This is a genomic window from Christiangramia gaetbulicola (assembly GCF_003054225.1).
GTDB classification, from domain to species: domain Bacteria; phylum Bacteroidota; class Bacteroidia; order Flavobacteriales; family Flavobacteriaceae; genus Christiangramia; species Christiangramia gaetbulicola.
Map to the genome: position 1 here is coordinate 807,402 of NZ_QBKQ01000002.1, position 57,671 is coordinate 865,072.

At 38.8% G+C, this 57,671-nt stretch carries 54 protein-coding genes and 2 tRNA genes (2 of these 56 cut by a window edge); 33 read left to right on the plus strand and 23 right to left on the minus strand.

Going from position 1 to position 57,671, the window contains the following annotated elements; translation table 11 throughout:
* A protein-coding gene (locus C8P64_RS10380; protein ID WP_108171991.1) for an HlyD family secretion protein crosses the window boundary here: on the minus strand, nucleotides 1-281 show its beginning. It extends 1,018 nt beyond the left edge of the window; the window shows 281 of its 1,299 coding nt (coding positions 1-281); the start codon lies at nucleotides 279-281; its stop codon lies beyond the left edge, outside the window.
* Between the two features lie 4 nt (nucleotides 282-285).
* Entirely contained in the window at nucleotides 286-2,463 is a 2,178-nt protein-coding gene (locus tag C8P64_RS10385) for a peptidase domain-containing ABC transporter (RefSeq protein ID WP_108171992.1), read from the minus strand.
* 535 nt (nucleotides 2,464-2,998) lie between these two features.
* Between C8P64_RS10385 and C8P64_RS10390 the strand changes: the two genes are divergently transcribed.
* Nucleotides 2,999-3,286 (plus strand): hypothetical protein, encoded by a 288-nt coding sequence (locus tag C8P64_RS10390; protein WP_108171993.1) that lies wholly within the window; start codon nucleotides 2,999-3,001, stop codon nucleotides 3,284-3,286.
* A gap of 10 nt (nucleotides 3,287-3,296) precedes the next feature.
* On the opposite strand, the gene C8P64_RS16490 is transcribed toward C8P64_RS10390, so the two are convergent.
* On the minus strand, nucleotides 3,297-3,485 hold the full coding sequence (locus C8P64_RS16490) for a hypothetical protein (protein ID WP_156067625.1): 189 nt from the start codon (nucleotides 3,483-3,485) through the stop codon (nucleotides 3,297-3,299).
* Nucleotides 3,486-3,556: 71 nt separating this feature from the next.
* Between C8P64_RS16490 and C8P64_RS10400 the strand changes: the two genes are divergently transcribed.
* The 7 genes from C8P64_RS10400 to C8P64_RS10430 are packed head-to-tail and all read left to right on the plus strand — an operon-like array spanning nucleotide 3,557 to nucleotide 10,189.
* A complete protein-coding gene (locus C8P64_RS10400; protein WP_108171995.1) occupies nucleotides 3,557-5,962 on the plus strand; it encodes a TraG family conjugative transposon ATPase in 2,406 nt (801 codons plus the stop codon).
* Between the two features lie 2 nt (nucleotides 5,963-5,964).
* Entirely contained in the window at nucleotides 5,965-6,546 is a 582-nt protein-coding gene (locus C8P64_RS10405) for a conjugal transfer protein (RefSeq protein ID WP_108171996.1), read from the plus strand.
* Between the two features lie 8 nt (nucleotides 6,547-6,554).
* Complete coding sequence (locus C8P64_RS10410; protein ID WP_108171997.1) at nucleotides 6,555-7,391, plus strand: hypothetical protein; 837 nt, start codon at nucleotides 6,555-6,557, stop codon at nucleotides 7,389-7,391.
* A 12-nt stretch (nucleotides 7,392-7,403) separates the two neighbouring features.
* Nucleotides 7,404-8,018: a conjugal transfer protein TraK gene (locus C8P64_RS10415; protein ID WP_108171998.1), complete on the plus strand. Its 615-nt coding sequence runs from the start codon at nucleotides 7,404-7,406 to the stop codon at nucleotides 8,016-8,018.
* Nucleotides 8,008-8,949 (plus strand): conjugative transposon protein TraM, encoded by a 942-nt coding sequence (gene traM, locus C8P64_RS10420; RefSeq protein WP_108171999.1) that lies wholly within the window; start codon nucleotides 8,008-8,010, stop codon nucleotides 8,947-8,949. The genes C8P64_RS10415 and traM overlap by 11 nt, the downstream gene beginning before the upstream one ends.
* A 10-nt stretch (nucleotides 8,950-8,959) precedes the next feature.
* Nucleotides 8,960-9,820, plus strand: coding sequence for a DUF4138 domain-containing protein (locus C8P64_RS10425; RefSeq protein WP_108172000.1), 861 nt, complete (start codon nucleotides 8,960-8,962; stop codon nucleotides 9,818-9,820).
* 6 nt (nucleotides 9,821-9,826) lie between these two features.
* A complete protein-coding gene (locus tag C8P64_RS10430) occupies nucleotides 9,827-10,189 on the plus strand; it encodes a hypothetical protein (RefSeq protein ID WP_108172001.1) in 363 nt (120 codons plus the stop codon).
* A gap of 258 nt (nucleotides 10,190-10,447) precedes the next feature.
* Here the strand turns inward: C8P64_RS10430 and C8P64_RS10435 are convergent, their stop codons facing one another.
* The 10 genes from C8P64_RS10435 to C8P64_RS10480 form a co-directional block, all read right to left on the minus strand.
* Nucleotides 10,448-11,626 carry an N-6 DNA methylase gene (locus C8P64_RS10435; protein ID WP_108172002.1) on the minus strand — a complete coding sequence of 393 codons (1,179 nt, stop codon included), beginning with the start codon at nucleotides 11,624-11,626 and terminating at the stop codon, nucleotides 10,448-10,450.
* Nucleotides 11,619-12,590 (minus strand): hypothetical protein, encoded by a 972-nt coding sequence (locus tag C8P64_RS10440; protein WP_108172003.1) that lies wholly within the window; start codon nucleotides 12,588-12,590, stop codon nucleotides 11,619-11,621. Before C8P64_RS10440 ends, C8P64_RS10435 begins: the two co-directional genes overlap by 8 nt.
* A complete protein-coding gene (locus tag C8P64_RS10445; RefSeq protein ID WP_108172004.1) occupies nucleotides 12,587-14,455 on the minus strand; it encodes an ORC-CDC6 family AAA ATPase in 1,869 nt (622 codons plus the stop codon). Before C8P64_RS10445 ends, C8P64_RS10440 begins: the two co-directional genes overlap by 4 nt.
* Nucleotides 14,442-15,401, minus strand: a complete 960-nt coding sequence (locus C8P64_RS10450; protein WP_108172005.1) for a phosphoribosyltransferase-like protein — start codon at nucleotides 15,399-15,401, stop codon at nucleotides 14,442-14,444. The genes C8P64_RS10445 and C8P64_RS10450 overlap by 14 nt, the downstream gene beginning before the upstream one ends.
* A gap of 9 nt (nucleotides 15,402-15,410) precedes the next feature.
* Nucleotides 15,411-15,791, minus strand: coding sequence for a DUF7149 domain-containing protein (locus C8P64_RS10455; protein ID WP_211307615.1), 381 nt, complete (start codon nucleotides 15,789-15,791; stop codon nucleotides 15,411-15,413).
* A gap of 175 nt (nucleotides 15,792-15,966) precedes the next feature.
* Nucleotides 15,967-17,550 carry a type IV secretory system conjugative DNA transfer family protein gene (locus tag C8P64_RS10460; RefSeq protein ID WP_108172006.1) on the minus strand — a complete coding sequence of 528 codons (1,584 nt, stop codon included), beginning with the start codon at nucleotides 17,548-17,550 and terminating at the stop codon, nucleotides 15,967-15,969.
* 11 nt (nucleotides 17,551-17,561) lie between these two features.
* Nucleotides 17,562-18,593 (minus strand): MobB family relaxase, encoded by a 1,032-nt coding sequence (mobB, locus tag C8P64_RS10465; RefSeq protein WP_108172007.1) that lies wholly within the window; start codon nucleotides 18,591-18,593, stop codon nucleotides 17,562-17,564.
* A 16-nt stretch (nucleotides 18,594-18,609) separates the two neighbouring features.
* A complete protein-coding gene (locus C8P64_RS10470) occupies nucleotides 18,610-18,957 on the minus strand; it encodes a BfmA/BtgA family mobilization protein (protein WP_108172237.1) in 348 nt (115 codons plus the stop codon).
* Between the two features lie 415 nt (nucleotides 18,958-19,372).
* Nucleotides 19,373-19,822: a JAB domain-containing protein gene (locus tag C8P64_RS10475; RefSeq protein WP_108172008.1), complete on the minus strand. Its 450-nt coding sequence runs from the start codon at nucleotides 19,820-19,822 to the stop codon at nucleotides 19,373-19,375.
* A gap of 71 nt (nucleotides 19,823-19,893) precedes the next feature.
* Nucleotides 19,894-20,247 (minus strand): single-stranded DNA-binding protein, encoded by a 354-nt coding sequence (locus C8P64_RS10480; RefSeq protein WP_108172238.1) that lies wholly within the window; start codon nucleotides 20,245-20,247, stop codon nucleotides 19,894-19,896.
* Between the two features lie 765 nt (nucleotides 20,248-21,012).
* On the opposite strand from C8P64_RS10480, the gene C8P64_RS10485 reads away from it, so the two are divergent.
* The 9 genes from C8P64_RS10485 (at nucleotide 21,013) to C8P64_RS10525 (ending at nucleotide 28,677) form a co-directional block, all read left to right on the plus strand.
* On the plus strand, nucleotides 21,013-21,516 hold the full coding sequence (locus tag C8P64_RS10485) for a c-type cytochrome (protein ID WP_108172009.1): 504 nt from the start codon (nucleotides 21,013-21,015) through the stop codon (nucleotides 21,514-21,516).
* A 32-nt stretch (nucleotides 21,517-21,548) separates the two neighbouring features.
* Nucleotides 21,549-22,118, plus strand: coding sequence for a fasciclin domain-containing protein (locus C8P64_RS10490; protein WP_108172010.1), 570 nt, complete (start codon nucleotides 21,549-21,551; stop codon nucleotides 22,116-22,118).
* A 26-nt stretch (nucleotides 22,119-22,144) separates the two neighbouring features.
* Nucleotides 22,145-24,109 (plus strand): Sec-dependent nitrous-oxide reductase, encoded by a 1,965-nt coding sequence (gene nosZ / locus C8P64_RS10495; RefSeq protein ID WP_108172011.1) that lies wholly within the window; start codon nucleotides 22,145-22,147, stop codon nucleotides 24,107-24,109.
* A gap of 96 nt (nucleotides 24,110-24,205) precedes the next feature.
* Nucleotides 24,206-24,823, plus strand: a complete 618-nt coding sequence (locus C8P64_RS10500; RefSeq protein WP_108172012.1) for a hypothetical protein — start codon at nucleotides 24,206-24,208, stop codon at nucleotides 24,821-24,823.
* Nucleotides 24,824-24,826: 3 nt separating this feature from the next.
* A complete protein-coding gene (locus tag C8P64_RS10505; protein ID WP_108172013.1) occupies nucleotides 24,827-25,261 on the plus strand; it encodes a nitrous oxide reductase accessory protein NosL in 435 nt (144 codons plus the stop codon).
* A 3-nt stretch (nucleotides 25,262-25,264) separates the two neighbouring features.
* Nucleotides 25,265-26,512 (plus strand): nitrous oxide reductase family maturation protein NosD, encoded by a 1,248-nt coding sequence (locus C8P64_RS10510; RefSeq protein ID WP_108172014.1) that lies wholly within the window; start codon nucleotides 25,265-25,267, stop codon nucleotides 26,510-26,512.
* Entirely contained in the window at nucleotides 26,499-27,209 is a 711-nt protein-coding gene (locus C8P64_RS10515) for an ABC transporter ATP-binding protein (protein WP_108172015.1), read from the plus strand. Before C8P64_RS10510 ends, C8P64_RS10515 begins: the two co-directional genes overlap by 14 nt.
* Entirely contained in the window at nucleotides 27,202-27,984 is a 783-nt protein-coding gene (locus tag C8P64_RS10520; RefSeq protein ID WP_108172016.1) for an ABC transporter permease, read from the plus strand. Before C8P64_RS10515 ends, C8P64_RS10520 begins: the two co-directional genes overlap by 8 nt.
* Before the next feature lie 81 nt (nucleotides 27,985-28,065).
* Nucleotides 28,066-28,677: a thioredoxin family protein gene (locus tag C8P64_RS10525; protein WP_108172017.1), complete on the plus strand. Its 612-nt coding sequence runs from the start codon at nucleotides 28,066-28,068 to the stop codon at nucleotides 28,675-28,677.
* Here C8P64_RS10525 and C8P64_RS10530 read toward each other — a convergent pair.
* On the minus strand, nucleotides 28,674-29,882 hold the full coding sequence (locus C8P64_RS10530; RefSeq protein WP_108172018.1) for a hypothetical protein: 1,209 nt from the start codon (nucleotides 29,880-29,882) through the stop codon (nucleotides 28,674-28,676). The genes C8P64_RS10525 and C8P64_RS10530 overlap by 4 nt on opposite strands.
* Nucleotides 29,883-30,000: 118 nt before the next feature.
* Here C8P64_RS10530 and C8P64_RS10535 point away from each other — a divergent pair, with 118 nt between their 5' ends.
* A complete protein-coding gene (locus tag C8P64_RS10535; RefSeq protein ID WP_108172019.1) occupies nucleotides 30,001-30,432 on the plus strand; it encodes an RrF2 family transcriptional regulator in 432 nt (143 codons plus the stop codon).
* Nucleotides 30,433-30,499: 67 nt separating this feature from the next.
* Here C8P64_RS10535 and ric read toward each other — a convergent pair whose 3' ends face one another.
* Nucleotides 30,500-31,222 carry an iron-sulfur cluster repair di-iron protein gene (ric, locus tag C8P64_RS10540; RefSeq protein WP_108172020.1) on the minus strand — a complete coding sequence of 241 codons (723 nt, stop codon included), beginning with the start codon at nucleotides 31,220-31,222 and terminating at the stop codon, nucleotides 30,500-30,502.
* A 1,384-nt stretch (nucleotides 31,223-32,606) separates the two neighbouring features.
* On the opposite strand from ric, the gene C8P64_RS10550 reads away from it, so the two are divergent.
* Both C8P64_RS10550 and C8P64_RS10555 read left to right on the plus strand, forming a co-directional pair.
* Complete coding sequence (locus tag C8P64_RS10550) at nucleotides 32,607-33,023, plus strand: LexA family protein (protein WP_108172022.1); 417 nt, start codon at nucleotides 32,607-32,609, stop codon at nucleotides 33,021-33,023.
* A complete protein-coding gene (locus C8P64_RS10555; RefSeq protein ID WP_108172023.1) occupies nucleotides 33,023-34,282 on the plus strand; it encodes a Y-family DNA polymerase in 1,260 nt (419 codons plus the stop codon). Before C8P64_RS10550 ends, C8P64_RS10555 begins: the two co-directional genes overlap by 1 nt.
* Nucleotides 34,283-34,316: 34 nt before the next feature.
* On the opposite strand, the gene C8P64_RS10560 is transcribed toward C8P64_RS10555, so the two are convergent.
* The 3 genes from C8P64_RS10560 to C8P64_RS10570 all read right to left on the minus strand — a co-directional run bounded on the left by C8P64_RS10560 (nucleotide 34,317) and on the right by C8P64_RS10570 (nucleotide 36,851).
* Complete coding sequence (locus C8P64_RS10560; RefSeq protein WP_108172024.1) at nucleotides 34,317-35,573, minus strand: site-specific integrase; 1,257 nt, start codon at nucleotides 35,571-35,573, stop codon at nucleotides 34,317-34,319.
* A gap of 228 nt (nucleotides 35,574-35,801) precedes the next feature.
* Nucleotides 35,802-35,875: transfer RNA gene (locus C8P64_RS10565), tRNA-Pro, on the minus strand.
* An 82-nt stretch (nucleotides 35,876-35,957) separates the two neighbouring features.
* The gene (locus C8P64_RS10570) at nucleotides 35,958-36,851 is read right to left on the minus strand and encodes an alpha/beta fold hydrolase (protein ID WP_108172025.1); all 894 of its coding nucleotides are present in this window, start codon (nucleotides 36,849-36,851) and stop codon (nucleotides 35,958-35,960) included.
* A 154-nt stretch (nucleotides 36,852-37,005) separates the two neighbouring features.
* Between C8P64_RS10570 and C8P64_RS10575 the strand changes: the two genes are divergently transcribed.
* Nucleotides 37,006-38,250, plus strand: coding sequence for a YaiO family outer membrane beta-barrel protein (locus tag C8P64_RS10575; RefSeq protein ID WP_108172026.1), 1,245 nt, complete (start codon nucleotides 37,006-37,008; stop codon nucleotides 38,248-38,250).
* On the opposite strand, the gene C8P64_RS10580 is transcribed toward C8P64_RS10575, so the two are convergent.
* From C8P64_RS10580 to C8P64_RS10590, 3 genes are read right to left on the minus strand one after another with little or no spacing between them, the layout of a single operon-like run.
* Nucleotides 38,247-39,698 carry a glycosyltransferase family 2 protein gene (locus C8P64_RS10580; RefSeq protein ID WP_108172027.1) on the minus strand — a complete coding sequence of 484 codons (1,452 nt, stop codon included), beginning with the start codon at nucleotides 39,696-39,698 and terminating at the stop codon, nucleotides 38,247-38,249. The two genes, C8P64_RS10575 and C8P64_RS10580, sit on opposite strands and share 4 nt — an antisense overlap.
* Complete coding sequence (locus tag C8P64_RS10585; RefSeq protein ID WP_108172028.1) at nucleotides 39,688-40,740, minus strand: hypothetical protein; 1,053 nt, start codon at nucleotides 40,738-40,740, stop codon at nucleotides 39,688-39,690. Before C8P64_RS10585 ends, C8P64_RS10580 begins: the two co-directional genes overlap by 11 nt.
* Nucleotides 40,740-41,093, minus strand: coding sequence for a DNA-binding transcriptional response regulator (locus C8P64_RS10590; RefSeq protein ID WP_108172029.1), 354 nt, complete (start codon nucleotides 41,091-41,093; stop codon nucleotides 40,740-40,742). Before C8P64_RS10590 ends, C8P64_RS10585 begins: the two co-directional genes overlap by 1 nt.
* A 371-nt stretch (nucleotides 41,094-41,464) precedes the next feature.
* On the opposite strand from C8P64_RS10590, the gene C8P64_RS10595 reads away from it, so the two are divergent.
* From C8P64_RS10595 to C8P64_RS10640, 10 genes are all read left to right on the plus strand, one after another.
* Nucleotides 41,465-42,127, plus strand: a complete 663-nt coding sequence (locus C8P64_RS10595; protein ID WP_108172030.1) for a head GIN domain-containing protein — start codon at nucleotides 41,465-41,467, stop codon at nucleotides 42,125-42,127.
* Between the two features lie 181 nt (nucleotides 42,128-42,308).
* Nucleotides 42,309-42,722, plus strand: a complete 414-nt coding sequence (locus tag C8P64_RS10600; RefSeq protein WP_108172031.1) for a hypothetical protein — start codon at nucleotides 42,309-42,311, stop codon at nucleotides 42,720-42,722.
* Between the two features lie 134 nt (nucleotides 42,723-42,856).
* A complete protein-coding gene (locus C8P64_RS10605) occupies nucleotides 42,857-43,939 on the plus strand; it encodes an efflux RND transporter periplasmic adaptor subunit (protein WP_108172032.1) in 1,083 nt (360 codons plus the stop codon).
* Between the two features lie 19 nt (nucleotides 43,940-43,958).
* The gene (locus C8P64_RS10610) at nucleotides 43,959-47,204 is read left to right on the plus strand and encodes an efflux RND transporter permease subunit (RefSeq protein WP_108172033.1); all 3,246 of its coding nucleotides are present in this window, start codon (nucleotides 43,959-43,961) and stop codon (nucleotides 47,202-47,204) included.
* Nucleotides 47,197-48,645: a TolC family protein gene (locus C8P64_RS10615; protein ID WP_108172034.1), complete on the plus strand. Its 1,449-nt coding sequence runs from the start codon at nucleotides 47,197-47,199 to the stop codon at nucleotides 48,643-48,645. The genes C8P64_RS10610 and C8P64_RS10615 overlap by 8 nt, the downstream gene beginning before the upstream one ends.
* A 357-nt stretch (nucleotides 48,646-49,002) precedes the next feature.
* Entirely contained in the window at nucleotides 49,003-52,125 is a 3,123-nt protein-coding gene (locus C8P64_RS10620) for a SusC/RagA family TonB-linked outer membrane protein (protein ID WP_108172239.1), read from the plus strand.
* 19 nt (nucleotides 52,126-52,144) lie between these two features.
* Nucleotides 52,145-53,791 (plus strand): RagB/SusD family nutrient uptake outer membrane protein, encoded by a 1,647-nt coding sequence (locus tag C8P64_RS10625; RefSeq protein WP_108172035.1) that lies wholly within the window; start codon nucleotides 52,145-52,147, stop codon nucleotides 53,789-53,791.
* A 260-nt stretch (nucleotides 53,792-54,051) separates the two neighbouring features.
* Nucleotides 54,052-54,408 (plus strand): hypothetical protein, encoded by a 357-nt coding sequence (locus C8P64_RS10630; protein ID WP_108172036.1) that lies wholly within the window; start codon nucleotides 54,052-54,054, stop codon nucleotides 54,406-54,408.
* Nucleotides 54,409-54,477: 69 nt separating this feature from the next.
* Nucleotides 54,478-54,882 carry a DoxX family protein gene (locus tag C8P64_RS10635; RefSeq protein ID WP_108172037.1) on the plus strand — a complete coding sequence of 135 codons (405 nt, stop codon included), beginning with the start codon at nucleotides 54,478-54,480 and terminating at the stop codon, nucleotides 54,880-54,882.
* 1 nt (nucleotide 54,883) lies between these two features.
* Entirely contained in the window at nucleotides 54,884-55,300 is a 417-nt protein-coding gene (locus C8P64_RS10640; RefSeq protein ID WP_108172038.1) for a sulfur reduction protein DsrE, read from the plus strand.
* Between the two features lie 233 nt (nucleotides 55,301-55,533).
* On the opposite strand, the gene C8P64_RS10645 is transcribed toward C8P64_RS10640, so the two are convergent.
* Nucleotides 55,534-55,608, minus strand: a tRNA-Pro gene (locus C8P64_RS10645).
* Nucleotides 55,594-55,836 (minus strand): GIY-YIG nuclease family protein, encoded by a 243-nt coding sequence (locus tag C8P64_RS10650; RefSeq protein WP_108172039.1) that lies wholly within the window; start codon nucleotides 55,834-55,836, stop codon nucleotides 55,594-55,596. Before C8P64_RS10650 ends, C8P64_RS10645 begins: the two co-directional genes overlap by 15 nt.
* 310 nt (nucleotides 55,837-56,146) lie before the next feature.
* Here C8P64_RS10650 and C8P64_RS10655 point away from each other — a divergent pair, with 310 nt between their 5' ends.
* On the plus strand, nucleotides 56,147-57,337 hold the full coding sequence (locus C8P64_RS10655) for a PQQ-dependent sugar dehydrogenase (protein ID WP_108172040.1): 1,191 nt from the start codon (nucleotides 56,147-56,149) through the stop codon (nucleotides 57,335-57,337).
* A 1-nt stretch (nucleotide 57,338) separates the two neighbouring features.
* Nucleotides 57,339-57,671, plus strand: the 5' portion of a protein-coding gene (locus C8P64_RS10660; RefSeq protein ID WP_108172041.1) for a c-type cytochrome. The gene runs 135 nt beyond the window's last position; the window shows 333 of its 468 coding nt (coding positions 1-333); it begins with the start codon at nucleotides 57,339-57,341; its stop codon lies beyond the right edge, outside the window.

Consider the following 57,671-nt stretch of genomic DNA (forward strand, 5'->3'; position numbering starts at 1 on the left):
TTTTCCAGTTCTCCCAATATATCTCCTTCTGAAACTAAATCACCAGGTTGAAAATTTAAGGCAAGGATCTTCCCTTCAGATTTTGCTCTAATTTGAACCGGTGGATTCTGGGAGGTGACAATTACCTCTCCTTCGATAACTTCATTAAATGGAAAATTTAAAGACAAAAGAATTAATAGCACAAAAAAGACAAAAGTTGCTATTGTACCATTGCGTAATATCCAACCAGGTTCCCGTTGAATACTATTTTCCTCCCTGTATTTTTTGATGTTGTTAGCCACAGATTCAAAGTTGATTTCTAATTAATTTGTGGTATACACCTTTTTGAGAAATCAATTCTTCATGATTTCCCCGCTCAACGACATTCCCATTCTCCATTACCAGGATTTGATCAGCATTTTTGACAGTAGACAACCTATGAGCCACTATAATCACCGTCTTGTTTCTATAAAAAGATTTTAGATTCTCTGTAATTACTTTTTCGTTTGCAGCATCTAAAGAGCTCGTAGCTTCATCGAAGAATAAGTATTTCGGATTTTTATATATAGCCCTGGCAATAAGCAGTCTTTGTTTCTCTCCTCCACTTAAAAGCTGTCCCTGTTCACCAATTCTGGTTTGATATCCAAGAGGAAGTGAATTAATCAAATGGGTTAAATTGGACATTTCAACAGCTTCTTTTAATCGCTTTTCGTTTACTGGTTCATCAGATTTTGATTCTGTTATATTTCGTTCTATAGTATCATTAAACAATTTTCCTTCTTGTAAAACCACTCCACACAACTTTCGCCAATAGTCAGCTTTGAGGTGTTCAAAATTTTGGTTGCCTATTTTTATACTGCCAGAATTTGGGTGGTATAGTTTCAATAATAATTTCAAAAGGCTTGTTTTACCAGATCCACTGGCACCCACAATCGCAGTAATCTTTCCATGTGGTAAAGTTGCCGAGACACTCTTGAGTACCGAATTTGATCCTGGTTCTCCGTAATTAAAGACAATATTATCAAGTATGATATCGCCTAATAATCCCGCACGAATGTTTTTATCCGGATACACTTCAGATTTTTGATCGTGAATTTCGGCCAGTCTTTGTAATGAAAGTTTTGCTTTCTGATATCCCACTATAAAATTCATCGTATTGGATATGGGTATGTAAAGACTACCTACTATAAACTGGGTTGCTAACATACCTCCTAATGTAATTTCACCTGATATGACTGCCTTTGCAGACCAGAAAATAATTAGGATTGCTGTAACTTCATTAATAAACTTACCGCCCTTAATTTGGATATGATCCACCTTCAGAATAGTAGACTGCAAGTCAAAAAGCCTTGCCCTATTCTTTCTCCACTCAGCTTTCCTTCTTTCTTCTGAATTGTTAAGTTTGATTTCCAACACCGCCAAAAGCATTTGTAGAAAATAGGATTGCTCCCTTCTATTTAAATCAAATTGCTGATGATCCAGAACTTCCTTTTTTTGCATAAATAAAAGAGACCAACCTAAAAACAAAATAGTTCCAATCAGAAAAATCAGGAAAATCGTCCTATCATAAATACCTAGAACGAAAGCAAAAACTATCATAGTAAGGAGGTCAAAAAATATACTCAGAGATTGTTCGCTTAAAAATTCTTCTACCCTCTGGTGGTCATAGATCCTTTGCATAAAATCACCCGTAGTTTTTGAATCAAAAAAGGAAATTGGAAGCTTAAGAATTTTATCCAGGAAATCGGAAACCATGGCAATGGTTACGTTTTCGCTGATGTGCAATAAAAGCCAATCTCGAATTACTTCTGTAATGGAACGAGTTAAAAATAAAAACAGCTGGGCTATAACGATAAGGTATATAAAATCGAGATTTTCATAATTGATTCCGTAGTCTACAATACTTTGGGTTAAGAATGGAAGGCTTAATTGGATCAACATTGCAGTGAATAATCCCAGCGCGATTTGGCTCAGGTATTTTTTATAAGGACTAAGGTAATCGAGTAAAAATCCCATCCCTTCACGGGGAACTTCTTCATTCTGTGTATTTATAAAACTTTCTCCTGGTTCGACAAGGAGCAAAAATCCTTCATCTTCATTAGCACCAGACCATCGATTCAGAAATTCGTTATGAGTATATTTTATTTTTCCAATTGCTGGATCTGAAACAAAAACATTTCTTTTATCTGTCTTATAGACTACCAGAAAATGATTATGCTCCCAATGGGCAATGACAGGAAGTGGTATATCTTCGATCAACTCTTTTAAACTGGCTTTGATGCCAACTGAATCTAATCCAATTCTTTCGAAGGCCTGGGAAAGTCCATGAAAAGACACACCTCCCTTTTGTTGGGAAGAAATTTCGCGTAAGAAATCTAAATTGAAATGTCTGCCGTAATATTCAGTAATAATTTTCAGGCAGGTAGGCCCACAATCCATCTGATCAAGCTGACGGTAAGCAGGAAAATTAACCGTTCCAAACATTGCACCCAATTGAAAATCATATCTCTAAATTAATCTATACTAAAAATGAATGAATACGAATTAGCAGGCTATTTATAAATAACGACCTATTCGTCAAAACATAATAAATCTACCCTTCGGGCTAAAATAGATTTAATCAGGATCTCAAAATTCCCCAAGCAATAATTATGAGCTTCGTAAGTTTCTGGAAGTCATAAAAGTATATAAAAATTTCTTATCCTTATTTTTTTTAATTAACTCAAAAGCAAAAATTTATAATGTATTAACTCAAATTTTTTCAAGGGTCTTAGAATCAATTTTTAATATGGAAAATGACTAAACTGACGTTTTGAGGAACAGTTTTCCATATGAACTTTTGAGTTATCAACAAGTTCACCTAAAAACTCCATAGAATTTATTGCTAAATAAGATTAAAAAAACACAGACGAGTTCAATCCATATTTTATTCACAAAATACTGATTTACAAATTTTTAAACTCTCCTATTTGTAATTTCCTCATAGCGATATTGCCACCCAAACTAAAACCGAATCGTTATGAAAAAAACTCTTCTTTTAGCTACGTTTATCTTCCTGAGCTCCACTTCTGTTTTTGCACAGATAGGTGGAATAGAAAATTCTGTTAATGACGTTTCTGATACCATTAGAACAATCTTCCCTATCATCCTTGGAGTAATTTTCCTGGTTGGTTTCCTGTTCAATGCAGGACACTTTTTCGGTGAGAACGCCGACCTTAAGAAAGGAATAACCCGGGTATTGGTCTTTGTTCTTATCGCTGGAGCTGTAGTAGGCATTTTCACTTACCTGATTACAATCGTGGTCTAATGAAAAGGTTTCAACCATATAAGAACATCCGTAAGAAGGCAATGATCTTTGGCCTGCCATTATCCTCATTCGCTTTGATGATGGTTTCCATTATAGCGTGTTTACTCGTCATAATATTTTCATTCAGTTTCATCATGGTAATTGGAGTTCTTTGCTTCAATACCACACTATATATTTCCCTGCTCAGATTAACCACCACACCCCGGTTCTTTCTGGTAAAAGCTTCCTATCCGGAAATCATAAGCAATAGAAAACAATCAAGCCTCCATTATGAAAAGCATTAAACTTTCTGCATATCATCCAATTTCCGATATTCAGGAGAATATCATCTTTTCCACTAACGGTAATGTGGTGGCTTGCTATGAAGTAATTTTACCGGAGATCTATTCCTTATCGGAAAAAGATTTTGAAGATCTGCATAATATCTGGTTCCAGGCAATTAAAAGCCTACCGGCCGGAACGGTGATTCATAAACAGGATATCTATCTGAAGAAGTCTTATTCTTCGGAACTTTTACCTAAGTGTACCTATTTAGCAGAGGCAACCCACACATACTTTAAAGGACGAAATTATATAGATCATACCTGTTACCTCTTTTTCATTTTAACTCGTAATAAAACACTTAACAATCCAAAATTCGTGAATCCTTTCCGGCAAATTCAGAAAGCTATTATCAGCGAGTTGGATGAAAATGTAAAGGCCTTTTTAAACTCGGTTAGAGATACGGTTTCATTTATCAATAACAGTCGCAGGATCAACCTAATTCCGGTACAAGAAGGTATGATCCAGAACCTGACCAATGCTTATTTCAATGGGTTTAATGAAGGTTTTGATACCGATATACTTCTGGATAAGGAACAATTCAATATTGGAAAAAACTATTTTGATGTGCTTGCAGTCAATAGCGAGCTATGCTTTGGGGAGAACATTCAAACTAGCAAGACCAATGATAAATTCACATCAGATGATTTTAAATTCCACCAGGGATTTATTGACGGGTTTGGACTTGCCTTAAAAGAAAATCATATTGTCAACCAGGTTCTTTATTTAGACGACAAGCATAAATGGAGAAAACTGCTTGATAAGAAAGTCGAGGAATTAAAAAAAAGCTCCAATTTCGGATCGCAGAACAAGCTAATCCTTGGGAAAATTCAGGATATTCTGGAGCAGATCAACGCCGATGATACTTCAAGGATCATCAGGGGGCATTTGAACATAATTTTCTGGGATCAGGAAATAAAAAACCTGAATGCCATTGCTTCAAGAATTAAAACCGAATTCAAGGAGCTTGACATCGTTCCTTATTATCCAAAAGGAACAGAACGCAAAAATTACATCCTGAATAGCTACTGTTGTTTCTCCTCTAACTTTTCGAATGAGGATCTATATGTGACCGACCTTAAACATGCTCTGTGCCTTTTCGTCAATAACACCAACTATAAATCTGATCCTGAAGGTATCATTTTCAATGACCGGGAACATAACATTCCTGTTATTAAGGATGTCTGGGATGAAGGCAAAAGACGAATCAAAGCACGTAACTTCGCCATCTTCGCTCCCACCGGAGAAGGAAAATCTTTCCTGGCTAATAATATCCTTCGGCAATACTTTGAAAATGGGGTTCGCCTGCTTATAATTGATTTGGGAGGATCCTATACAAAGTTTGCTAAACTTTATCCCGGTAAGTTCACCGTTTTACGCTATGAAAGCGGAAAGAGTTTAGGCATTAATCCTTTTTATGTTCAAAATCAATCTGATGTTACGCCGGAACGCCTGGAAGAACTTTCGGTTTTCCTTTTTGAACTATTCGGTTCAGGCCATAAGATCACCAAGGCCGAATCGGTTTCTATCAAAAAGATACTGCGTTTTTATTACGATAGCCTGTCAGCCATTCATTCCCTTAATAGCTTCTATCATTTTATAGAAAACAACCAGGAAGATCTTCTGGAAGGCCTTAAGATCCATGCGGATTATTTCAATATTTCAAACTTTCTCCACATTATGTCTGAATATGTAGATGACGGTCTCTATAGTTTTCTATTTGAAGTAAATGAAGATCAGACTTATAAGATCGAAGATAAACGGCTGATCGTTTTTGAACTGGATGAAGTAAAGGATAACAAGGAGATCCTTTCGGTCATGTTGAAGCTTATCAAATCGGCTATCCAGAGAACTATCTGGAGAAACAGGTCGGAGAAAGGAATTATCCTCTTTGATGAATTTGCCAAGCAATTAAAGTTCGAGAATGTTTTGGAAAGCGTGGAGTTCTATTACCAGGCCATCCGTAAACAGAACGGTGCAATTGGCATTATTTTGCAATCCATAAATCAGCTTCCGGAGAATAGTACTTCAGCAAGTATCCTTGAGAATACCCAGGTGATCTACAGTCTTCATAATGAAAAAGGATATGAGGAACTGGTTAGAAGATTAAAGTTGTCCAGCCATGATCTAAACCAACTTAAATCGATACGGAACAATTTAACCGGTGACCGAAAATACACCGAGATATTCATAAAGATAGGTAAGGAAAGTAATGTATTTCGCCTGGAAGTTCCCAGAGAAGTATATGCTGCCTATCTCACCGATGGATCTGAAAACGAGCAGATAATGGCTCTTTATGATAAATATAAATCCATGGAGAAAGCAATTAATGAATTCATCTCAAAAACCCGATAACAATGAAAAACAAGATTTTCACCCTAGTACTGGCTTTGGCATTTGCCTTTATAATGCCTGGCAGGGCAACCGCACAAGGGATGCCCGTATATGATAATACCAATTTTCTAAGCCTGGCAAAGTCCCTGATCGAATCGGCTAAACAAACTTCCCAGTTGCTCAAAACCGTAGATTTTCTAAGGCAGCAAAAGGAGAACCTGGAAAAGGTAAATAACGTGGTCAAGCAATTAAATGCTGTGCGAGAAATTACACAGAACAACCAAAGACTATTTGATCTGGTTCGGGAGGATCTTCGAGAGATTCTTAATTCACCATATATCAAACCGGAAGAAATTAACCGCATTTCAGAATCCTTTAATGCTATTATCCAGAATTCACTGGATGACCTTGCTTTTATAGATCAGATTCTTTCCAGTGATTATTTAAAAATGACCGATGCAGAGCGTGCCGCTATTTTAAAAGAAAAGGAAATTCAGTCCAAAGAAATGGTTTCTGAAATCCAGCTTAAAACCCAGCGCTACCGTGATATCATTTCCTTCAGGGAGATGCAGGATAAGATCAATAATCGGGAAACCGGGTTTTAAGTGAGCTGATGGGCATCTTTTTAGGAATCGGGTTGGAATATGTAGACGCTGTTTTCCAGGTTATTAAAAACAGTGATTTCTCCCAGTATACCATTGCCGGTATGAAAACCCTTGCCGTATTGTTCTTCCTGGTAAACATTCTTAAAAAGTATAATGAGGGGATCGCCGATAAAGACGGCTATACCTGGGGACTGAGTCCCGGAGAACTGGCAAAGAATTTTGCTGTGGTACTGCTGGTGATCTTTTCTACTCAGGTACTTGATTTTTTCGATAGCATCCTGGTCTCCATTGAAACACAATATAAAGACACCGCTCCTGCCCTGATCCCCCTGCAGCTTCAAGATATAGACCTGGAAACCGAAGTTGGCCCATTGGAGGTAGCCACCAAAGCCATGGCATTGCTCTACGATGCCCTGGTAACTCCATTGTATCCCGTAAAAGTCATTTCTTTTATTGTTGGCTTGTTCCTATGGGTATTAGATCTATTCATTTACCCGCTCTTCCTTGCTGAACGCTATTTTCTGCTTGGGATCTTACAGGCATTCTTTCCCCTGGTTATTAGCCTAGCAGTTTTCGAGAAATTCAGGGATATGGCCTATAATTTTTTCAGGTTGTACGCCGCGGTATATATGCTGGTGCCCGCCTTCTTCCTGGTGAATGTATTTGTAAATAACCTGTATGCAGAGATCAATACTAACTTCTGGTCTAATCTTTTAGGAAACTCGACAGACAATAATATCATCAGGATCATAGTAGAGGCCGGATCCATAGGTTTTATCGTATTCCTGAAATTCAAACTCTACAGCCGGGCCACTTCCTTCACCTTTAAACTATTCAATACTTAAACCGAACCCATTATGAAAACAGCTTACCGAAATATCTATTCAGTTTTAAAGTTAAACCGGCTGGTCGTGATTAGTGTAGTGATCCTGGCCATGGTATCCAGCGGATTCTCTGGCTGGATGGTCTATAATATTTACAAGGAAGCCATCAACAGTTCTTTCGCGGTTAATACAGACGGATCTGTAATTCCATTAAAATGGGTAAAGCAAAAGGAAAATATGGAAGTGGAAGCGCTGGCCCACCTGGAACTCTTTCATACCTACTTCTATAATATCGATGCCAGCAATTATAAAAGCAACCTGGATAAGGCTCTCTGGCTGGGTAACAGTTCGGTAGATGATCTTTACCGCCAGAAAAAGGCCGATGGGGTCTATAACCGGCTTATTCAGTATTCCCTGGTTCAGAAAGTACTGAGCATAGAATCTGAAGTTGACCTGTCGGTGGAACCCTATTTATTCCGAACCAAAACCATTTTTGAGATCAATCGCGGTACGATCACCGATACCTACGAACTGATCTCGACCGGGAACATCATCCTGGTAGATCGAAATTACCCGAATAATACCCATGGCTTACTCATCACCAATTATTTCGAAGAATCCTTAAAAAAACTGAATTATGAAAATTGAAAAGAACAAGGTGGTTTTTGCCAGTGTACTGGCCGTAGTACTCCTTTTCATAACCGCCTATACCTACATGGTATACTCTGAAGATGAAAATGAAACTGAAAACCTGGATCAAACAACAGTTCCCAAATTAGAGGGCGAAGAGAAAGAATATGAATCAAAATTAGATGCCATTAATGCGCTTAAGGAGATAAGAGAAACCAATGCACCCAGTATTTATGATGAAAGCCTGATAGATACCGCCGGTTATTATGATCCTGAACTTAGTGAACGTGAAAAACAAAGGATGATCGATAGCATTTATGAGCTGGGAAGCCTGAGAAGCGAGAAGCTGAACCAGCAATGGCAGCAGGAAGAAATCATCGAACCTGAAATTACCCTGAATGACCCTGAGGAACAAATCAATGCTGAAATAAAACAACCCCTCTCTGCCCGGGAACTGGAGCTTGAACATTTGCTTTTCTTTAGCTCGAACCCTGCTCCTATAGTGGGAATGGACAACCCGAATACCAATAACTGGATCTATGCTGAAGTGGACGGTACCCAGGTGGTAAAAAAGAATTCCAGGTTACGTATGCGGCTTAGCGAGGATGCAAAAATAGCTGGGCGGATTTATACAAAAAATAGCCTGGTATATGGCTTTATCAGCTTTCAGCCTAACCGGGCCCTTATCGAAATTGAACATATTGATCACCAGCCGGTAAAACTCAAAGCTTTTGACCTGCAGGATGGCAGCGAAGGCATCTATATAGAAAACAGTATGAGAGCCGAGGCGACCCGGGAAGTGGTGGACGACCTTATCCAGGATATCAATATTGCCGGAGTACCCCAGGTAAGCGGTATCAAAAATGTTTTTCAGCGAAACAACCGGAACATCCGGGTAACGGTCACCGATAATTATAAACTCATTTTAAAACCTACACAAAGAAATTAAATCTATAATTATGAAAACTATCTTATTAACTACAATCCTTTTTTTGCCCTTTTTTGCTGGAAACCTATTTGCACAGCCCCCCGTTTCCAGCCGACCAAGTAGTCACGTTTTGGATACCATTTTCGCCAATGATTCCAAGAATGTGGCCCTGTTCTTCCCTGCCCCTATCAGGCAGGGAATTACGGGTGCAGAAAACTTTGCATTTACCTACAACCGGGAAAAAGAACAGAATTTTGGGCTGCTGCAGGCCCAACCGGGAGATGAAAGTAATTTGCTCATTATCAGCAGTAGTGGCGCGGTTTTTTCGTATATTGTAGCTTATAAAAAACAGCTCGAAAGGCTGAATTATTTTATCTCCGAAGATCAACGTATTGGCAGCTTAAAGCCCGCCAATGTGGATACTATCCAAACGATTGCAACGGCACAAAAGGCCGGTAATATAGATTCTTATTTTAAAAGATTTAGTGATTTCTTAATTGATAGAAACCAGCGAATAGGCAGGATCAAAATTCGACGAAACGGTATTGCTCTAAGTGTAGAAAATATCGTTTTCCAGAAGGAAGCCCTGTATTTTGTGATGGAGATCGAAAATGCTTCTACGCTGGATTATGACCTGGACTATTTAAAGTTCTATATCCAGACCAGGAAACAGGGAAAGAAGAAATCCATTCAAAAGCTGGAAATAGAACCATTGTATGTGTACAGGCTTCCGGTGAAGATCCCGGAAAAGCAAAGCAAGAGAATGGTATTTGTAGTTCCAAAATTCTCCCTCGCACGAGACAAGCAATTGCTGATTGAACTTAAAGAACGCAATGGGGAGCGTGCCCTACCATTAAAGGTGAAGCCCCGGTTTATTAATAATCCTAATTGATTAGCTATGAAACGACTTCTTATAATAGGAATGCTGACTTTCCTACTCGCCTGCAGTGAAAGTCCAAAAACACCTGTTGAAACCTCTCAGATCGTGGTGGAAAGCTTTTACCAGCGTAAAAACTCCAAGTTAAAAGAATATACCACCCCCGGTCTTTATAACTCTTATATGGCCGTCCAGGAGCAGATGACTAATGGCAAAAATGGCAGCTCCAATTTCCAGCTTGTAAAAGACACTGTATATACCGATACGGCCTGGGTGAAATTTACCTCTGCCTATGCCGACCGACCCGAGACTTTTAAACTGATCAAGCAGAATGGCAAATGGAAGGTTACTGAAACTGGCTTAAGAGAGCGGAGTCCTTTATAGTGAATTAATAAAATTGGTTTCCCATGTATGCAAATGCTTGCATAGGTATTCAAACTCTTTGATCTTATTATTCGTTTGTTGGTTAGACCAATTTTTTCTTCCTAATTCTACCGAAAATCCGCGATTGGACGAAGTTCTATGCATTTTTATTTATTAAAACATTATTTTGGAATTAAATGTTCAATTAGCGATTTCGGCTTTTTTCAAATCAATACTATTGAAAATTTAACAGAAAGACTTATAGTTTTAAAAAATCATTTATTTTAGATTAATGGGAAAAGTTAATAAATCACTTTTACTCAAGACTCTTGCACACACGCCTTTTTTATAGGCTTCAAACCAATTCTTTGCCTCTGGATTTTTTAAATTTTTTAGAAGCAATTTTCTTATTTCTTCTGTATTAGGTCTGACAACAAATACACAATCAGAAACTGGTATCAATCCTTTCTGAACTTCAATAATTTTACCTACACATGATCTGCCAACTCGCGCAATTAAAATATCCCCCTTTTCAGCTTTTTTAGAATTTAATTTTGAAAAAGAATATTTTCTAAGAGATAATTTTTTGAAATTTTCATCAAAATCAGATGTATGTATAAACTTTACTCCACTATCAACTAATTGTTTTTTTGATAGATTTCCACGAAAGATTTTCACTTCAAAATCTCCAATTTTCTTATTTGAATCGGTTAATAAAGCTTTTAATGAATGGTGATTGTAGTCCATTCTATTTATTGCGATTTTCTTATCTATAGTGATTGTGTTCTCAATTTCTCCCTCAATATTAGAAATTGATAGCTCTATCCATTTATTTAATGGTTGAGTCTTTTTAATAATTAAAATGTGGGCTTTAGCTTCAGTATTTGAAAAGGACTTTGCAGGTAATTCAACAATATTTTTAATTTGATAATTTGAAACCAATTTAGCCCTAAATGAAATAAAGTTTTGGGAAGTCATTAATCCATCGGGTAGAATAATCCCAAGTTCACCTTCATCCCTCAGCATTACTAGGTTTTGAGCAAGAAATATTAGATCACTGGTTAAAATTTTATAATCCAGCATGCAACCTAGATTCGCAGCTCGAAGAATTTCGTCATAATATTTTTTTTTGGTTATTACCTTATAGGGAGGATTACAAATTCCTATATCAATGGTACCGACTTTGAGATTAAATTTCTCATTAAACTTGCATGACAAACCATTCAGCTTGATTGCTTTAATTTCTGGAAATTTTTCACTTAGAAAAGTGATATTTTTTTTGTCAATGTCCCCACCATAAATTTCTGTATTATTCCACCTATTAATGGCAGCATTTATCAAAGAACCATTGCCGGCACCAAGCTCTAAAATTTTTTGTGGATTTTCCACATTTATCTTTGATACAAGCAAATGAGAAACTAGATCGTTGGTATAATATTGGCCGAGATTTTTATTCATTAATGTAATCGGATAAATTATAAATAAATGATTTTCCTACGCCTATGGTTCTAATTTTTTTTCCGTGCGAAGGGAAGTCGTAATATATTTGAACATCCTCATTATCAATTGCGAACATACATGCTCCAATTGAATGAGGTTTTGTTCCTAAGGGAGCTAACCATATTTCGTCTTCAGATTGCGATTTTTTTATGTCATTTAAAAGCCTGTAAATTCCAAAAGGCTCATTGGCTGAAGACCGATATATAAATTGATGAGACTTGGATGATTCTAAAGTATTACGATTTTCTAAATATACATAATATTGCCAACCAGGTTGAAATGAAGGAAAACCAACAAAAGCATAGGTTTTTCTAGTACCAGGATTTATATCCTCAAAAGCTTTTCCGAAGCGATTGCCTTCAAATCCCATTATAGCAACTAATAATTTATTCTTATTATGGTCAGAAATTCTAAGAAAACCAGGCATAGAATTTACATCACAAAATTTTTCTGTTAGGTTAAATTTTAAATTTATTTCATCGTTGCTGATAGTATCATATTCTTGAGGCTCAGTATAGGTGATAAAAAACCTCTTTGGATTAAGATATTTTTTGAACAGATAGATAAAGTAAAAAAGTAAGGGATGTTTAAAACTAGTGCTATCTAATAGAATAGATTTATTATCAATTTCTAAGCTCTTCAAATCATTTAGAAGATCTGAATTCAAACTCTTATAGGCTCGTTTTTTATCAAAGAGATTTTTTTTAATTGGTATGGTAGTTTCTTCTATTTGATAGCCCTCTTCTTCGATAAGATAATTTACAGCATAAATTTTACCAGTAAAATTTTCTTTAAATTTCAGTGGAATATGGCTTGATCTAAATTCTGAATTCGAGCCCACAATCAAAATATCAATATTTTGAATAAAGTTAGGATCAGAAGAAATTAAGTTTTCTAGTTCGTAATAACGAGGTAGTGTCATTTCAAGTCAATTTGAAGCTGATTTGTACCTCCATCTCTACCTTTAACGATTGCATTAGCAACAGATTTTGCTTTTTCATCCTGTTCTAAAATCAAACTTTCCAAATTTTTTGAATTTATTCTAAGACTTCTGATAGTACGCGGTGAAATTTGAAAATATGGCGAATAGATATGATTTAAATGAAATTCAAGGTAATTTGCATCTATAGAATTAGACTTATTTTTTGTTTCTTTTTTCTTCTGTAATACAGAATGTAAAACAGCACTATTTAAAAATTTCTTACTTTCTTCTGATAAGCCATCATATTGAGTTGTAAAATGGTTTCTTTCTGGCTCACTCATTCTAGGATCTCGATGCAATCGCTCAAATATTTTCCCTAAAAACGTAACAAACCTTTTCAGCTTTGTACTGTAAGGAGAATAAGTATCTAAAGCATTAAATTTATATTCACTAACGTAATTTGCTGCATCGGTTTGTTCTGCTGAACTAAGTGCTCTAGGGGATTGAAAGTTAAAATTATTTCGATGTGCATTATTAAATGCAGTTTCGCATAATTCTATAAAATAACGAATAATCCCAGAAGAAAGCATTTGAAAAGTTTTAAAACCACTATAGTCTTTCTCCCTTTTAAATTCTTTTGTTAATAAGAAAATAATTCCGTTTTTATTATTGTGAATCCATTCTTTGAATTTGGAATCTTCTTTCTTTTTAAATTTAATGTATTCATCGAGGATTTCTGCGCCACTTAATCCTCGTTCTATAAGAATTAAAAATAGTCGAACAATAACAATATCATTTTCTTCTAGTAGTGGTTGAAATTTTTCACCATCACCGTGCTCTAATCGATGAGATAGCTTAATCTTTAGTTTATTTAAATTGGATTTTTTCGAAAGAGCATCAATTTCTTCGTCCGAATGATTTTTTAAATAGAAGTTTATATCAATATATATGTCATCTTTCCCTTTTAATTCTACTACTTGTGATAATCTCTTTTTACAAATTTCAACCAGAAATTTTTCATAATCCTCTCTTTTAAATTTTTCTAAATCAAAGTGGCTGTAGTCATCAGGATATTTTATTATTTCATTTCCAGAAAGAGTTTCATTAGTATATAGCCCTTCTTTTCTCATGCCGACATCAAAAATAACTGGGCTAGGATGTTTAATTAAGGTATTGATAATTTTTTGCTGATATGGAAGCATATTTTCAAACTCATCTATAAAAACATGGATTGTTTTATTTTTTATCAAATCATTTTTGAGAAATTCGATGGCTAGCATGTTTATTAGATAGCCGTTGGAAATAATATGCGGTTTTTTTAACCCAGTATTTGGATTATTGATATATGAAATAAGTTCAATCTCCGCGATTTTAATTTTTTCATTTAATTCTTTATAGTTGGCTGGAATACTATCAATTCCTAAAATTTTTTGAGCTTGCTGTCCAATACGTAAACTGGCTATATTAAAATTCGTATCAACATCAATAATTATTTCTAGTAATCTCTTTGAAATTTCTAAATTTAAGTATGTTGAAAATAAACTCATCCATTCACTGCCATCAATTCCTTTATGTTGGAATGCGGGAACAAAATTGGAATCGGACCTATAATAAATACCAATAATCTTTTTGGATTCAAGAAAACCTTCAGGAAAATTATTTTTTTTCTGAGCTTCTTTTTTCTGAATGAAGTAGGAATTGTACAAGAAAAACATTGTTTTTCCAGAACCTCGTCCTCCTTCTAATAAAAGAGACTTATGCTTTAATAGGCCATCAAATCTACGATGAAACGCAAAAAATTCGAATAACTGATCACCTAAATGTTCCGCTCTATCTATAGAAAATGGATTATTAAATGTCGACATCTTGACTAGAATATTTATTTAGAAAAAGAGGAAACCAATTATTATTTTTTTTATAAAATAAAGGTAATGAACAATCCGGAATTGAATGATGAAAAGCTAGAGCATAGTCAAGTCCTTCATAACCTAATAATTCAATATTATTCAGTTCACATAGATCCTCCAAAACATTTTTAAAATCTTCGACCTTATCCTTTGGGAAATAGTATGAGGAACTACCAAAAACTTTATATCGTTCATCCAGCAGTTCACTGTAGGTTATCCGTAAGTTATTTTGAGGAAAATTTTCAGGGTTATTTATTTTATGTAATCCATCGAGAGTACTAACTAAACAGAAATATTCCAATTCTATATTTGGAAATTTATTTGATATTTCTCGCATCGTTAATTCCTCAGAATCCAAAGTTATTTTTTTAAAGTTATAAAAATCTAAAATTTGTTTACCAGACCCTATAAAATCATCTATTATAATAATATTATTAGCCTTGTTCAAAGTTTTAGATTCTAATCTCATTGGATTCAGAATATTCTCTTCGGGAAAATTTAGATTATTAGTGAGATATCTTACCATAGCACCAGAACTTTCTGAAGGTTTACCTTTTGTTAGAGGAATAAAAAATAAATTTTTGAGAAAGTCTATCCTTAACTCCTCTAAATGATCATTATCTAAGGAGTAATTATGTTTGATCTCTTCTTTTAAAATTTTTCGTTTAAAAATCTTTTCAAAAACCCCAAATTTTAAAAGTCTAATTATATCATCTTCAGAATAAAAAATAAAATTATCGAGTAAGTGATATGCTGCCAATTTTTCCTTTTTTCTCTTAAAATTAGATAACCAATTTAATAAGCTTTTAGAGTTTGGTTTTGACCAAAGTCCATTTTCTATATAGAAGAAAATCTGATCTTCAACCCTTTTAATAAATTTCAACTCTTTTTCAGTAAAATCCATTTATGAATATCAATTTTTAGAAAAAACCTTCACATTGATCCTTTCCCTGCTGATCATTTTGCTCCTATTCGTAGGCTTTTTAGCTTCAATGATAACCCCCACCGAACTTTTAGCCTTCCTGCCGTTGTGGATCACCAGGTCGTTGCGCCCCTTGGTATTGATGAAATGGTCTGGATCGTAATAGGTCTTTTTCAGGAAATCGGTAACCAGGTTCTTATGAAATTCCTCAGATTCGGAATCATTGGTGCGGTCCAGTAATTGTTTAAGGTTCTCTTTAAAGCTCTCTATTCTTGAGCGATTGGGTTTAACCTTTAAAAAGGCTTTATTAAGAGCCTTTCTTGGCTTGAGTAAATTGAAACTTTTGGAATTAGTTTCCTGTTCCGTTTCCATGTAGAAATGAGGTTAGTTTAATAACAGAGAGCTTGTAGGGAACACTCTCTGAAATGGAAAATCATAAAACATGACTTCCCGTATTAAATTTTTAACAAGATATAAAGAAGATCCATATCTTAAAATCTAAAATATAAAAAGCTATCAACAGGAAATTAAGGAATAGTCTGGAAGTTTATTTTCCAAAAATCGAATGCGCCTCAGCAAGTATTTTTTGAAAGTTCCTCTCGATCTCTTCTTCTGAATAGTATACCGATACATCGGGCAAACTTCTTTCTATGGAAGGGTTTAGAAATTGTAATTTTCTATCCTGGCCATCGGCATAAGTAATGAACTCGCCCTGCTTTAGCCTGAAAAATACATCTGCCCTGATCTTTGGCACCTCTTTTTCCCCGGTAGTCACCCGGGTGTCAAAATCCAGGTTATAGCCACGGCTGATGCTTCGTGTGGGATCCTTTATGATCTCAAAAAAACGTTCATAATATTTGGCGGTATCAGGGTCGTTCACCTTTCCGAAGAACTGATAAGAAAGATTGGCCAGGATCGCCTTGCTGGCTTTGTCTCCATACATCATATCATTCTGGATCTTATCCTGCATCACATAAACGGTCGCGATATCGTAGCTCCTTAAAGTGGCCGGGATTCGATGCATATTAAGCAGCCTGATGGTAGGAGCTTCTTCCATTAAAAGGAAGGATGGATTGGATCTTCTCACGCTCATTTGTTTGGTGATCGTGTGCATGATGGTCGCGATCACAGGGGAATAGGCGGTTTCGTATTTGGGATTGTTTACCAGGCATATTACCGCTGGATTTTCCGAGTGATTGATATTCAGCGGGATTTCATCTGTCGAAAGGACCATAAAGATGTGCTTGGTGCTGATCTTCTTTAAGGCATTAGACAAGGTACTTTTCACGCCGGCAGTTTGTCTTTCAGAATCTTTTCCGCTAATAAAGGCATTGGCCATGGTTCTTGAGATAGGATTTGTATCCAGGAAAGCGATCAGGCTTTCGGTATCCAGTAACTGAAAGATCATGATCAGGTGAGGCAGGGTACAGAACTGGGGATAGGAAGTTTTAAGTTTCCAGATCAATCCCCCAATCAAACCTTCAGCCGCATCATTAAAGAACTTATTGGTACCCGTTGCCCCTGTTTCTTTTTGCTCCAGAAGATTTTCAATGAGTACCCTGGAAATTTCATTCACGCTTTCCTCATTCTCAAGATACCTGGGAGCAATTGGATTGACTCGATGAACGATCTTATCGAAAGAAACTATATAAAAAGGAAGCTGCGATCTTTTAAAAACGGGATAGGCCATTTCGGTCAGTTCAAGATCCTTGTAATCATGTATGACCCCGCTGAAGGAAAAGTTACTGAAATGCTTAAGAAAACCATGCACCAGGCTTTCAGTTTTCCCGCTACCAGCTGAACCTATTATGGAAACTCCCCGGCGGATATTATTGATCGAGAATTCACCCTTATCTGTCTTAAAAGTCACCTGGTATTTCATGTCCACGTTCTCCTTCCTTTTATCCTGATGGAAAACATAAAATATGGTATTTCCTAAGAGCAAAGGACATCCAAGGTATAAACTTACTTCTGAAATATAATTTAGATCCAGCTCTGGATAAACAAGGTAAACAAGAAGACAAAGACTAATGATCAGGTTGAATAAATAAGCCATTTTAAAGATCCTGAAATTCAGGAAAAACAGGAGGTAAAGTCCGAATACAAGTAGTATGATATTAATGGCTGTCATGACATTATTTATTAAACCCCAATAGAACCGGAACTTATCGCTGTATCTATTCCTCGCTTCAGCTTATTGAAGACCTTAAGAGCCAGTTGCGCTTTATTAACGGGAATGGCAGGAATCATAGGCACTCCCCTTTCTCTTAACATTTTAAAAGCCATCGCTTTTTCATTCGCAGGTAAACCCAGGAGTACGGAAAAATAGATCTTCGGATCTTTAATAAATTGTTTCCTGGCCTCATAAGTTTCCATAAAATTTCGTTCATATTTGAATAGGCGGTCAAAGCTTTGCTCTGCCCTGTTGAAAAAGGCGTCCCTGTCAAAACCCCGTTTCACCAGTTTTCCATTGAACTCGACTTCAGAAGACTTGTATTTACTTCCCGGGGAAAGGCTATAAGAATTAGACATATCCTTTCGGCTAACGATGATATGAATATGGCTTTGATTTCCCGCCTTTAACATGCCTTGAGTAATTCGCTTTCCATTTAACTGATGTGGCGCCTCCCTTTCAAGTCGGGCTATCTTCTTTTCCAGTTTTGAGACATCTCCAATTATTTCTCCGCGTTTGATTTTTTGAATTTCGTCTTTACACTTTAATATTCTTGTAGCATATGGCTGATTTTCCCGAACCTGAACATCGGTACCTTTAAAAGTCCTCTGGTGCTCTATTTTCGCATAATACTTTATGTCTCGAACGCTTATGGCTTTTCCATTGATCTCCCTGTTAAAACTGGCCGCATAGTCTTTCATGATCTCACGGGTATAGGTTTTTAGATCCAGGCTATGATTTTGTAATTTTCGAAGCTCATACTGCGAAGGGCTCACCGTGATGGCATAGAATTTAGGTTCTACTTTTTTTAATTTTGAAGTATTGGCATCTATATCCCTAACAACCTCCTGGGTGTTTAGCTTCTCCCCATCCTGATTAAAGAAATGCTCCATATCTTCTATTTCGAGATTCTGGTTTTCCTTCTCCAGATACTCCACATAATCGGCTGCACTTTGAGAAAAAGTACTTCCTAATTTCTGAGGGGTGATCGTGATATACATTTTAATGGTCTTGATATTATAATTTCTTTTCAGGTAAAGTTGGATCGCTTTTTTCCAGGATCAGGGGTTTCTTTTTGGGTTCATTTTCTTCCATTAGAGCTTGCAAAATGGCCAGGGTAGGATTGGCTTTATTCTTCTCTACATTCTTCATGATCGCAATGATCGCATTGGTTCTCCTTTTAAAAAGTTTTTCAAGTTTCCTTCCGGTAGGACCAAATCTTTCCGTAGGTGACATCTCGTTGTAAAAGAAAAAATCCAGCATACATTCCATTGCATCAGTATGGGTTTTGAATTGTTTTTTAGAAAACTCCTGAAACCGTTTAGCTGTTTTCCGTTTGAATCGAATGGTGATAAATGTGTCCATATCTTTCGCATATTTGAGGCTTTGACGCAATTTTTGCAAGGATTACTAGCGGTTTCAGATGATTTGACGCAAATAGCTGAGAAATTGAATTTTCCCGTTTCTGAAATCACCAGAAAAACCGGGCGGTTCGAAGGAAATTGGAACATGTAACATCGCGTAGCGTGTTATCCTCTTGCTATTCCATTTCCGTCACGCGCAGGCGTGACAAAAATTTCATACAAACCCGGCCAGGGGGTGAATTGCATCATATTAAATAAAAATTTTGATAATTATGTTGAGCAGCGAAAGTCAGAATAGTAGGCTCAACATAGTATTTAAATTCGCTGTTTTACAGCTTTCTAAATATACGATTTTTCTAAATCAAGAAATAAAAAAGACCTGAGTTTATCAGGTCTTATAAATTGATAATTATGGTTTATAAAAGTCCTTCATCTGCAAAACTGAAGAACTGGCCGTCTGGAGTTATAATCAAATGATCCAAAACTTTTATATCCAAAAGTAAGCCAGCTTTTATTATCTTCTCGGTTAAGCATTTATCTGCTTCGCTAGGCTTTAAAGTTCCGCTGGGATGATTATGAGAAAGGATTACTGCCGTTGTTAAGCTCTTAAGTATAACAGCGAAAACTATTCTAAGATCTACCATAGTTCCGGTGATTCCACCGCTGGAAACTTCATAAATGCCTTTAACCCTATTGGCGTTATTGAGTAACATAATCTTAAAACACTCCTGTAGTCCAATTTTATCTTTATTCCAGGTTTTGTAAAAAACTGCGGTTGCATCTTCTGAAGAGGTGATCTTAGGAGCCTCAGCAATCTTAAAACTACCCCTATATTTTATCGATATTTCATTAACTTTAGTTTTCATATTAATCGTATTTAATGGTTAAGTGAAAAGAGGGCGTTACCGTGAACAAGTACCCGCCCTCTTGTTTTTAATTACCTGGCTGAATCGTCATTTCTTGCACTTAATAAAAGGATTTCATTGGCTTCCACTTCGGTTACATAACGCTTAACGCCTTCGTTATCCTCGTAGCTTCTGGACTTCAGTTTTCCACTAACTCCAATCTCTTTTCCCTTGCCGGCATATTTCTCGATAATTTCCGCGGTTCTTCCCCAGGCTACAATGGTATGCCATTCGGTGTTCTGAACTTTCTCACCCTGTTCGTTTTTGTAATACTCATTGGTTGCAAGTGAAAAACGGGCAACTTTCTTTCCGCTTTCCAGGTTGGTGATTTGTGGTTCCTGACCCACATACCCGATTAACTGTACATGATTTCTTAGAGTGCTCATGATTATAATATTTAAGATTAATAATTTACCTGAACCTTTCAGGCTTTTGCTTTTACATGATTTACTTTTTGTATCTGGAGCGTTTTCCTTTTTTGTTGTTTTTGAGGTGGCTTCCATTGATATGTTATCGTATGATTTCATGATGTTCATTTTAGATTTACTTCCCGTAGCGCTTTCGCTGTTACCTTTTTTTGTTGCTTATACAGTTTTCAATATTTGGAATTGAAAAGGACTTATAAAAAGGAGCTTGCGACTGGCTTATGCAGTCCGTCAATTTCCAAATGTTGGTATTTTGCTGTCAAAAAAAGAGTGAAACAGTGAAGGGGTTGAAGTATTTCTAAAGGTCCATGGGAAATAAGATAATATGGGGAGCCACCTCAAAGAATTAAATGGGATTCCGCTTAAGCGGACTCCATTCTCGATTGTGGATGGAATGGAGTAATCCAATTTATTTAATAGGTTTGGATTTGCGAAATGTAGGCCTAAGATCGGGGATGGTGTCCAAGACTTTTAAAGCGAAGCTCTTTGCCCGAAATGTAGCTGTTTAGCGAAATGCAGCGGCAATTTGCTGAGCTTTATTTCCTAATTTTATTGGATTTTCCCACCATTTAGATCAGAGTAATTTCCCAATTTTCAGTTTCCAATAATAAAGCAATTAAAAATAAATATCATATAAAGGACAAAATTGTCCTTTATATGATATTTGTCATATTTTCTGATTCCCTTCCACTATATTTTTGATTTAACATTTAAATATCTATCACCATGAAATATGTACTAAAAACTCTTGGTCTACTGATTTTGTTAATAATCATTAGCTGTGGCGGAAAAGAAGAAAAGAAGGAATCTGATGAAATTCAGCTGGGAAACTACGCTAAAAAAGAAGAAGTGAAAAAGCCTGAAGCATCATCTGCTAATGTTGACATGAATGACATGAGCAACAAAGGGATCGGGCCTATCAAAAAAATAGAAATTCCTGATGAGATAGACCCTGAAATGGCAGCCAAGGGTAAAGCCATCTTCGATTCCAAATGTATGGCCTGCCATAAACCCGATAAGAAATTCATCGGTCCTGCCCCAAAAGGAGTTCTGGGCAGAAGGTCCCCGGAATGGGTGATGAACATGATGCTCAATCCTGAGGAAATGATCCTTAAAGATCCTATCGCAAAACAATTATTAATAGAACACAACGGCTCTCCCATGGCCAATCAAAACCTGACCGAGGAAGATGCCAGACAGCTTCTGGAATACTTTAGGACGCTTGACTAAAGCCTAGAAACAGCTAACTAAATCAATTAAATATGAAAGCAATTATCAAATTTTTTCTATTGACAATTCTCATTGCGGGTATTTCCGCATGCAGAAATAGCAGCGAAGCAGAAGAAGAGGATATTTCTGCTTCAACAGAACAAGCCAGTGAAGAAAGGCAGGGCCAGGCTTTTGTAAAGGATGATGTTTCAGAGCCTACTGTTCTCGACATTGCAATACAGTCTGAAGACCACTCGACCCTGGTGGCAGCCGTACAGACCGCCGAACTTGAAAATGCCCTGGTTAACGCAGGGCCATTAATGGTCTTTGCCCCTACCGATGAAGCGTTTGAAGCACTACCTGAAGGTACCGTGGATGATCTTTTAAAACCTGAGAATAAAAATAAGCTCTCACTTATACTAAAACACCATGTAACGCCGGGAAAATACGATAAGGAGTTTCTCAAGAAGTTCAAAAAACTGGGACAGGCCAGTGACCTTAGCGTCCCCGTGGAAGTCAAAGGTGAAGATGTGTATGTGGGTGGAGCTAAAATAATTGCTAGTGTGCCTGCCGGCAACGGGATTGTACACGTGGTTGACAAAGTAATAATTCCCGAAAATTAATAAGCCTATAAATCAATCTTACAATCATGAAAAAATCAGTTTTATTTATAATATCGCTGTTCATGTCAGCAACTTTCATTAGCTGTAATAACAGTGAAAACTCCAAAAATGGAGATCGTGGAGCCTTAGCATCCAGTGCCGCTGAAAAAACATACGTGGCGCCCGGAGAACATGATGAGTTCTACGCGTTCATCTCAGGAGGGTTTAGCGGACAGTTATCTGTCTACGGTCTGCCTTCCGGAAGGTTATTAAAGGTTATTCCTGTATTTTCTCAGGACGCTGAAAAGGCCTGGGGATATAACGAGGAAACAAAACCTATGTTAAACACTTCCCACGGATTTATCCCATGGGATGATGCTCACCACCCCGACATTTCCCAAACCGCTGGAAAACTGGATGGACGCTGGGTATTTATTAACGGTAACAATACGCCGAGAATTGCCAAGATAGACCTTACTACTTTCGAGACTACAGAGATCATTGAAGTACCAAACTCTGCAGGAAACCACAGTTCATCTTTCGTTACTGAAAATACTGAATATGTAGTCGCAGGAACCAGGTTCTCTGTACCAGTACCTCAGCGCGACATGCCTATAAATGAATACAAAGGTAATTTTAAAGGTGCGCTTACATTCATTAGCGTAGAACCCGAAGAAGGGCATATGGACATCAAATTCCAACTAATGATGCCTGGATTTGATTATGATCTTGCTCATCCGGGACGTGGAAAATCCCACGGCTGGTTCTTTTTCTCTACTTATAATACCGAAGAGGCCAACACCCTTATGGAAGTTAACTCTTCACAGAACGATAAGGACTTTATCGCGGCGGTTAACTGGAAGAAGATCGAAGAATATGTGAATAACGGCGGTGGTAAAAAAGTGCCGGCAAATTATGCTCATAATATCTACGACGAGGAAACTCATACGGCAACCTCAACAATGAAGAAAGAGGTGCTTACAGTAGATCCTCTGGAAGTTCCTGGAGCAGTATTCCTTTTACCTACTCCTAAATCCCCTCACGGTTGTGATGTGGATCCAACAGGAGAGTATATCATTGGGAACGGTAAACTATCAGCCGACCTTACCGTTCACTCCTATTCTAAGATGATAGATGCAATAGAGAATGAAAAATTTGACGGAGATGCATACGGAATTCCGATCCTGAAATTTGAGGACGTTCTTGCAGGAACTGTTAAACAGGCAGGTCTGGGACCACTTCATACAGAATTTGACGGTAAAGGAAACGGATATACTTCTTTCTTCATCTCTTCTGAAGTTGTAAAGTGGAACGTTGAAACCCAGGAGGTAATAGACAGAAAACCTAGTTATTACTCTGTAGGGCACGTAATGATTCCAGGAGGAAATTCTGCTGAACCATTCGGTAAGTATGTTGTTTCAATGAACAAAATCACTAAAGATCGTTATCTGCCTACAGGTCCTGAGGTAACTCATTCTGCACAGCTTTATGATATCTCTGGAGAAAAAATGGAGTTACTACTTGATTTTCCAACTATTGGAGAACCGCATTATGCGGCAGGTATTCCGGCAGATATTATCAAACCTAATTCCAAGAAGATCTATAAACTGGATGAGAACAAACACGAACACGCAACCCTTTCTAACGGAGATGCCCGCGTGGAAAGAGACGGGAATGAGGTTCATGTTTATATGACCATGATTAGAAGCCACTTTACACCTGACAATATTGAAGGTATCAAAGTTGGAGATAAAGTGTACTTCCACGTTACCAATCACGAACAGGATTACGATGTGCCTCACGGAATCAGTATGATCGGTGCCAACACCTCTGAATTGTTGATTATGCCCGGACAGACCGAAACCTTCGTCTGGGAACCAAAACAACCCGGAGTGTGGCCATTCTACTGTACCGACTTCTGTTCAGCACTGCACCAGGAAATGCAGGGATATGTTAGAGTCTCTCCTGCTGACTCAAACATAGAACTAAGCTGGTCACTAGGTGAAGATTGATGTTTAGTTAGATTGGAAATGCATGAATGAGACGGCGTGTGTTTCCGTAAGGCGGGAGGTTGATGAGCTCTCGCCTTTCTCTTAAAATATATAACGATGAAAAAAGCCGGAATAATAATGATCATTGGCTCTCTGCTTTTGCTGGGCCTGTTTAAGTTCCCTCTGTGGAATATCATGCTGGGCGCTCCGCAATATCCTGATCCTCTTGGAATGAATATCCACATAACGGGGATTAAAGGAGTTCACGAGTTCGATATTCAAAACATAGATGGCCTTAACCATTATATAGGCATGAAAAAGATCCCTAAACCTGAAGAAATGTGGGAGTTTGATGTATTTCCAAAGGTGATTTTGGGAATGGTGACCCTGGGAGTGGTAATAGGTCTTTTAGGCATTTTCAAAAAACTAAGCTTTAGGTGGTTCCTGGGCTGGCTTATCCTGATGAGCATCCTTGGAGTTCTTGGAATGTATGACTTCAATCTCTGGCTTACCGAATATGGTACCGACCTGGACCCGAATGCCATCATGAAAATGACACATCCAGACGGATCGCCAATGACCTACAAGCCACCTCTGTTCGGGCACCAGAAAATGCTGAATTTTGACGTGGATTCCTATCCGCATACAGGAGGCTATATGCTGTTTGCTGGAATGCTACTTACTCTCATTGCATTCTTCGTTGGAAAAAGAGAATGGAAAACTCAAAAAATTTAGATCATGAAAAGTTCAATTTACATACTCATTTTAGCCTTAAGCCTGATCTCCTGCGAAATAGGTCCAGAACCCATCCATTATGGAGAAGATGGCTGCGAATACTGCAAAATGACCATCGTTGATCGACAGCATGCTGCCGAACTGGTTACCAGTAAAGGCAAGGTTTATAAATTCGATGCGATTGAATGCATGGTCAATTTCAGGAAAGATCACAAGGATATTCAATATGCTCTTTACCTGGTTACTGATTTCAGTAATCCGGGAGAGCTTGTAGATGCTACTATATCTACATTCCTGATCAGTGAAAATATTTCGAGTCCAATGGGCGCAAATCTTTCAGCTTTTTATGATGAATCTGCTGCTAGAGAGATCCAATCAACTCATGGAGGAGAAATATATGACTGGCATGAAATTCAACCATTTATCGGTAAAAACTAACCTTTGAGACTCCCTGTTTTCATATTAATCCTTTTGGCACTTTCCTTCAGTAATGCAAAGGCAGAACAGCTTGAAGTATGCAATAGCTGTGAGTATAAAAATATTAAGACTGCTATTGAAAGTGCTGCGGCCGGTGATACCGTCGTGATAAAAAAGGGTACCTACCGGGAATTCAATTTACAGATCACCAAACCGCTCACTATTATCGGGGAGGATCATCCCGTTATAGACGGTGAGGACCGAGGCGAGATCATTACTATAGAATCCGATAATGTGACCATCGACGGACTTAAGATCATCAATGTAGGTACCAGCTATACAACCGATTATGCCGCTGTACGGGTGGTAAAAAGCGAAAACTTTCTTATTCAAAACCTCCAGCTGGAAAAGCTGTTTTTCGGAATATATCTTGAAAAAGCCAAAAAGGGCAAGGTGATAAACAATACAATTCTGGGTGACGCGGTTGAGGAGTACAGTTCCGGTAATGGCATACAGCTCTGGTACTGCAAAGATATAGAAGTGACCGGCAATAAGATCCAAAAAGTTCGTGATGGGATTTACCTGGAGTTTTCAGATGACATCCTCATAGAGGATAATCTTAGCAAAGACAACCTTCGTTACGGACTTCATTTTATGTTTTCTAATAATGATTCCTATGAAAACAACATTTTTGAAAATAATGGTGCAGGCGTAGCTGTGATGTTCTCCAAGTTCATTACGATGAAGGGAAATATCTTCCGAAAGAATTGGGGACCGGCTTCCTTCGGATTGCTGCTCAAAGAGATCAATGATTCAGAAATAAGCAATAATAATTTTGAAGAAAATACAGTAGGCATCAATATCGAAGGCTCGAACCGCATCAACTATAACAACAATGATTTCAGAAATAACGGCTGGGCTGTAAAAGTGCGCGGCGCCTGCTATTCGAACATTTTCACAAAGAATAACTTCTTCAACAATTCATTCGACATTTCCTATAACAGCAAGCTAAATGATAACAGTTTTGACAGAAATTACTGGAGCAGCTATACGGGTTATGACCTCAACAAGGACGGCCTGGGCGATGTCCCGTACCGACCAGTAAAGCTGTTTTCCTACATCGTAAACCGAACCCCGGAAACCATCATCCTTTTAAGAAGTCTGTTCATCGACATTATCGATTTTTCGGAAAAGGTTTCCCCGGTATTTACACCAGATAACCTGATGGATCAAAATCCATTATTAAAACCCGTCTCTCATGATATCAATTGAAAACCTTCACAAAAAATTCGGCAAGAACGAAGTCCTGAAAGGCATTGATCTTAACATCGAACAGGGAGGCATATTTGCCGTGCTTGGGCCTAATGGCTCCGGAAAGACCACCCTGATAAAAAGTATTTTAGGGATGGTAGTTCCAAATTCGGGAAGTATCAAAATCAATGGAAAATCGGTAAAAAACGACTGGAAATACCGAAATAATATTGATTATCTGCCCCAGATCGCGAATTTTCCAGGAAACCTTACAGTTCGGGAATTAATTCGCATGATCAAAGACCTTAGATCCTATAAAAAAGCTGATGACCTGAGGCTTATCGAGCTATTCAAACTTGATCCTTTCCTGGATAAAAAACTGAGTAACCTTTCCGGGGGAACCAAACAAAAGGTGAACCTGGTTCTTACCTTCATGTTCGATAGTTCGCTTATCATCCTCGACGAACCCACCACTGGTCTGGATCCCATTTCACATATAAGGCTTAAAGAGCTTATCACTTCTGAAAAGCAAAAAGGAAAGACCATTCTTATCACTTCTCATATCATGAGTTTCGTGGAAGAAATTGCAGACGAGATCGTCTTCCTGCTGGAGGGCAAGATCTATTTTAAAGGAGGTATCCCGGCATTGAAGACCAAGACCGAACAGCCCGACTTCGAACACGCGATCGCATCAATTTTAACTACCAGTTATGTTTAAGATATTAAAATACAGTTTCTACGACCTAATGCGAAGCCGCTGGAGCTACGTGTATTTTCTATTTTACCTGTTGCTAGGGCTCGTTTTATTGTTCCTGAACAATGACCTGTCCAAGGCGGTAATAACTCTAATGAATGTGATCATCATCCTGGTACCGCTAATCGGGACCATTTTCGGGGTCATGTATTATTACAATTCCAAGGAATTTACGGAACTGCTGCTGGCGCAACCAGTAAAACGGAGTTCCATCTTTCTAGGTCAGTATTTCGGTGTATCATTATCACTGGCAATGAGCCTGGTGATTGGCCTTGGCATGCCTTTTATCTTCTACGGAATATTCAACAGTGATGCTATTGGCAATTTCGCCTTGCTGTTGATAACCGGGGCCTTCCTAACCATGATCTTTACCGCGCTGGCTTTTGTGATCGCACTGGTAAATGATAACAAGATAAAAGGCTTTGGTTATGCCATCCTGCTCTGGCTTTTCCTGGCGGTGATCTATGACGGAATATTTTTGATGTCGCTGGTCTTCTTTGAGGATTATCCACTGGACAGATTTTCGCTGGCAGCCACCATGCTGAATCCTATAGATCTTTCGAGGGTTTTGATCCTTTTGAAAATGGACATTTCTGCCCTATTGGGTTATACGGGAGCTGTTTTTCAGAAGTTCTTCGGGACAAACCAGGGGATCATTTTGTCTTCTTTGATGCTCGTATTATGGGTGAGTATTCCGCTGTATCTTATCAGAAGGATCTCAACAAGAAAAGACTTCTAGATAAAGTGGAGAATGATGAGAATGCTCATATAATTTGGGCTGAAGACTATATAAATTAGTGACTATCTAAAAAATTTTGTCATGCGTGAACTACTATTACACAGCCTGAAAAACTCCTTAAGCTACCCTGAATATATGGAGCTTCTGGAAGAACTTGTAGAAAATAAAAGCACTACAGGAAATCTTACTAAAGACAGGGTGAATTTTACAGCACTCAACTTCAAGCGCGTTCAAAGGCTTAACAAGACGATAAGTTTAAACCCGAAGCAGGAAGAACAATTCAAGTATATCGAAAACAGGCAAACCTGGCTCGTACTTCTTGAGCCCTGGTGCGCCGACGGTGCTCAAAGCATTCCTGTACTGAATCAAATAGCTGAGGCTTCAGAAAATATCAATCTTAGGATAGTTCTAAGGGATGAAAATCCTGAACTGATGGATCATTTTCTTACTGAAGGCACCCGTTCCATCCCCAAACTGATCATCCTAGATGAAGAGCTTGATGTCATGACCACCTGGGGGCCAAGGTCGTCAACCGCTACTCAAATGGTCATAGACCATAAAAAAGAATTCGGAAGAATAGACACTAATTTCAAGGCCAAACTTCAGGTCTGGTACAATAAGGATCGTGGGATGAGCATTATCAACGAACTGGCAGATATTGTTCAGAATCTTGAAAAAGGCTCCCTGGTTTAATCTTTTGCTAAGAACTGGCCGGCCAGGATCGTAGCGATCCCCACGCAAAGAACCAGGCTGGCCAGGCTTATTAGCCAGTGCACGGCGGCTATGGTTGGCACTACCTCTAAATTTACCAGTCCACGAGCGAAAATGAACAATTCGGTTAGAAAAAATCCCACCAGGTAGAAATTCAGCTGAAACCTGGATAATTTCAGCATCTCAAAGTAATTAAGAAATATCAGCAAGAGAGTGCTTACTACTCCTAGGAAAACCCAGTGGATATAACTGATGATCATATCCATATTGGTGAAGATGACTTCAGAGATCACAGGGAATGCACCCAGGATCTGCGCGATAAGTTTTACCGAAAACAGGAATACCACCATCCTTATCGAAAACCTGAATAAATCGGACAGGCTTCGGAAAATCTCAAGAGCTTTTGAGTATATCGCCCTAAAGAAAACTCCGAAAGCGATAAATTGTAATACACCTCCTATCAGGGCTAAAAGGTAAGAAGGCCAGTCTGGCTTCATCCATAAAACAGAGAGAAAGAAAGTAAGAATGACTCCTGCATTCAGCAGAGAATAAAACTTCTTAAAAGTATGTTCAGGAAGAGAAAAGCCATTCTTTTCGAGTATGTAAATAAAAATGCCAAAAAGAGCGACTATAAACCAACCATTATACTGGAAATGAAGGTAAAAATAGATCGCATTCCTGTACCAGGCAGAGCCGCTTCCCGCATTACTCATGATAATACCCAGGGCCCAGGGACCAATACTGGAAATCACCATATACCAGAGCGAAATCCTCACCAGTTTATACGAAGCTTTCTTCTTAAGATCTTCAGGACAGTGTTTAAAAAAGAAATAGACAAACCAGTAAGAAGCTATCAGGAAAAGAGTGGAAAAAATAATCGAAAATAAGGTATAGCCGGTAAAAGGAAAAGTGAACAGCATGCCTACTATGGTCGCCTGGGTAAACCAAAAAAGGATGCGGTATTTTTTATCGATAGCCTGAGAACTCAGATAGGTAAAGTAGAGCAAAGTGGTCAATGCCGTATAAACCCAGCCAAGCAGGGCGATATGTGAATGAGTATGAACAATGTACTTATAGGTTCCCGGAATATCCATCACCGCAAAAAGTCTAAGCCCAAGTCCTAACAAGGCTATAAGGCAAAAGTAAACCACCGCTATAAAGCTATGTTTTTTAAGCATTCTAATCATCCAAATCTCATTTTAAGAATCCTTGAAGGATAAATAATTTAGATATTAATAATAAAAAAGGACATTTTTATCTTATTTATTATCTTATATCATTTAATTTTATGCAAACTGAATTTATATGTTTTCTAAAGCTTGTGAATACGCAATAAGATCGACTTTGTTCATAGCAGGTGAATCGCAAAAAGAAAGGCGCACCAGTCTTAAAGAAATTGCCAGAGCGATCAATTCACCGGAAGCTTTTACCGCTAAAATTCTTCAAAAATTAGTTCAGCAGAATATAGTCAATTCTATTAAAGGGCCACGCGGTGGATTTTTTATAGATAAAGAAAAAAACACCACCAAACTCGCTGAGATAGTTCGGGCTATAGATGGTGATTCGATCATGAATGGTTGTGCTCTTGGTCTGGAAAAATGTTCTGAAGATCATCCATGTCCATTACATTTTGATTTTGTCAATATTCGCAGCGGCTTGAAGCATATGCTTGAAACTACCAGCATATTTGAGCTATCCTCAAAACTTGTTTCAGGTACGAGTTTCCTAAAATTATAAGGATGAGAAGGAACTAGAGATCTAAAAGAATCTCTAAGGCACCTTCTCATTCCTGACAAACAGTTTTTTATAATCTCAATTCCCTCTCAAGTTTTAATGCTTTCGGGTGAAGTATATTATTCTCAAGATGTATATGTTCATGAAGATCTTGTTCGAATTCATCGAGCTTATCGAAAAGCGCTTTATAAGTATTACAGGCATGTGCAGGAGGTGTATAATTATTCGTTAAGTGTGCAATTTCCTTAAAGATATTACCGGCAAATTCGTGCTCTTCTTCCATCATTTTGATTGGGTTCTCCACCGTGCTGAAATTTGGAACATTTAACGGGATTCCCTCTTTTTCAGCTTTTAGCATCTTCTTGATGAAAGGAAAAAGGATCAACTCTTCTTTCTTAAGATGTGCAGCCAACTCACCCGCTACTTTATCGAACAATTCATATACTCTTACCAGTTCAGGATTATTACCTCCATGTACTTTGGCCACTTTTGCAGAATACTGGATCAATATCCCAATATTTGCCTCAATATAAGTATGATGTTTCTCAATTATATGATCTATCAGTTCATCAAGAGGTATCTTATTGAAATCAGTTTCATTTTCTTCTACAGCACCTATCAGTTCAAGATCCTTTACAAGCGCAAAATAGTCCACTCCCCTTTCCTGGCAAGCCTTTTCCACACTGATTCCACCTCCACAGCAAAAATCAATTCCATAATTTTTGAAAACATGGGAGGCTTTTATATTCTGCGTAACATAATCTGCTACTGTTTTTTCAGGTTTTATAATCATAATTAAAAATTTAATATTAGACTTCAATATTTTCAAAACTACTCGAATCTGACAGGATTAAATATGATGAAGATCATCAATTATCCCAATTCTTATCTAGTTTATTATACCGTCAGATAACTATCTTTTTATTCGTTCAGGAAGGTGAAATAAAAGCTATCAAAAAATTAAAAATTTTATCTGGAGCGTTTTCCTTTTTTGTTGTTTTTGAGGCGGCTTCCATTGATATGTTATTGTATGATTTCATGATGTTCATTTTAGATTTACTTCCCGTAGCGCCTTCGCTGTTACCTTTTTTTGTTGCTTATACAGTTTTCAATATTTGGAATTGAAAAGGACTTATAAAAAGGAGCTTGCGACTGGCTTATGCAGTCCGTCAATTTCCAAATGTTGGTATTTTGCTGTAAAAAAAGAGTGAGACAGTGAAGGCGGGGAAGTATTTCTAAAGGTCCTTGAGAAATAAGATAATATGGGAAGCCACCTCAAAAGATTAAATGGAATTCTGCCTAAGCGGACTCCATTCTCGATCGTGGATGGAATGGAGTAATCCAATTCATTGAATGAAATTGGATATACGCAATGTAAGCCTAAGATTGGGGTTGGTGTCCAAGACTTTTAAAGCGAAGCTCTTTGCCCGGAATGAAGCTTTTTAGCGGAATAAAGCGGCAATGTGCTGAGCGCTCTACTTTTTTACAATTTCGACCCAGCTAGTTATCTTCAGGAATTTCAGCTTAGTAGAAGTGAAAAACATTTTAGAAAGGAATATGCTAAAATTAATTATTCTGAAATTATTAACTTTTTATTGACTATTTGCATAAAATATTTCGTTTAGATTTGATATATACAGATAAGAAAGAAGGGTTAATTCTGTCAAGACAGTCACGGCCCTTTTTTTATGAATTAATTTAAACGATTATTGAAATCCTTGAAATTAATTTTTCTTTTAATCTCTTCAGAAATCTCCAGAACTGAATTATTGATATAAAAATTTGAATAAATTTTGCTTCTACAGTGCGGGCAATTCAATTTTGCTTTTCGCGTTAACAGAGATAAAGTAAAACTGAAATCCTGATTGCATTCTCTACATTTTCTTGTTATAACACTCGAACCTACATAAATCATCATTTAGAAATTTAAAATTTTAAACAAAAAGGGTGGGATTCAATTAATTCTAAATATGAATATTATATAATCAAATTCATGTTTATAATTTCATAAAGTTTTAGTTACTAGATATCTAAACTTGCTATTTTTTAAAATTAACTGAAATATTAAGACTAGAAATAGATCAGAACAGAAGCAAAAGAGTGCATATATTTCTCTTAAATATAAAATTGGAATTTTTCCTAATGATTGGAATATTTCCATTTTGTACATTTGATGCATGAAAGTTTTACTTCCCTTCGCCATTCATAAAATCTTTAATTTTCCATTCGTCGGAAACATTACTGCTGGATTCCCTTCCCCGGCCGATGATCACCTGGACAAATCTATAAATCTTAATTCTGAGATCATTAAAGACAGGGAAGCTACCTTTTTTGGACGAGTTGAAGGTGATTCCATGACCGGTGCCGGTATAGAACACGGAGATCTTTTAGTGATCAATAAAGGATCGGAACCTCGTAATGGAAAAATTGCTGTTTGTTTTATTGATGGGGAGTTTACGGTAAAGAGGATTAAAATCGAAAAGAATGTCATTTGGTTGGTTGCAGAAAATCAGAAATATAAACCTATAAAGGTTACGTCAGAAAATGATTTCCTGATTTGGGGAATAGTTACCAACGTAATCAAGTATGTATAATGTACGCCCTGGTAGACTGTAATAACTTCTATGCTTCCTGTGAAAGAGTATTTGACCCTTCCCTGGAAAACAAACCAGTTGTAGTTCTTTCTAATAATGATGGCTGCGTCATTGCACGAAGTAATGAAGCAAAGGCATTAGATATCCCAATGGGGGCTCCGGCATTTCAATATGAAAAGATATTTGAAAAGAATAACGTCTATGTCTTTAGCTCCAACTATGCTTTATACGGTGATATGAGCAGAAGAGTAATGAATATACTTTCCACGTTCACCCCAGATATCGAGATCTATTCTATAGACGAGGCATTTTTGCTGCTAGCAGGCTTTAAAGAACATTTTGATTTAACGACCTATGGTCAGGATATGATCAAAGCTGTTCGAAGCAGAACAGGTATCCCAATTAGTATTGGAATTGCCCCCACCAAGGCCTTGGCAAAAGTTGCAAATAAGATCGCCAAAAAATTTGCAAATCACACAGGAGGCGTTCATATCATAGATGGTCCCGAGAAAATCAGGAAAGCTCTTTCATGGACTAAGATTGGAGATGTTTGGGGTATCGGCCGACAATACGAAAAGAGACTACTTGCCTTGAATATTAAAAATGCACAACAGTTCGTAGAATTACATGATGAGTATGTTCGGAAAGAATTCTCTGTTGTTGGCCTTAGATTAAAAAGAGATCTATCGGGGTTGTCCACTTTATCGTTAGAAGCTACTCCCTTAAAAAAGAATATCGCTGTAACCAGGGCGTTCGAAAATATGTACAGTGATTATGCCGAATTGAAAGAACGTGTATCTACCTATGCCGTAAAGATTGGTGAAAAACTCAGAAGACAGGATAGTAACTGTTCTTTGCTCCAGGTTTTCTTACTTACCAATCCATTTAGAAATGATCTTAAGCAGTATCGTGCAAGTATATCAGTGTATACTCCCCATCCAACTAATTCCAGCATTACGTTAGTCAAGACAGCTTTAACTGGCCTAGAGATGATCTATAAGGAAGGTTTTCAATATAAGAAGGCTGGAATCATCGCCATGAAACTTACGCCTGCCAAGCAAAAGCAGTTTAAACTTTTCACAGAAGAAAATCCTAAGCATGAACAATTGATGAAGGTAGTAGACCTATTAAACTTCCGGGAAAACGGCAAGGTGAAATTCGGAGGTCAGGATCTAGGACGTACCTGGAAAATTAAGCAGGAGAGATTGTCCAATAGATTTAGTACGAGAATGGATGAATTAATTAGAATAAAAATATGACGATTAGAATTTAAAAATAGGTTTATATACTCGCCTAGTATTCGGCTTTATTTATATTTTCAACATTACCTCGGATCGAATTCAATTTATTCCTCAGAATACTCATATCACTGGATAATTTTTGTTCTAAGACTTTAGCATAAATTTGAGTCGTTGCTAACTTTGTATGCCCAAGTAGTTTCGATACAGTTTCAATAGGTACTCCGTTGGAAAGTGTAATAGTTGTGGCAAAAGTATGACGAGCAACATGAAAGGACAGTTTTTTCCTGATCTTAAGTTCCGCAGCAATTTCTTTTAAAGAATCATTTGTTTTTTGATTTGAATAAATAGGAAGTAAGTAATCTTTTTTAGGTAGCAGTCTTTCATATTTTTTCAATATTTCAAAAGCTTTATCTAAAATCGGTACCTTTAAATTTTCATCAGTTTTCTCTCTTTTCGAATATATCCAGTAATTTCCATCAATTCCTCTAACAATATTATCTTCAGTAAGTTTTTTTACATCGATATAAGATAAACCCGTATAACAGGCAAAAATAAACATATCCCTCGCGATCTGATGTTTTGGTTTATTTAATTCAGCATCTTCGATGCACTTCAATTCAAATTCATTTAAAAAACTGCGTTCATGTTTTTTGAATTTCAAACTATATCTTATAAAAGGATCTTTTTCGATCCATTCTAACCTTAATGCTAGTTTCGTCATTTTTTTTAATCTCTCCAGATGCTTCATTACTCCATTATTTTTCAACGGCTGGGCATCGTTAATTGATTTTCCATTTCTTAGAAATTGCTCAAAATCAATGATGAAATTATATGAAAGTTGCGTTAGATAGATATCATTCGTTCTTAGTTTATTTCTTAAGAATCGCTGGATGTAACGTTCAGTAGTATAGTAATTTTTAAGAGTACCTGGCTTCAATATGGACTTCATATTTTGATTGTGGTAGGTAACCAAATCCATTAAAGTTTTATGCCTTTCATCTTCCCCTAGAAATCTCTCTTTAATAGCCCTAGCAGAAATATGCTTTGATTCCTCTATCAACTGTTTATGACAGTCCAAAAGTTTAGCATAAACCCTGTCCAGATATTGATTTAATGCTTTCCCTTCGTCAGTTCGCGACTTTGATCGTTTAGTTTTTGAATCCCAATAGGTAACCGAAATGGATCTTTTCAAGCTTAATTCAGCTCTTTTTCCATCCACAGTTATACGGGCATAAATAGGAGATAAATTCTTCTTTTCTTTCGCTGGATTAATCCAGAAATGAATACTAAAAGTCCTTGAAGTCTGCATAGTCTTTCGCTTTAATTAAATAATCGATTTGTTTTACGAAAGTCAAACCGAAGCGAAAGTCAACTCTAATGAATTACCAATTTAAGGAAAATATTACTATCAATTTAGGTAACCGAATAGGTAACCTATAATTTGATAATAAAGCTAATCTTATGATTTCAGAATTTATATAAAATACTTATTTTCATAAGATTAGCTAATTTTTGATGTCCTTTGACATCGAAGTTGTCGGGATGACAGGATTTGAACCTGCGACCCCACGCCCCCCAGGCGTATACGCTACCAGACTGCGCCACATCCCGATTGTGGATTGCAAATTAAACTGGTTTCTTTCAATTTTCAAAAGGAAAATAAAGATTAAAATAGCAATTAAACTATCCTCTATTAAAGTTCTTCGGAATTTTCGTCAAGGAATTTTAGGACCTCATCTAAATAAATATCCGGTCTGTCTAACCAGCCGTAATGACCACAATTTTCAATTTTCACCAGTTCGGATTCAGGTAAAATTTCATGGGCTCTTTCAGCGATTTCGATGGGTACTACATCCTGTAATCCGTGAAGAATTAAAACACTTTTCTGAAAATTTTTCATTTCAGCGGTTTTATCAAAATTATTTGAACGCATATCAGCCCAGATCAAACTATTCAAATCCCGATCTACTTCCAGTAATCTTTCGGCAATAATATTTTCATGTTGAGATTCATACAAATAAGCTTTAGCCATATAATATGCTCTTTTCTTCAACAAACTGGGATTACCCGGTGTGGTATGCATTAAAGCAGAATAATGCACCAGGCTGTCATTTTCAGCTTCGGTAAGTCGGTTCATAATATTAAAACTACTTACATTTCTTAAACTCATCCCTCCACTATGAGACTGAATCATGGCCTTAACCCGATCTGGATATTCTGCCGCATAAGCATAAGCGAGCATTCCACCAAATGAATGACCAAGAACGATCCATTGCTCATATCCCAGTTCCTGCCTTAGATTCTCTATATCTTCAACCATAAGATCCATAGTGAAATCTGAAGGATTACTGTCTTTAATCTCAGTGCCTCCTGTCCCCCTTTGATCGTAAATGATAGTAGTATTATTTTCTGAAAGCAACCTGGCCAGAGGAGCAAATCCGTTACTGTTCATTCCCGGCCCGCCATTTATAATAAGCACAGGATAACCACTACCAAAGATCTGGTATCTGGTATTTACCTTCTGCTCCTGCCCCGATACATTAGAAACCAAAAGGGTCATAAGTAAAATGAAAAAACGGTATTTCATAAATCGAAAATTTCTTAAAAATAGCTAATCTAAAATAAAGGAAGTTCCCTCCAGTATTACCGACCGATGTTAATAAATTAAAAGTGCTCAATTCCTTTTAAATAAATCTGTCATAATTGCTATCTTCACCGCCGTTGCCCCCAAATCTATTTAAATGATCAGAAAGTTTTTTCTAGTACTGACGCTGCTTTTTTCAGTAACAGTTTTCTCCCAGGAAATCCAGGAAAATAATACCGATAGTCTCTATTTCAAAGGCCTTGAACTTTACAAAAATCAGGATTTCAAAAGCTCACTCGCCTATACCAATAAAGGTCTGGAATTAGCTCCGGAATATCATGATATCAGAATATTGCGCGTTCGCAATTACTGGGCGCTGGATATGATCCAGAATGCCACAAGTGATCTTGAATATCTATTGACCGAAGCTGAAGATTATCCGGGAGTACGTGAACTCGTGCTCAAACAAACCAAATTGCTGAAAGACCCCGAAACTGCCCTGAACTTTCTTGGCAAGATCGAGCAAAGCGGCAGCTTAAATACAAACACCAGGATCCTGAAAGCGCAATTACTGCTTGAGAATAAGCAAAAATCTGAATCACGGGAAATAGCGCTGGAACTGTTCAACGATCCTGAACTTGATGAAAGGGACCGTTATCTGCTGCAGAATATATTAAAAAGGACCATTAGCAACGAAATTGGTGTTAATTACCAGTATATCCACTTTAGCGATAGCTATAACCGTGAGGCATGGCAAACGATAAGTCCTGAATTTCAGCATTATTTCAATAGAACTGCGGTGATCGCCCGGGTTAATTATAATGACAGAGGATCTAGAGACGGAACTTTATATGAACTTGAGGCCTACCCGGTTTTTAGTGACAGGGTATATTCATTCCTGAATGTTGGAATATCTGATGGTTCCTTATATCCAGACCTGAGAACCAGTGCTTCTATCTTCGTAAATTTTCTAAGAAAATTTGAATTTGAGGCCGGTGGCCGACTTTTGCATTTTTCAGAACAGGATTACTTTTCAGCTATTGCCGGACTTACCATGTACCAGGGAAAATTTTATCTGAACACCAGGATCTTTATGGGGCCTGAGATCAATGATCAGTATACTCAGAATTACCAGCTTAATGTGCGTTATTATCTAAATAATACAGACAACTTTCTAATGCTTCGTTTGGGAACAGGAATTTCTCCAGATGAAAGTACGATCTTCACCCAGGTTCAGGAAAACCCGGGACTGGAAGCTTATTACTCGAACCTTGGAATAAATTTCACCATTGGTCCACGCCATATTATCCAGACGGGCATTGGTTACCTATTCGAAGATATTACCAGCGAAAAAGAAGGAGACCAAGTGATTGGAAATATTGGCTACAGATTCAGATTCTAAGTATCTGATACCTTGAATCCCTTACGGGTCATAGTACCCCAACCAGATTTTATTCCGAAGATCTTTTTATAATATCCCTTCATCTGGCCGTAAACCAGAATTGGGTGGTATAGAAAAGGCTCAAGATAGGCCGCCAGCAGAAGTTCTATGATCTGCTTGGGTTTATGATAATGATCAAAATTCTTGACATACATAAAGATCGCTGCCGTAGAAAAAACGCATCCTATAAGATATGCCGCTGTAAACAGTAAGATCGCCATCGGCCAGTTGATCATTCCGAAGAAAGCAAAGGCGATGATACAGATCACTCCCAGGAATTCAATGATTGGCGCTCCAAATTCAAAGAACAACCAGTATGGGTAGAAAAGTATACCCATATAGCGATATTTCGGGTTAAGAAATAACTTGCGGTGTATCTTCAAGGTTTCCCAAAGTCCCCTCGCCCAGCGGTCTCTTTGTTTAATGAGGATACTGTGATCTGGTGGCCCCTCTGTCCAGCAAAGGGTTTCCGGAAGGTAAACCACTTTATAAGGCAGTTTCTTTTCTTCCATAAGCATTCTTAAACGTATACACAGTTCCAGGTCTTCTCCCACGGTCTTGGCATCGAATCCATTCACCTCGATAACTCTTTTCCTGGGGTACATTCCAAACGCTCCGGATACCAGCATAAGCCCATTGATCTCACTCCAGGCCATCCTGCCCAATAAAAAAGCCCTGATATATTCTACCACCTGCACCATAGGCACGAGGTTTTCCGGAAGCCTTAATTCCTTAAGCACCCCGTTCTTTATTACCGAATCATTGGCAATTCCAATTCCGCCACCGCAGGCGATAATTTCTTTTTCATTCTCTTCCAGATATGGCCTTACCATTTTTATAAGAGCATCCTGTTCTATGATACAATCGGCATCGGTACACACTACCAGTTCAGATGAAGCAAAGTTTATCCCGGCATTCAGCGCATCGGCACGTCCACCGTTGTTCTTATCCAATACGGTAAGATGTGTATATTTTGAAAGTTTACTGCGATAAAAATGCTTTACCGAAGCCGTGGGAATTGGCTGGGTTATAAAGGTCGCATCTCTTCGCTCCAATTGAAATTCTTCAATTAGCTGCTCAAGGGAATCATCTTTACTCCCATCATTCACCAGGATCAATTCGTAATAGGGATATTGAATGGAAAGCAGGGATTTCACATTTTCTATGATCGTTAAACCTTCATTATATGCCGGCGCGATCACCGATATCGAAGGAATATCTGTGGCACTTACAATATCATTTACCTGTAAAAAAAGAGATTTTCTTTTATTCCTCTTAATAGCCCTACTGGCCAGGATCACCCCGGTGAAATAAAAGCTCATCAATATTATTCCGTAGATAAAGAATATATAGTTTGCAGCAAGAAAAACGGCTTCACTGCTGAAAAACTCTTTAAGACTACTCCACATTCAATTCGGTTTCGGCTGGATATTGTTTATAATAGAACTCCTGGACTTTCTCTTTATAACCATTGTTCCATAGAATTTCGGCTATGCTCAGTTTAAGATCGTCACTTGCGTTATTTAATTGTTTCATATAGAAATCAAGATCCATTTCAGAGTTATGGTACAAATAATTCAATAATTGTCCCTGCTGGGTTGGATCTGTAATGTCTTCAAAAAGTACTTTGACATAACTTATCTTGGACTTGGAAAGAGCAAAGGTCTGCAAACAATAGATCGCCGTTTCTCTAACCTCGTAATCCTCATGGTTAAGATTATCAACTATATATCCGGTCTCGGCGTGTAGCTCATATTTCCTGATGATCCTCATCAAAAGCTTTTTACCAAATAGCCTTTCGGTCTTATAAGCCCGGTGCAGCCATTTCAGCTCCGGTTTGGGATAATGATCATAAAGTTTTTCAACGATCTTTATTTGTTGCCATAGGGTCATATTCCGCTTTAAATAAGGCAGAAACCTAAGACTTTCCCAACCTAAAAAAACTACCAGCGCGATCTGGGCTTCCCGTCTCACATATATATTCCTGTGGTTACGATACTTAAAGATCTCGTCGAGATACTGAGACTGGTTCATCTCATAGATCTCTCTTATGCCCCTCGCCTTTCTATACCAGCTCCAACTCGAGATTTTATTTATAGATACCCGATAAGGTGGGATCTGACTATATAACTTTTGAAGTTTGTAAAAATTCGTTCCCAAAATAGTGCGTTGTGTACGTATCATTAAACCAATAAGAAACTGAATATTATTCTTATTCTGTTTTTTGATACCAACGTTTTTCAGGGTTTTATTGATCTCGGTGAGCGTTAATGGATCATTTGGGTCATTGTAAAGGTAACCGCTCACGATCTCGGCGAAGGTCATCTCTATTTTTTGAAGCCGTTTAGTTCTATTCCTCCTGTATATAACGCTAATTACTATGGATATCCAGTAAATAACGAGAACCGCAAAGACGAATCCAATTAGAATAAGTATGGACGATTCATTCATTAATAGGCTTGTATTATGGCTTCAATTTCATCGAGGTCTATTGGCACTGCATAAAACCCGGTAATACCCCGAAGGTTAAAAATTTCCTGTTTTATTTTATCCTGCCCCATGTTGGTAACTATCAATAGATTCTTATGAAGCAGAACTTCCTGCACCTGAGCTACAAATTGTAATGGAGCGATCCCTTCGAACAAAATATCGGTAATAATGAAATCGAAATTGGTTTGCTGATCCTCAATATTAAGAGCACTTAAAGACCTAATTGCTTTACAATCAAAACCGTTTAGCCGCGTAAGTCTTTCCAGAATCTTAAGGATAATAATATCCTCTTGAATCACCAGGACCTTCTTCATTAAATTTTATTTGCTTGGAAATATACTAAATCCATCTTAATTATAACCTTATAAAGTTTTTTTACCACCTTTTAACCTACTGTTTAACTGTATACTGTAAGAATTAACCTCTTCTACTTTTTGAAGTATTAAAAATAAATAAGTCAGTTAAAACTTACGCAAGAATACGTCAATTGGATTTATTTTTTCTGAAAAATTTTCATGCGAAGAAAAATAAATTAAAGAGATGATTTTTATTAACCATGACCTGACAATTTTTCCCTTAAAATGACGTTTTTAAAAGCATTCAATTTCCTGAATTGAATGCCTTATTATTCCCAGATCCTGCCTGACCAAAATTCTTAAGCTAGACTAATTTAATTTTCAAGCAGATGAAAAATATCAGAAACTTACTGGTCATTGTAACGGCGGGCCTTTTTTTAATCACAGGCTGTTCCAGTGACGATGACGTTCGGGGTTCAGGGAATCTAACCTCTGAAGTCAGGGAGCTTTCTTCATTTTCAGCCATAGACAATGAGGGGGTAATAGACCTTGTTATCCTCGTTGGAGAGGCTCAAAGCGTAGAAATAATTGGTGACGATAACGTACTTAGATACGTGGAAACCCGGGTAGAGGACAACGAGTTGAAGATCCGGTTGGAAGACGGTCGAAATTATAACAATATAGACCTTGAGGCCATAATAAGTCTTCCAAGCTTACGAAGGCTAAGGAACGAAGGGGTAAGCCAGGTTCAGATTGACAATGTAAATTCAGGCTCTTCTTTCGAAGTTGAGAATGAAGGTTCTGGAAATATTCGAATATCTGGTGAGACCAGCAGGTTTGAACTGGAAAATCACGGCAGTGGTGATATTATGGCGTTTGGATTGTCTACTCAGACGAGCAAGGTTGACCTTGAAGGCTCCGGGGATGTGGAACTAACTTGTTCAGACGTACTGGAAGTAGAGATCGAGGGCAGTGGAAATGTTTACTACCGTGGATCCCCCGAAATAATTTCAGAGATCCAGGGCAGCGGGGCTGTTATCGATGCAAATTAAGCCTTTGAAACTATCAGCAAACAGGCTCCGAATATCATCGGGGCTTTTTTTATGCCCATCTCTTAAATTACTTAAAATCAAAATTCGTAAGGACAATTCAAGATCCTAATCTCTAAAATTACATGAATTTAACACTACTTCCTTGCGAGTATTATGATTGCAGAATACTTTTGCACGCCGAATGAAAAACGCATTTGAAAAATATTTTCTTTCGTTAGTATTTATCCTGATAAGTGGATTCGCACTTCTTCACGCGAATTCCTTTTTCGATGCTAACTATAATTTCAATGAGGTCGAAGAGATACACCTCAGCGAAGAATCAAATGCTGAATTCCAGGTACACCCTGCTCCTCTTCAAAATTCAGATTACGAAAAAGTTTTTATTGAGCTTACTGAAAGTGAAGAGCTGGAAATGCTTTCCAAAGCAGCCAAAAAGAATCTTTTATTATTCGCAAGCAGCGTATTCGCTGTCTTTTTCTATGTTTTCCTCTGGGAAACGAACCTTGGCAAATCTTTATTTTCCAGGTTTTCCACTGCACCTATTAGAACTGGCCTGAGCAAAAGGCACATTCAGTTCGAGGTTTTCCGAATTTAGAATTTACGACTTCCAGCATACCCGGGGTATGTGATAACATTGTTCTCAAAGGCATTTGAGAACGATATGGCGCGTCATGTCTTCATTTGACCGCCCAAGCACTTTTCAATTTCAATTATAAAATTCATTTAATTATGAAGAAAGTCCCAATTTTTATTGGTCTAATTGCCGTATTGTTCAATATCGGCTGCAATTCTCACGCAGAAGAGAAACATGAAGAGAGAACCTACGAGGTTACCAATCCTGTTTACAAGGATACTTCGATCACCAAAGAATACCTCGCCCAGATCCATTCCATCAGGCATATCGAACTAAGGGCCATGGAAAAAGGTTACCTGAAAAGCATCCTGGTAGATGAAGGTGATTTTGTTAAAAAAGGACAGTTGATGTTTCAGATCATGCCCAATATCTACCAGGCAGAACTTCAGAAATCTAAAGCTGAAGCAGAAGCCGCTTCCATAGAATATGAAAACACCAAGCTGCTGGCAGATAGTGATGTGGTTTCACCTAACGAATTAGCCCTGGCCAAGGCTAACTACGACAAGGCAAAAGCCGAAGTTGCCCTGGCCGAAACCCACCTTGGTTTCACCAACATAAGGGCTCCCTTCGATGGTATCATGGACCACCTGCATGTTCGGGAAGGCAGTATGCTTGAGGAAGGTGAATTACTTACCACGCTTTCAGACAACGAGAAGATGTGGGTGTACTTCAATGTAAAGGAGGCTGAATACCTCGATTATATTATGAGTACAGATCGCGATAAGAAAAAGGAAGTTGAACTCTTATTAGCCAACAACCGGAAGTTCAATCAGCCCGGGATCGTAGAAACCATCGAGGGTGAATTCGATAACGAGACGGGTAATATCGCCTTTCGTGCTACTTTCCCAAATCCCGATGGAATTTTAAGGAACGGAGAAACCGGGAATATCCTGATGAACATTCCCCTGCAACACGCCCTTCTTATCCCCCAGAAAGCCACTTTCGAGGTACTGGACAAAAAATATGTTTTCGTTGTAGGCGAGGATAATATCGTAAGGCAAAAGGAGATCAAGATAGGATCTGAAATCCAGCACCTGTTCGTAGTAGAAGATGGACTAAAACCAGATGACAAGATCCTGCTGGAAGGTATCCGCCTGGTAAAGGATGGTGAAGAGATCAGTTACGACCTTAAGGAGCCTGAAACCGTTCTGGCCCACCTGGATATTTACGCCGAGTAAAACCCTAAATCTTTAGAAAATGTTTAAAAAGTTTATAAAAAGACCGGTACTCGCCATCGTGATCTCGGTGATGATCGTATTTATTGGTACGCTGGCCATCAAGCAACTGCCTATTTCGCAGTTTCCGCAGATCGCCCCTACTACCGTAAATATCTTTATCGCTTACCCGGGGTCAAGTGCAGATGTACTTGTAAAATCAACCCTCATCCCGCTGGAAACGGCGATAAACGGGGTGCAGGATATGCGATATATAGCTTCCGACGCCACCAGTGCGGGGGAAGGAACGCTAAGAGTGATCTTTGAACCGGGAGTGGATCCCAATGATGCGGTGGTCCGGGTCAAGACCCGGGTAGACCAGGTCATGCCTTTGCTGCCCGAGCTGGTGCAGCGGGAAGGTGTGATCATCACTCCTGTACAGCCAAGTATGCTTATGTACGTGAACCTGTACAGTAAGAATAAGGATACCGATGAGAAGTTCCTCTATAATTATGCCTATACCCGGATAGTTCCTGAAATCCAGCGGATCAAAGGGATCGCCAATGCGCAGATCCTGGGAAGTAGAAAGTATGCTATGCGTGTCTGGCTGAAACCAGACAGAATGCGGGCTTACAATATTTCTGCGGAAGAGATCCTGGAAGCCATGGAAGACCAGAGTATCCTGGCCCGGCCGGGTAGGATCGGGAGAAGTTCAGGTAAGAGCGCCCAGGCGCTGGAATATGTCCTTACCTATCGTGATCGCTACAGTGAACCCGAAGAATATGAGGATATCATCATTACTTCTAATGAAGAAGGACAAACCGTAAGTCTCGGGGATGTCGCCAATGTGGAACTGGGAAGTGAATTCTTTGATATTTACTCCAACCTGGACGGGAAACCTTCGGCATCTATAGTTCTCAAGCAAACCTTTGGGAGTAATGGTAGCGATGTGATCAAAGACGTTAAGGAGAAACTGAAGGAACTTAAACAGGACCTGCCTCCAGGCGTAGATTACGAGATAAGTTATGACGTTTCCAACTTCCTGGACGCTTCGATAGAACAGGTGCTGCACACTCTTAGGGATGCATTTATCCTGGTTGCCATCGTGGTATTCTTATTCCTTGGTGACTGGAGATCTACGTTGATCCCTATTATCGCGGTTCCGGTATCGCTTATCGGGGCATTTTTCGTGATGCAATTGTTTGGCTTATCCATTAACCTCATCACCCTGTTCGCGCTGGTTCTGGCCATCGGGATCGTGGTAGATGACGCTATTGTGGTGGTGGAAGCCGTCCACCTCAAAATGGAAGAAAAGAATCTTACGCCCTATAAAGCAGCCGTTGAGGCGCTTGGTGAAATTGGAGGAGCTATCCTGGCCATTACCATGGTCATGGTATCGGTATTTATCCCAATTTCATTTATGTCTGGACCGGTAGGAGTATTTTACCGGCAGTTCTCTATCACCATGGCCGGAGCTATTGTTATTTCGGCAGTGGTAGCACTTACCCTTACCCCTGTTCTTTGCGCCATGTTGCTGAAGAATAACCACGGAAAACCAAGAAAGAAATCACCTATAAACAGGTTTATTGACTGGTTTAACCGGGGCTTTGAAAGGCTTACCGGAAGATATATAGGCTTCCTGAAGTATATCGTCAACCGAAGGATACTTACTTTCGGAATTTTGCTGGCCTTTTGCGCCGGGATATTCGTAACCAATAAGGTATTGCCTTCAGGTTTTATCCCGAATGAAGACCAGGGAATGATCTACGCGATCGTGCAAACCCCTCCCGGGGCGACTTTGGAGCGTACGAATGAAGTAGCCCAAAAGCTGATGAAGATCAGTGAGGAGATCGAAGGCGTGGAATCTGTTTCTTCCCTTGCCGGGTACGAGATCATGACCGAAGGTCGCGGTTCCAACGCCGGTACCTGTTTGATCAACCTTAAACCCTGGAGCGAGAGACAGCATTCGGTTCACGAGATCATGGAAGAACTCGAGGAAGAATCGAAAGACCTGGGGGCGGTGATCGAATTCTTCGAACCACCGGCGGTACCAGGTTTTGGTTCTTCGGGAGGTTTTTCCCTGAGATTGCTCGACAAGACCAACTCCACCGATTACCAGGAATTCGAAAGGATCAATAATGACTTCCTCGAAGCGCTTGGTGAAAGAAAAGAGCTAAGCGGATTATTCACCTTTTTCGCCGCAAATTATCCGCAATATGAACTCCAGATCAATAATAAAGCGGCCATGCAAAAAGGCGTTTCCATTGGTAAGGCCATGGAAAACCTGAACATTCTTATTGGTAGTACTTATGAACAGGGCTTCATTAAATATGGTAGGTTCTTCAAGGTTTACACCCAGGCCGCACCTGAATACCGCGCCATGCCTAAAGACCTGGAACAACTTTATGTGAAAAATGAAGAAGGAGAAATGGTGCCCTACTCTGCTTTTATGAAACTGGAGAAAAAACTTGGGCCTAACGAGATCACCAGGTATAACCTTTATAATTCCGCAGCCATACGTGGTTTACCGGCTAAAGGTTACACTAGTGCCGATGCCATCCAGGCCATTCGTGAAGTGGCTAAGGAAAAACTTCCGCGTGGTTATGATATCGCCTGGGAAGGACTTTCTTATGACGAAGCAAATCGTGGGAATGATGCCCTTTATATTTTCATCATCGTACTCATTTTCGTGTACTTCGTGCTGGCTGCGCAATACGAAAGTTTCTTGTTGCCGCTGGCCGTATTACTTTCTCTGCCCATAGGGATCTTCGGTTCCTTCTTATTGCTGAAGTTAATGGGGCTTTCTAATGACGTATATGCCCAGATCGGGATGATCATGCTAATTGGTCTCCTTGGTAAGAACGCCGTGTTGATCGTGGAATTCGCCGTGTTGAAGCGTCATGAAGGAGCCACGGTTCTCGAGGCAGCTATCGAAGGTGCGCGGATGCGTTTCCGTCCTATCCTCATGACCTCCTTCGCCTTTATCGCGGGACTTATTCCGCTGGTGATCGCTACCGGTGCCGGCGCTATAGGGAACCGAACCATTGGAGGTTCGGCCATGGGTGGAATGTTGCTGGGTACCATGTTCGGGGTGCTAATTATCCCCGGCCTTTATTACATCTTCGGAAAAATGGCCGATGGTAAGAGCCTTATCAGGGATGAACATGATGAGCCGATGAGCGAGGAATTCTTCAGAAATAATAATGGAGAAGGCCAGATTAGAAGCCGATTAAGGAAGATGAACAAGAAACTGAAAAAACTAATGAAAAAAGAGGAAGAACATGTTTAGGCTTTATAAACTCAGAAACACCAAAGTATTCCTCCTTGGAGCACTGGCCGTAATTTCAATTTACGGCTGTGTGCCCACCAGGGATGTAAGGGAAGAAAAGACCGATCTACCTGATAAATTTGGGGAAATTCAGACCAAGGATACTTTGAACACCGCGAACCTCAACTGGAGAGAATTCTTCCTGGACCCTCAACTGATAGCTTTGATAGATACTGCCCTGGTAAATAACCAGGAGCTTAACATCATGCTGCAGCAGGTATCCATGGCCAAAAACGAAATCAGGGCCAGGAAAGGAGAATATCTGCCATCAGTAAAAATTGGCGCAGCTGCCGAAGTTGAGAAAGTGGGTCGTTATACCAGCCAGGGTGCCAGCGATGCCAATACAGATGTTAGACCCGGAGAGGAATTTCCGGAGCCTCTGCCGGGATATTCGGTGGGCGCCTTTGCCTCCTGGGAGATTGATGTATGGAAGAAACTTCGTAATTCGAAAAAGGCAGCGGTGATGGAATACCTGTCTACGGTGGAAGGAAAGAACTTCATGATCACCAATCTCATTTCTGAAATCGCTGAATCCTATTACGAGCTTCAGGCCCTGGATAATGAACTGGCGATCATTGAGCAGAACCTGGAGATCCAGGCTAATGCTCTTAAAACAGTGAAACTTCAGAAGCAGGCGGCTAAAGCTACCGAACTTGGAGTAAGAAGATTCCAGGCTGAAGTTTTGAAAAATCAGAGCGAATTGTACGAGGTGAAACAGGAGATCACCGAAACCGAGAATAAACTGAATTTCCTGATAGGAAGAACGGCTGAGCCCATTCAAAGGAATTCCGATGATTTCCTCGAAAAGAAAATGGATAGCATTTCCACGGGGATTCCATCTCAGCTGTTACAGAATCGTCCGGATATACGGCAGGCAGAATTTGAGCTGGCCGCAGCCAAACTTGACACCAGGGTAGCGCGAGCCAATTTCTATCCTTCTTTCGCCATCAACGCGGGAGTGGGACTGGAAGCTTTCAGCACAAAATTCCTGACCTCTACCCCGGAATCTCTACTATACTATCTTGCCGGGGACATGGTCGCTCCGCTTATTAACCGGAATGCGATCAAGGCTGAATACGCCACGGCAAACGACCGGCAGCTACAGGCAATTTTCGAATATGAAAAGACCATTCTGAATGCTTTTATCGAGGTTAAGAATGGAGTTTCCAGGATAGAAAACCTGAGGAAAAGCTATGAATTGAAAGAACAGCAGGTAGAAGCACTCACCGAATCTATTGAGCTGACCAATAAATTATTCAGGTCGGCGAGGGCAGATTATCTCGAGGTGCTGCTTACCCAAAGAGAATCTCTGGAATCCAGGATGGAACTGGTGGATACCAGAAAGGACCAACTTTTAGCCCGGGTTACTTTATACAAGAACCTAGGAGGGGGTTGGAAGTAGTTAAATTCGATTAGCTGAATTTGAAAGGCCATTTTTAATTAAATGGCCTTTTTTTATTCTGAATGATCAAAATGATTTGACAAAAAGAGAATTAAGTGGTTTTAACATTTATAGACTTAAAATTAATTATTAACATCTACTTAACATAAAATGCAAAATTCAAATATCACTCTTAAAACACTGAAATAAAATAATTTAGAGTCTATTCCCTAGCAATACGGCTATCCTAAATTATATTCCCTGAGCTCTTTGAATGTTCTTTATTAACAATGTCTACATTACGAAGTTTCTAATGATTCTTGGATTTTAACTATTTATTAGCAATTTTTGAAAGTGGTTAATTCAAATATCTATCAGATGAAACAAAAATTACGATTAATTTTAATCCTACTTATGGCGCTCGTAACCGAAATTGGTTTAGCGCAGGAAAAAACAGTCACCGGAACGGTAACTGATTCAGACGGTTTGCCTCTACCCGGGGTAAACGTATTAATTAAAGGGTCCTCCACCGGTACCCAAACCGACTTCGACGGAAATTATGCCATTCAGGCAGAACAGGGAGATGTCCTTGTTTATTCTTTCCTGGGATTGCAAAAGGCTGAGTACACAGTTGGTTCGGTAAACATTATTGATGTTACCCTGCAACCCGATAACTCGACATTAGATGAAGTTGTGGTAGTTGCTTATGGTACATCCAGCCAGGAAGCTTTTACCGGTTCAGCGAGTGTGATTGGTTCCGCAGAACTGGAAACCAGGAACGTGACCTCTGCAATTGCAGCCATCGAAGGTAAAGCAACCGGGGTGCAGTTCACCTCTCCTTCAGGACCTGGTGAATCACCGGGAATTGTGATCCGCGGTGTGGGTACCCTGAATGGTGACACCGATCCTCTTTATATTGTAGATGGTGTACAATTTGAAGGAAATCTAAATGCTATAAACCAGGAGGATATCAAATCCTTCACTGTTCTAAAAGATGCGGCTTCTACTTCCCTTTATGGATCGAGAGCTGCGAACGGAGTTGTAATTATCACTACGAAAAGTGGTACAGCAGGAGAAACCAAGATCAATCTCTCTGCACAGACCGGTATGGTTACAAATGGAGTTCGCTTATATGACCAAATTTCTCCAGGTGAGTATTACGAAGTAATGTGGGAAGCTCTTAAAAACTCCAGTGCTGGAGGTGGTGATCCTCAATTCGCTACTGATAATATTTACAACCAGTTAGGATACAATCCTTTTAACGTACCTAACGAACAGATTGTTGGGGTGGATGGACGATTAAATCCAGATGCCGAATTGATCTATAAAAGCCTGGACTGGTTTGAAGAATTAACTCAAACTGGAATCAGAACAAATTACAACATGAATGTTTCCGCAGGTGGAGAGGATCATACCGTATACTTCTCTACTTCTTACCTGGATGAAGAAAGTTATGTGATCACCTCTGGATTCGATCGTTTAACTGCTCGACTAAATGGTGAGTTCGATGTTACCGACCGTTTTAAGGTTGGAGGTAATGCATATATCGCTATTTCTGAGGCAAGAGGTCCAAGTTCAGCAGGAACAGGAAGTATTGTTAACCCATTCGGATTTGCTTTAGGAGTAGGTTCGGTTTATCCGGTTTATGTAAATGACCTGGATGGAAATATCGTTTTAGACAACTTCGGAAATCCAGTGTATGACAATGGTGAAGGTTACGCGGAATACAATATTGGATCCAGACCTATCAATCAGGGACGTCACGCGATTCAGGAACTTGTGCTAAACAACGAAAGAGACAGGGATAACACTTATGGTTTAAGGTTATTTGGAGATTTTGAAATTCTTGATGGATTGAATATTCGATTGAATTATGGTCGTGATATCAACGAATTATGGGAAAGAGAATATGAAAACGCTATCATTGGTGATGCCCAGCCAGATGGTCGTTTAAGTGAAGATCGTGCAAGACGTGAAGTTGAAAACTTCAACCAGATCTTAACCTATAACAAGAGCTTTGGAAATCACAATCTGGATATCACAGCTGGTCATGAAAGCTTCGAAAGAACTATCTCTAATTTAGAAGGTCTTGCTACTATTCAGGCTGCGAACGGAATCTATGAATTCGCAAACTTCTCTAATATCGTAGATCTTGATGGAGCTACTTTTGATAAGGCGATCGAAGGTTACTTCCTTAGAACAAATTATAACTTCAAAGACAAGTATTATTTAAGTGCTTCTGTGAGAAGAGATGGTTCTTCTGTTTTTAACATGGATAACAGATGGGGTAATTTTTACTCTGTAGGAGCGTCTTGGAGAATTGACCAGGAAGGATTTATGGATAATGTTTCTTTTATCGATAAATTAAAACTTAGAGGATCCTATGGTGAAGTAGGTAACGATGACCTTTTAGACAGCTACCTGTCTCAGGCGAGGTTTACTATTACTTCTAATGCGGCAAATCCTGCCATCCTGTTTACAGACATTGGAAACACTAACCTGCAATGGGAAACTATTGAAAACTTTGATGTAGCATTGGAATTCGCTCTTTTCAACAATTTCCTTGAAGGATCTGTGGAATACTACAAGAAAAACTCTAGCGACCTTCTTTATAATCTTCCGATTGCATTGAGTAATGGTTTGAACCAGGTTCCTGTAAACCTTGGAGACATGTACAACTCAGGTTGGGAAATGGCTCTTACGGCAAACCTTCTAAACCGAAATGATTTCAACTGGAACCTTACCTTACAGGCTTCTACCTTTAAGAATGAGATCACCTCGTTACCAGATCCATTTATCAACGGTAGCAAAAGATGGGCTGAAGGTCGTTCAAGATTCGACTTCTTCCTTTTAAGAACTGCTGGAGTAGATCCTGAAACTGGAGATCAGTTATTCTTATTGTATGAAGATGATGAAAACGGTGAAAGCGTACCTGTTCTTGATGAAAACGGAAATATCGCAACTACAAATGACTGGCAGGAAACTCAGCAGGCTTACACCGGAGATTCCTCAATTCCAGATCTTTTAGGTTCGGTAGCCAATAGTTTCAGCTACAAAGGCTTTAACCTTGACTTCCTTATCACCTATGGTGTTGGAGGATCTGTTTTAGATAACGCTTACTCAGGATTAATGCATAGTGGTAGCTACGGAAGTTCACTTCACCCAGATATCCTAAGAGCATGGAGAGAGCCTGGAGATATTACAGATGTACCAAGATTAGAGAATGGAAATCCAAACCTGGTTCGTACACAATCTGACAGATTCTTAACAGACGCTTCATTCTGGGCCTTGAAAAACGTAAACATCGGCTATAACTTCAGCAGGAATACGACCGATTCCCTTGGACTGGACAATCTACGTGTCTCAGTAACAGGAGAAAACTTATATTTAAGTAGTGAAAGAAATGGATTAGATCCACAATATAACCTTGCCGGAACTCCTCCTGGAGACGATTTCTCTCCGCCACGAATTGTTTCACTTGGTGTTAATCTTTCCTTCTAATCGATAAAAAAATACAACTATGATAAATAAATTTAAATACTGTGTTCTGATATTATTTGCGATATCGATCACATCCTGTAGTGAGGATTTTCTCGAAAGAACACCAACTGATGCTATCTCTGCATCAGACGCTTTGGCCAACGAAGAAAACATGCAGCTTGTACTTAACGGGATTCACCGTGGTTTATATTCTCAGTCTCAAACGGTATTTCCGGGTGGTAACACCGCCAGGGCGAACAACCATTACTGGGTGCCGCTTGGAGATAATTTAACCGGAGACCTCATTCACTCTGCTAACGCTAATAACCTTTCGTGGCGTTCTGCGATGCAATGGAATGAGCATACCCAGCCAACCTCTCTAACGGTAGAGCTGCTTTGGTATCACCGTTATAACATTATCCTGCATGCCAATTTGCTGATTAACGGAATCACCAATGGTGATTTTACTGAAACTCCGGAATTGAATTCAATTCTTGGACAGGCTTACACTTACAGAGCCTATGCTTATCTTTCTTTAGTTCAGCATTTTGCAAAAGGTTATTTAATTGGAGATCCTTCTTCAGATCCAGGAGTACCTTTATTATTCTCTTCTGAATCTCCATTTACCAGTGAGCCAAGATCAAGTGTTCTTGAGGTATACGATCAAATTGGTCAGGACCTGGAATCAGCTATCGCTGCTTTTGAAGCTGGTGCACCAAGATCTGGTGGTGGCCCGGAAGCTAAATCTCAACTAAACATCGATGTGACTTATGGCTTAAAAGCGAGATGGGCACTATCTAAAGGAGATTGGGCTACAGCAGTTGATGCTGCTCAGAAAGCAAGAGAAGGTTATGCTCTACTTGGAGAGGATGACTGGAAATCTGGATTCAACTCTAACAATCTTTCAGAAGTGATCTGGGGTAGCCATGTAATCCAGGCTGAAACAACCTTCTTTAGATCATATTTTTACCTGGCTAGCAATACCTTTAATGGTAGCCAGATTAGAAATAACCCAAAGATCGCCGATAGAAGACTGGTAGATGCCATTCCTGAAACAGATTATAGAGGGGATGTATTCCTACCGGATGCACCTAACTCGAATACTTCAGCTGCCAATGGTAATGGTGGATGGGCGAATAACACAAATCCACTATACACCTCAGAAGAGGAATTCGATGCTGCGATTGCTGAAATCAAAGGCACCTATGGGCTTGTTTCCGGCCATAATACGCATCCATATATGCATTTCAAATTAAAGCAGGCAAATCCAGGTACCATCGATCCAGATGATGTTATCTATATGCGCGCTTCAGAAATGTATCTTATCGAAGCGGAAGCTAAGCTAATGATGGGTGATCTTAACGGAGCTATTGAAGCATTAAGACCTCTTGCCGAGGCAAGAGACAGTGCATGGAGTGATGATTTTGCTTCAGAAGATGCATTCTTCGAGCATCTTAAGTTCCAGTGGAAATTGGAATTATGGGGTGAAGGTTTTGGATACACCAATCACATTAGATGGGATCAAGGTATAGACCATGCGGCCGATGGAGGTTCGGGAGCTTCAGAGGTTCTTTACCAGGATGCTTACCAGATCGAGAAACCATCTGTGAATGATGACTGGATCTTTAAGATTCCACAGGCAGAGATCAACGCGAATCCAAATTTAAGCCCGTCTGATCAGAACTAGTTTTAATTAGCCCTTAAATTACCTAGAACCCTCAACAATTCAGTTGAGGGTTTTTTTTATCCTTTACTAAAAAGAAATATCAAATCTTAAGCCTTAAAAGGCAATCCCGAAGCCTGGGGAGATCCTGCGTATTTTTTTGAAATAAAAAAGCCTCAAATAAAAATGTAAGGCTATTTTTAATTAAATGGCCTTTTTTTATCATCAACTTTTAGTAACCTAGGTTACATTCAACCCGCTGAGGAAAATTTATATTCGCTTCCATGCTAACCAGGATCATTATATCAACTTCACTAATCTTTCTCTTCCTGGGAAAACTGATAATCGTTGAGGCTCATTTACTGAATGTGATCTCTGAAGGAAGCATAACGATCGTGAACCCGAATTGTAAGAAAAAGAGAGCCACAGAGAGCAAAAAACCTTCATTTTCTGGTAAGGATACAACAGCTCACCACCAGATATTTCAAATAGCTCATTTATGCAATTCTTATTATAATAAAGTTCCTTTTGAATGGTCCATAGCTTTTCATACACAAATTTCTTTGAAAAAGCTGGGTATTATTTCAAATAACTACCTGTTCTATCCTGAGCAACATTCTCCTCCTCCAAAAATTGCGTGAACCATCCTCAATTTACTGAAGCTATCCTGAAAGGTGCTTCATCACTTTTACTAATTTAAATCACGCATAATGACGAATAAGATCCAAATTAATCGTCGTTCCATACAGTTATTGCGAATCCTTATTAGCGGTATTTTTCTCGTGGCAGGTGGAAACCACTTGTTGAATACAGAGAAAACTGTCCGCAGGCTTGAACAAGCCAGTTTTAAGGGAATTGCCTATTTCTTTGGTGATCCCGAATGGCTGGTAATCCTCTCCGGGATCGTAATGCTGGCAGCAGGTTTTCTATTTCTTATAGGATATAAAACCCGGTGGGCGGCAATCGTATTACTACTAGTATTAATCCCTATAACGCTTTCTGTTCAGGTGGGTCAGATAAACACGCTTGGACCACTTTTCAAAAACATAGCAATTCTTGGTGGTCTTTTATTTTTTGTAATGAACGACACCGATCAACTTTTTAAAATCAAATAGAATGAAAACGATTATTTATAGCAGTATTATAATTTTACTAAGTGTCTTTGCAGGAAATGAAGCAAAGGCCCAACGTGACAGTTCATATAACTATGTTGTACTCACAAAAAAGCTTCCCCAATTGAAACCGATCTTACTAACGGCTGAAAAGCTGAAAGAGAAAGATGGGGACAGATTCGGGGAATTCCAGGTAATCATTTGTGGAAAAACTATTGAGGATATTACCAAGCCAGAAAAGATCGACAAATTCAGAACCATATCAGATAAGATCGGAGTTCAACTGGTAGCCTGTGGCTTTTCCCTAAATAAATTTGAAGTGGATATTGAAAAAGTTCCTTCAGACATAAAAATCGTCGAAAATGGGATTCTCTATAACTTCGAACTTCAGAAAAAAGGATATTTAAGTTTAGGCCTATAGCGATAAGATCGAATATCAGAAAGAAGAAAGCCTGTCAAAAATCGATAGGCTTTCTCTTTTTATTAATTCTAGTACCTGCATGATCCTGAGTTTGGTATTGTTACCCATCAAAATCCAATCACACCATGTGGTTGGATTTGTATGCTCAGGGTGGCAGTCCCTAAGCTTCGGGAGAACCTTCACATTTTTTTCAGAAATAAAAAAAGCCTCACATAAAAATGCAAGGCTTTAAGTCGGGGTGGCAGGATTCGAACCTGCGGCCTCCTGCTCCCAAAGCAGGCGCGATAACCGGGCTACGCTACACCCCGATGGTCATCAATATACCGTTTTGCTCCTCGTTTTTTAATCTTTTTCTCCAAATTCATAGCTTCAGAGCGATTATCAACTTCAATTTGCAAAACAATTTTCCAGGGGTATCCACTTTTAGTAGAATTCACTCTCCCTGAATTGTGTCTTTTTAATCTTTCATCGATATCTGCAGTCTGACCTACATAATATCTAGAACTTTTTTCACTATAAAGAATGTAAACAAACATCTTTTAAGTCTTACGTTTCGGCGGCCTTCCCGCTTCAGGCGGGACGCGATAACCGGGCTACGCTACACCCCGAATTTGCTTTCGCAATTCATTCAATATTTTTTATTCAAAATTCAAAATTTTGAATCCTTCCTCAAGCTTGAAACCGGGCGGAGCCTGTGCCGAGCTTGTCGAGGTACTACACCCCGAAATGGCTTTTCAACCATAATTGGGCGGCAAATATAAGAATTATTAATCTCCCACAATGAAAACTTTTAATTTTTTATATCTTAGTTCACATAATACTTATTTAAGCCTTTAATTTATTGCTATGAGAAGAATTTTATTGGTATCGGGACTTGCTTTAAGTCTCATTGCCTGTGGTGAAAATGGAAATAATCCAGAAACCGCTCAAACTGAAGAAAATGCAGATCAATCTACTGAAGAAACTCAGGAACCAACCGATGTCCCTGACCCAATAGACGCCGAAAGTTCAGATAAATATTCTTATGAATTGGTGGTTGAGGACCTTGACATTCCATGGGGATTTACTTTCATGCCTGATGGAAGCATGCTTATCACCGAGAAAAAAGGTGAGATCATTCACTTTAAAGACGGCAAGAAAACGAAAATCCAGGGTGCGCCAGATGTATATGACCGTGGTCAAGGCGGATTACTGGACGTAGTACTTCATCCAGATTATGCGAGTAATGGATGGATCTATTTTACTTACTCTTCAAAAGAAGGAGAAGGTGATGGCGGAAATACCGCTCTTATGAGAGCAAAACTTGAGGGTGATAAATTAACCAGCAAGGAAGTTCTTTATAAAGCTTCACCAAATACCACCAAGGGTCAGCATTTTGGTTCAAGGATCGCCTTCGATAATGAAGGTTATCTTTATTTCAGCGCCGGGGAGCGTGGAGCACGTGATGTGAATCCACAGGATATTACTCGTGACAATGGTAAAGTGTACAGATTAAATGATGACGGCAGTGTGCCTTCCAGTAATCCTTTCGTAGGACAGGAAAATGCTGTTGAAGCTATATATTCTTATGGCCATCGTAATCCACAGGGAATGATCTTTAATCCTGAAACCAATGAGATCTGGGTACATGAACATGGTCCTAAAGGAGGTGATGAGATCAATGTAGTTAAAAAAGGAGCGAATTATGGCTGGCCGGTTGTAACCTATGGGGAAAATTATGACGGTACTCCAATTACCGAAGAGAGATCTAAACCAGGTATGGAAGATCCTATTTTCTACTGGTTACCTTCTATCGCACCAAGCGGATTTGCTTATGTAACTTCAGATAAATTCCCAGAATTAAAAGGAAATCTGTTAGTGGGATCTTTGAAATTTCAATATTTGGAACTTTTAGAACTAGATGGTAAGAAAATCAAAAAAAGAACTAAATTGCTTGAAGACTCTGGAAGAATGAGAGATGTAAGACAGGGTCCCGATGGTAATATCTATGTTGCCATAGAAGGTAAAGGAATCGCAAAACTAACTAACAAACAATAATATGAGAAAACTGTTATTTGTATTTGGACTGGCTGCAGCCATGGTAGCCTGTAAATCTGACAAAAAAGAAAAAGATTCAGAAGAAGAATCTTATGTGATCCCTTCTTCGGAAAAATCCAGCGAGAAAACTCCGCTAACGGCAAGTGTTGAGAGAGGTAAAAAGATCTACAATGAACTTTGCGTAACCTGTCACTTACCAAACGGAAAAGGAATTGCCGGCACCTATCCCCCACTTGACGGCTCTAACTGGCTTACCGAAAAAAGAGAGGAAAGCATCAGGGGTGTAAAATACGGCATGCAGGGACCAATTGAAGTGAACGGTGAAAAATATGAT

Excerpts from the sequence above, each read along its gene's own strand:
- C8P64_RS10385 (WP_108171992.1), bottom strand. The coding sequence starts at position 2,463 with ATGTTTGGAACGGTTAATTTTCCTGCTTACCGTCAGCTTGATCAGATG.
- C8P64_RS10390 (WP_108171993.1), top strand. The coding sequence starts at position 2,999 with ATGAAAAAAACTCTTCTTTTAGCTACGTTTATCTTCCTGAGCTCCACT.
- C8P64_RS10400 (WP_108171995.1), top strand. The coding sequence starts at position 3,557 with ATGAAAAGCATTAAACTTTCTGCATATCATCCAATTTCCGATATTCAG.
- C8P64_RS10405 (WP_108171996.1), top strand. The coding sequence starts at position 5,965 with ATGAAAAACAAGATTTTCACCCTAGTACTGGCTTTGGCATTTGCCTTT.
- C8P64_RS10410 (WP_108171997.1), top strand. The coding sequence starts at position 6,555 with ATGGGCATCTTTTTAGGAATCGGGTTGGAATATGTAGACGCTGTTTTC.
- C8P64_RS10415 (WP_108171998.1), top strand. The coding sequence starts at position 7,404 with ATGAAAACAGCTTACCGAAATATCTATTCAGTTTTAAAGTTAAACCGG.
- traM (WP_108171999.1), top strand. The coding sequence starts at position 8,008 with ATGAAAATTGAAAAGAACAAGGTGGTTTTTGCCAGTGTACTGGCCGTA.
- C8P64_RS10425 (WP_108172000.1), top strand. The coding sequence starts at position 8,960 with ATGAAAACTATCTTATTAACTACAATCCTTTTTTTGCCCTTTTTTGCT.
- C8P64_RS10430 (WP_108172001.1), top strand. The coding sequence starts at position 9,827 with ATGAAACGACTTCTTATAATAGGAATGCTGACTTTCCTACTCGCCTGC.
- C8P64_RS10435 (WP_108172002.1), bottom strand. The coding sequence starts at position 11,626 with ATGAATAAAAATCTCGGCCAATATTATACCAACGATCTAGTTTCTCAT.
- C8P64_RS10440 (WP_108172003.1), bottom strand. The coding sequence starts at position 12,590 with ATGACACTACCTCGTTATTACGAACTAGAAAACTTAATTTCTTCTGAT.
- C8P64_RS10445 (WP_108172004.1), bottom strand. The coding sequence starts at position 14,455 with ATGTCGACATTTAATAATCCATTTTCTATAGATAGAGCGGAACATTTA.
- C8P64_RS10450 (WP_108172005.1), bottom strand. The coding sequence starts at position 15,401 with ATGGATTTTACTGAAAAAGAGTTGAAATTTATTAAAAGGGTTGAAGAT.
- C8P64_RS10455 (WP_211307615.1), bottom strand. The coding sequence starts at position 15,791 with ATGGAAACGGAACAGGAAACTAATTCCAAAAGTTTCAATTTACTCAAG.
- C8P64_RS10460 (WP_108172006.1), bottom strand. The coding sequence starts at position 17,550 with ATGACAGCCATTAATATCATACTACTTGTATTCGGACTTTACCTCCTG.
- mobB (WP_108172007.1), bottom strand. The coding sequence starts at position 18,593 with ATGTATATCACGATCACCCCTCAGAAATTAGGAAGTACTTTTTCTCAA.
- C8P64_RS10470 (WP_108172237.1), bottom strand. The coding sequence starts at position 18,957 with ATGGACACATTTATCACCATTCGATTCAAACGGAAAACAGCTAAACGG.
- C8P64_RS10475 (WP_108172008.1), bottom strand. The coding sequence starts at position 19,822 with ATGAAAACTAAAGTTAATGAAATATCGATAAAATATAGGGGTAGTTTT.
- C8P64_RS10480 (WP_108172238.1), bottom strand. The coding sequence starts at position 20,247 with ATGAGCACTCTAAGAAATCATGTACAGTTAATCGGGTATGTGGGTCAG.
- C8P64_RS10485 (WP_108172009.1), top strand. The coding sequence starts at position 21,013 with ATGAAATATGTACTAAAAACTCTTGGTCTACTGATTTTGTTAATAATC.
- C8P64_RS10490 (WP_108172010.1), top strand. The coding sequence starts at position 21,549 with ATGAAAGCAATTATCAAATTTTTTCTATTGACAATTCTCATTGCGGGT.
- nosZ (WP_108172011.1), top strand. The coding sequence starts at position 22,145 with ATGAAAAAATCAGTTTTATTTATAATATCGCTGTTCATGTCAGCAACT.
- C8P64_RS10500 (WP_108172012.1), top strand. The coding sequence starts at position 24,206 with ATGAAAAAAGCCGGAATAATAATGATCATTGGCTCTCTGCTTTTGCTG.
- C8P64_RS10505 (WP_108172013.1), top strand. The coding sequence starts at position 24,827 with ATGAAAAGTTCAATTTACATACTCATTTTAGCCTTAAGCCTGATCTCC.
- C8P64_RS10515 (WP_108172015.1), top strand. The coding sequence starts at position 26,499 with ATGATATCAATTGAAAACCTTCACAAAAAATTCGGCAAGAACGAAGTC.
- C8P64_RS10520 (WP_108172016.1), top strand. The coding sequence starts at position 27,202 with ATGTTTAAGATATTAAAATACAGTTTCTACGACCTAATGCGAAGCCGC.
- C8P64_RS10525 (WP_108172017.1), top strand. The coding sequence starts at position 28,066 with ATGCGTGAACTACTATTACACAGCCTGAAAAACTCCTTAAGCTACCCT.
- C8P64_RS10530 (WP_108172018.1), bottom strand. The coding sequence starts at position 29,882 with ATGATTAGAATGCTTAAAAAACATAGCTTTATAGCGGTGGTTTACTTT.
- C8P64_RS10535 (WP_108172019.1), top strand. The coding sequence starts at position 30,001 with ATGTTTTCTAAAGCTTGTGAATACGCAATAAGATCGACTTTGTTCATA.
- ric (WP_108172020.1), bottom strand. The coding sequence starts at position 31,222 with ATGATTATAAAACCTGAAAAAACAGTAGCAGATTATGTTACGCAGAAT.
- C8P64_RS10550 (WP_108172022.1), top strand. The coding sequence starts at position 32,607 with ATGAAAGTTTTACTTCCCTTCGCCATTCATAAAATCTTTAATTTTCCA.
- C8P64_RS10555 (WP_108172023.1), top strand. The coding sequence starts at position 33,023 with ATGTACGCCCTGGTAGACTGTAATAACTTCTATGCTTCCTGTGAAAGA.
- C8P64_RS10560 (WP_108172024.1), bottom strand. The coding sequence starts at position 35,573 with ATGCAGACTTCAAGGACTTTTAGTATTCATTTCTGGATTAATCCAGCG.
- C8P64_RS10570 (WP_108172025.1), bottom strand. The coding sequence starts at position 36,851 with ATGAAATACCGTTTTTTCATTTTACTTATGACCCTTTTGGTTTCTAAT.
- C8P64_RS10575 (WP_108172026.1), top strand. The coding sequence starts at position 37,006 with ATGATCAGAAAGTTTTTTCTAGTACTGACGCTGCTTTTTTCAGTAACA.
- C8P64_RS10580 (WP_108172027.1), bottom strand. The coding sequence starts at position 39,698 with ATGTGGAGTAGTCTTAAAGAGTTTTTCAGCAGTGAAGCCGTTTTTCTT.
- C8P64_RS10585 (WP_108172028.1), bottom strand. The coding sequence starts at position 40,740 with ATGAATGAATCGTCCATACTTATTCTAATTGGATTCGTCTTTGCGGTT.
- C8P64_RS10590 (WP_108172029.1), bottom strand. The coding sequence starts at position 41,093 with ATGAAGAAGGTCCTGGTGATTCAAGAGGATATTATTATCCTTAAGATT.
- C8P64_RS10595 (WP_108172030.1), top strand. The coding sequence starts at position 41,465 with ATGAAAAATATCAGAAACTTACTGGTCATTGTAACGGCGGGCCTTTTT.
- C8P64_RS10600 (WP_108172031.1), top strand. The coding sequence starts at position 42,309 with ATGAAAAACGCATTTGAAAAATATTTTCTTTCGTTAGTATTTATCCTG.
- C8P64_RS10605 (WP_108172032.1), top strand. The coding sequence starts at position 42,857 with ATGAAGAAAGTCCCAATTTTTATTGGTCTAATTGCCGTATTGTTCAAT.
- C8P64_RS10610 (WP_108172033.1), top strand. The coding sequence starts at position 43,959 with ATGTTTAAAAAGTTTATAAAAAGACCGGTACTCGCCATCGTGATCTCG.
- C8P64_RS10615 (WP_108172034.1), top strand. The coding sequence starts at position 47,197 with ATGTTTAGGCTTTATAAACTCAGAAACACCAAAGTATTCCTCCTTGGA.
- C8P64_RS10620 (WP_108172239.1), top strand. The coding sequence starts at position 49,003 with ATGAAACAAAAATTACGATTAATTTTAATCCTACTTATGGCGCTCGTA.
- C8P64_RS10625 (WP_108172035.1), top strand. The coding sequence starts at position 52,145 with ATGATAAATAAATTTAAATACTGTGTTCTGATATTATTTGCGATATCG.
- C8P64_RS10630 (WP_108172036.1), top strand. The coding sequence starts at position 54,052 with ATGCTAACCAGGATCATTATATCAACTTCACTAATCTTTCTCTTCCTG.
- C8P64_RS10635 (WP_108172037.1), top strand. The coding sequence starts at position 54,478 with ATGACGAATAAGATCCAAATTAATCGTCGTTCCATACAGTTATTGCGA.
- C8P64_RS10640 (WP_108172038.1), top strand. The coding sequence starts at position 54,884 with ATGAAAACGATTATTTATAGCAGTATTATAATTTTACTAAGTGTCTTT.
- C8P64_RS10650 (WP_108172039.1), bottom strand. The coding sequence starts at position 55,836 with ATGTTTGTTTACATTCTTTATAGTGAAAAAAGTTCTAGATATTATGTA.
- C8P64_RS10655 (WP_108172040.1), top strand. The coding sequence starts at position 56,147 with ATGAGAAGAATTTTATTGGTATCGGGACTTGCTTTAAGTCTCATTGCC.